Here is a 57671-nt window from a genome sequence, read left to right on the forward strand (position 1 = left end):
CCGTAACCTCTGATTATGATGAGGACGATGATGGAAAAAACAAGAAGAAATTTGTCATCAGAACAGACAATAATGGGAAGACCTCCAAACAAACTTGGATTCAAAAAGATAAAATACAAACCATTGATATTAAAAAAGAAGATGATAAAGAAGTGATCATTATTAATGGCAAAAAGGTAGATCCTATTGAGACTATTGACATTAAGAAAGAAGGTGAGAAAGAAATCATTATCATTGACGGGAAAGTAATATCTCCAGAGACTGAGATTGAAAAAGAAATTGAAATTAAAACTGGCAATGCTAACAAAAAAAAATACATTTATACCGTTACTGGCAGCAACGAAGAAGAGGAAAAAGAAGTAAAAGACAAGAAAATTAAAATCTATCGATCAAGCGAAAGCAAAATCGTTTTTAATTCTTCAGGAAAAAAAGACAAACCACTTTTTATTATAGACGGCAAAGAAGTTTCAAACAAAAAGTTTAAAGATTTGGATGCTGAACATATTGAAACCATGACCGTATTGAAAGGTGATTCTGCCACAGCAAAATATGGTGAAAAAGCAAAAAATGGTGTAATTATTATTAAGACAAAGAAAAAGAAGGAATAGTTTTTTTACACTGAATTTGAATTGGACAAAAAAAGCAGTTGCGACGATGCAACTGCTTTTTGCTTTTCTAGTAAATGTTTGTAGTGTACTACAATGTAGCGTCTAAACTCATAATCATAGTAACATCGCCTTCTTCAAGTAAAGTTCCATTACCAACACGCATGCTATCTACTCGAAATGTAGTAAAGTAAGTAGAAGCTGTTCTGAACCATACATAAATATGATCATCCGAACCTATGTATTGTCCCGCAGTAATTCCTGTAGAACTCAAAACACTTGTGTTTGTATTGCGTAATCTGTTGCTTCCACTGCCATTTGTATAGCAATAGCCAACCCAAGTTACATCAATAATATCTGATGACCCATACGCATATCCTGTGGCTTTTAAATGAAACATTTTATTATCTGTATCAACTCTATAAGGTAATTTTAAATGAAATATTGGCAAATTTGAGTTTGAGGTTGTAAAAAACTTCACAATACCGTTTCTTACGCTTCCAACATTTGTTCCGTCATTCACCGCTAATGTAATTGCTCCTGTTTGTCCATTGACACTCGTTACAGGCGCATGTACTTCTGCGGCACGCTTTGCTCCTTGTGGCGTTACAGCTCTGTTGGTATCTGTTCCTGTGGTAACTTCTGCAAGTGTTGCCAGTTCTACTTTTCCACTGGTGGAAATGGTGGCATCTGGTACCGCAGTATCTACAATATGATTTGCCGTTTTTGGCGTAATATACTTCGTATCATTGGTGGTTAATGCTTCCGTTAGCGTCGCTTTGTCTTGCCCTCTATTGACCTTGCTGTCAATGAGATCGATAAATTCATCTTCTGTTGGACGATCTCCTGTTTCAAAATATGATTTTAATGCTGTTCTATTTTTTTCTGCCATGATCTAATTTTTTTGTGTATGTAACTATTATATCAAGAATGAAATTCCATTAATACTTGTCCAAGAAGTACTGTAATTATAGCATCTTACTTCTCCTGTAGCCAAGACATCAATTCGCGTCATCACATTTCCTGACATGATTGTATTTAAGATAATTCGCCTGTTAGGTCTGTAACCAGAAGGCAATGTAAAAACGTCTGTTTGACTTCCTGTTGGTGTTCCGTTTCGCACCAAACCTTCAATAAAAACGACGCCATCTTTTTTACGATATCTTGCAAACTGATACGTACTGCCATAATTTTGAATTCCGTTTTCCAATGATGCATTCTGCCATCCTGAATCGCTTCCTCCAGTTACAATCGTAACATCACCTGTTTGTCCATTGACACTCGTTACAGGCGCATGTTCTTCTGCAGCGCGTTTTGCTCCTTGTGGCGTTACGGCTCTGTTGGTATCTGTTCCTGTGGTAACTTCTGCAAGTGTTGCTAATTCCACTTTTCCTCTAGTGGAAATGGTGGCATTTGGCACTGCATTTTCTACGATATGATTTGCTGTTTTTGGCGTAATGTACTTTGTATCGTTTGTCGTTAATGCTTCCGTTAAAGTTGCTTTGTCTTGCCCTCTATTGACCTTGCTGTCAATGAGATCGATAAATTCATCTTGCGTTGGGCGATCTCCTGTTTCAAAATATGATTTTAGCGCTGTTCTATTTTTTTCTGCCATGATCTATTTTTTTGTGTATTTAAATTTGTGAACTCGTCTGCACTGTTTACAGCACAAACGAGTTCACGTGCTTATCTAATTGTAAATGTGGTTCCGATAATCATATCTCCAATACCGCCAATGTCAATCCAATTGTCATCGTTAGGCATCGTTAATATATTTTCTTCGGTACTTTGCATTCCAGACGTGTTTTGCGCCACTACTTTGAAATGGTGATATACCGTATTTCCATCTGCATCTTGCGTCGCCAAACTGTGTGCTTGCAATGAGGTATCTTCCAATAAGACAAAAATGTCAGATTGGTTGGTGGTGATTTCATGAATTTTCACCCAGTTTCCTTGTGCGTTCATTTTGAACACGGAATAGGTTCCATTGTAACATGTTTTTTGCCACTGCAATGCAATTTGATTGATATCGCCATTCGCTGCAATTGGCTCCGCAATATACTGTAACGTCGGTGCTGGCGGATTGGCTACTTCGACCATCATAGAAGCTACAATTTTTGACGCTTGTGAAGGCGCATATTTTGTAACTGGCGATGGCGGCGGTGTTACCGTTCCGTAATCAGCTTCTACATATTCTATTTTTCTTGACACTGTCAAACGATAGAATAATCCGTCTCCGTAAGGAACTTCGTCTAAGTCTGAAAAATCATCGTAAACCGTCCATAATTCACTGCCAGCTATTCCTGCGGCGTCAACATCAATCGGTTCTAGCGGCGTCATTGTACGAATAGATTGTGCATCTAATTTGTTGAATGCGCGATAGATATTCACTTTTTTGATGTCCTGAATTTCTGGATACGCGTTGATTTCCAATTGAATTTTCGGCGTTGTTCCTAAAACTACATTCTCTAATACTGGCATGATGCGTTTTACTTCTGGTGCTTCTGGAGCATTGGACGTTACCAATTTGATAGGTCCTAGTGCGCGACTGAATTCTCCCAATTTCATTTGCGAACTTAATTCTCTAGCTGCGTAGAAGTAAATATTGTTTGATGTACCATCTAAGTTAAAGTCTGTAAATTGTGTAGTATGCGGACTTGTACTTGTGGTTTTCATCATTGGTGCCATTTCAAATGCAGGATCGGTTGGTGATAATACACTTCCGTTTTCATCTCGAAGTACTTGTTTTTTGTTTACTGGAACATACTCTGATCCGTTGATGTATGCGTATACAACAGGTACTTTGGTTAACGGCACAAAAGCATTAAATAATACACCTTTTACAAAACCTAGCAATCTTGAATCCCCTACCGAAATGTTCCCAACATCCGTATTAGAAGCATCCAAATCTGTCACAAACGGTGTAATGGTTTGAGCTGGCGGAAATGCGGTATTGCTATTGATTCGCGCAATGATATCATTTGCCCATTCAAACAATGCCACTTTATTAGGATTCGGAAATTTGTAATGATCTGGCGATACATCCACTGGTGGATAGTAACGATAATCACCTTCGGTTTCAAGCGTAGCAAAGTCCAAAAAGTTTTCCCAACGATTTGCAAAATAGTCCTCGTAATTTCCTCCCAAAGCTTTTAATGCTGCTCTAATTTCGAGAACTGTTTCTTTTTCATAGAGTGCGTTTAATAATGCTTCATCATTGGCTCTGTAAAATAACACACCGTGTGGTTTGTGTGCGTATTCCGTAGTAATGGTGTATGTAGAACGTCCAAAGAAATCTGGTCGCGTTGCATATTTTGCACCATCAGGTTGTTCGGGCTGTTTTGCTTCCACAATTTTTTGCGCAAACATAATCTTCGGAATACTGATGTTTGAGTAATACGGATTGTTTGTATCGTGACTTCGCAATCCGACGATAGAATTTTTAACTTCCTCATCATCGCCAGGCAATAAATTGGCTTCTGTTAATCCATAGGTTTGGTTTTCATACAAATACACTTTGTATCCAGGATAAAAATTTACCGAAACATTGGTGCCACTTTGAATTGGATCGTAGTCCGTATCGTTAGAAAATAACGGATCAAACGCGAGTACTTGCACATCGCTTTCTGTGGTATCTCCAACATATTTTATGTTGAGAATTTTTGCCACTTTTAACACTTTGCGCTTTCCATTCGGATTGTCTTCCGTATGCACACGCACAATTCCGCGGTACCATTCTACAGAATCACTCGTTTCACTGTAATCAATGTGCTGATCTAACACGATGCCGTGGAAGGTAATACTGTACATTCCTTTGTGTCCCATCACTGGATCACCGTTTGTATCGAGGTCAATGACTTCATCAACTTTGGTAATGGTGGTATGATTGCTTGCTGGATTAGACCAAATTCCACGTGTTTTTTCTAAGTGACGTTCCAATTCGCCTGCATCACCTTCTACCATCACAACTTCACGGTGAATTTGATTGAATGTGTCCACTTTTACATGTAACGGTTGTGGATTTGGCGTTCCCCAACTTGCAGGTGTTTGCATGTTTTCAATCGCCATAAAAATACCATCATTCGTAATCTCGATCGCTTGCAATGCTTCCGCATCTGCCGTTGGAATGTCACTTACCAACGCATCACTGATTTCTTTTTTGTACACTTTAAATTGTGGAAATCCGGAGGTTTGAATGACTTCATGAATGATATGTTGTTGTTCACCAATGATAAACACACCACCTTCATAATTGCTCTCCAAACCGTTTGGAATACTTGGCGTCAAGGTTTGATCTACGCTAGACAGATAGTATTCGTCTACCGTAAGGATAGAAACCAAATTATTGGTCGTATCTTCTTCAATGTTGATGACTTTTCCTGAGATGTTGTTTGGCATTTCATTCCTGAAAAAGATATCCACGTCTTCCGCAAATATTTCATCATTATCATCAAAAATAGACGTTGTATCCGTAACCAATTCTGTATCCGTAATAGCGGAATCTTCAGGCACTACATAATCCACTAATTCTTGATATGAATGGTAATCAAACGAGATTCTCACCAACGTTTGATCGGCATCTGGTCCGTTGTCAATTTCAATTTGCTTGTAACGCTGTTGCTCCGTTTCCGATGTCAATAGTAACGGCTGCTCCTTTTGAATGAGATGCGGCTGAATGTTTGACGGCGGCAACAACGGATTTTTAGGCTGCAATGCTGTGATAATTGACACTTCCGTGGGACTCGACGTTGCTCTGGAGAACCAATTGATTCCGTACGAACCATAGTAGTGCGTTCCGCTAATAATTTGTTTGTGTACAAAGATTGGCTGTCCTACTTCTGGTAGTGTTATTGGAAAAGCTTCATAACGTTCCGATGCATTGGAAACTGTCGTATCTGTGTGTAAATAACGCTTGTCATGTGAAATCTCTGGTTTCTCCCAAACACCAGGATCTGGTTGACCGTCACGTTGTTTTCTATACTCGAGTCCTGCATAAATCGGAATGGTATATTCTTTCGATTCAAATTGTGTACTTTCCGCATAGAAAGCTGGATTGTAAGCATCTTCCGGAATTTCTTCTGCGTATAAAGTTACGTAGCGTTTTCTTCCATCATGTGTATATCCATCATCATCTGTAATGCTAGAAGGTTCACTTGTTTCTGTTCCGAAGAAAGCACCTGGAACTACTTCATCGAGTTCGATTGGTAATGGCAAACGTTCGTCAGAAGTCGCCGTAGGCAAGCTCATACTTAAATGTTGTACTTCACGTGCGCCTTGTCCATCTTCTAAGTCGCCAAAAGTTACATATTCTGCAATGTATACAAATTCACCTTGCTGCACTTGCGAAGCGATGTCTAAGAATCCTAATCCTAACATACGCGCCATGTGATAGTCGTAAGACGCAATGTTGAGCATGTCTAAATTTGAAATTTCCATGACATCATCTTCGCCTTCTACCACGATGTTTTCATCTACAGGAATTTCCTCCACGGCTTTTGGATTGTTGATATCATCACTGAGTGTAATGTATTTTCCAACCACATCTTTTAAGTTTCTATCATAAACATCAGCTTCTACTACATTCCATTTGTTGATGTAGTTGTCAATATTTACGGTAGCATCATCGTTAAAACGTGGCCAGTTTCCATCAACCAAACCTGCAGATGGTTCTAATTGTTGTAACGCAACGGTGTCATCTAGCGTAAGTGCGTAACTTCCCATTGGTGTCCAAGCTTGATTTTCGTTGGTGTCTTCAATGAAATCACCGTACAATTCAATATGCACTTCTGTTAGGTGCGTGTTGTTTCCGACACATCGGAAAGTACGCCCATTTTCACATACTAAGCGTGTGTTTTGCAAAGCGGAACTTGCAAAGGTTTTTCGGTTGGTTTCTTTTTTTAAGGCAATCAACGTGTTGGTAGAAACCGATAAGGTTTCTGTTTGCAACGAACTGTTGGAAGCGGACGCACTTACTTTTGCTTCTACAGCAAAGAATAAATGTCGTTTGCTTTCAATTTCAATCAGTTCATTCCCATAGTTTTGCATGAATCCTTGTGCATTGGATGCAGGATTGATCACGGCACGAACTTGTGTATATTGCGTTTGGTTTTTGAAATATACATGGAAATCTTTTCCTTCAATTCGGTAAATCCATACACCATTTGCGTCGTCCACGATGTTTGGCGCTTGAGAAAAGTTGATCACTTTTGCTACTTTTCTGTAAGGCGTTCTGTATACACGAACAAAGTCATCGTCTTTGTTGAAGTTATTCGTAGTATTTGCATAGTTTCCTTTTGGCAAGTGCTTCTCCCCTAAAGCACCTGAGAAAACCCAGCGTGTGTGAATACCTTGTGTGCTTCCATCGTTTCCAGTAGATCCTGCCGCTTGCAAGTAGAAATTAGGTGATTGAATTGCAGTATGTTCACTCGGTGGAATGGACGTTGTATTGCAATTCTCACTACAGTAATCTGTACGTGCTGCCGCTAAATCTGTTGCCGTCATGGCAATGTTTTGATATGTGTTTGGCAAATCGCTAATTGTTGGGGCAAAGTCCGCATTTGTAAATGTTTCTTGCACATACGGCGTTGTCGCTACATTTTCCGAGATACAGTTTTGCAGCTCCAAATTGGTTTTAGCTATATACGCTGCACTTGTTCCTACAATTCCACCTACTAAGAGCAATTGTGCGTCTGCATCGTTTAGTAACTGACTGATGCTATTTTTGCTGCCAAAGTCTAGTTTTTTACGCCACAATTCGTTGAGTTGATAGTTGAATTTAATGACTTCCGAAGCACGATCTGTCGTGTAATTTGCGATACAATAAAATGTATCATTCGCTCCTTGTACGAGTCGCACGGAAGGACTCAGTTTGTCTGTTGTGCTTCCTAAATTTGTCGTTTTTACAGTGTAAGAGTCTACCGCATTCGAGAAATTACTTATAAATAATCTGTTCGTATTGTCTTGTATCCCTGCTACAATATAGTTTTCCGTCGTGGTGGACGTTGCAATGGCTCCTGTGGCGTAAATATAGGTTCCGTCGCCAAGGCGTTTTCCCCAATTTAGCCCTAAGTTATCATTAAATGATAATACGATAGCATGACGAATTGGTTGTCCCGCTGGTGTGGTAGCAGAACCTACAATGGTAAATCCGAAAGGTGTTTCTACTACGCCCATGATTTGCTCATCAGAAATCCCTGCTACTTTTTTGGAAGAGAGTAAGTTTCCATTTTCGTCTAATTTGTACAGTTCCATATCATCTGTAGAACCGCTTTGATTGAACCAAGCAGTAATCAGGTATTTTTGTGTACCATTGCTATAATCGAGCGTTCGCAATCCTGTGCTGAATCGCGTGTTTGGCGAATATAATAGTTTAGACCATATTACATTTCCGTTGCTATCTATTCTAAATACTATTAAATGTGATCGGTTGGTTTGTCCTGTTGCATAATGTCCTAATACAATGGCACTTTGTCCATCTGGACATGGTGCTACAGACGATAAACCTATGGTTCGCTCTACAACTGTTAAACGTTTGCGCCATACGACTTCGCTATTGTCATTGAATAGCGTAACGACTCCACCAACTCCATTTCCGCCCACGGCAAGTATACGATTGCTTCCCAGCTTGCATACAGCGCCAAAACCATCAAACGTACCATAACTTCTGAAGGAACTTGTAAAGTAACAATCGCCCAAAATATAGAATTCTACGGGTGCAATTTGTGAACTTTGCGTTCCGTTGAGTGAAAAGCTTGTGATTGCTGTTTCTTCTACACTTGTCGATTGTAAGATGGAAGTGTATGTTCCGTCATTGTTATCGATCGTTGGCGTAATAGTTCCTTTGTTTGTAGTAATTTGCACAGTTTCTCCACCTGCGGTGATGTTGTTTCCATCTGCGTCTTTGAGTTGTACCGTAATTGTTGACGTGCTGCTTCCATTGGCTGGAATTGCTGAAGGATTTGCCGTTATGGTACTGTTATCCAAGTCTGGTATTGGTGTAGCTATACAAAGCTCTACCGTTTCATTGTTGAGATTTGTTTCTTCTAAAGCTTCATACGTTTGTACTGTTACGGATGCGTCTTGGAATGCAATACTTCCTGTTTCTCGTACTAAGTTTTCTTTTGTTAGTGTAAAATTACTGTTCTGATTTACACGAATACAGGTATTTTCTTCCAAAGAAGTATCTGCTTTTATGACCGATTTGTTGTCCCACACATCATTGTCATAGCCAACTCCAAAAGGAATAAACAGGAGCGCATTGTTGAGCGCATAGAACGTATCGGGATGCAAACTTGCTTTGTCAATTGTTTTTGACCATTGCAATACGCGGTCGAAACCATATTTCTCTACAATCGTTGAACTTGGCGATGTTGTTCGATCAATATTCATTCGATAGTATGCATCGTTTGTATTGATCATTTTTGAACTGTAGTGTGTCGTTTCGTCAAACCACATGGCGCTATGCGATTGTGGAAAGGTACTTCCCAAAGGAAAAGACAAGAAAAATACTCGGTTTTGAATGTTTGCAGAACTTACTAAGGTTCCATTGTTTACAAATGCCGCACCTCCTACTCCTGACGGTCCTGAAGGTGTATATATGGAAGAATATTCTACATTTTCCGTTGTTGTCAAATTACCATCTAGTTTTGCCAATGATACGACACCGCGTCTGCCACTAGGGAATGTACTACCATTCCCTATGACAACTGCTTGCCCATTTTCTGCAACTAGATCTAATACAAATCGTGAGGAAGTTTCCTCCATACTTCTGAGCACATTTCCGTTACTATCTATCGTAAAGATTAAATTATTAGACCATGCTATGTAATTATTTCCATACGGCAATAGTTTCATCTTGTACGACGAATAAATTGTTTGTTCATGTTCGTACGTTTTGAACCATATCATATCATCGTTGCTATTGAGCTTGATGATGCAATATTTATCGCTTGCGCCTGCGTTGATATTGTCATAATATCCGAATATCAATCGATCTCCATTGGGTGTTCTCACAATGCTTCTCAAGAAGCCTGATCCTACTTCGCCATTGGTAAAAGTTTTTACTGAAATGAGTTCAAGATTACTATCTGTTTTTATAAGTGCTATTTTGTTTGAACTTACAGATGATCTCGTGCCCCAGTAGAAAAACCCATCGACTTCTCCAAGGAAGCTCACAAAAGCATAGCTATTGTTTACTTTGATTTTCTTTATAAAAAAGTCATTACTTAATGCCATCTTCTTATTTTTTTAACTGTCAATTTTATTTTTTTTGTTACTGAGCTAGCACGATATCTTCCGTTCTTGCTGTGTAATCAATTATATATTTATTTACTTCCCAAATCAGGTATCTGAATTTGAAATTGAGTGTTTCCGCCGTGATTTGTTTGCTTTCATGCATGATGATTGCTTGCGCGTAATCTTTTGAGTACAATACTTTGTATGCATCGTCATCAATGTCGGTTACCTTGTCAAATACTCGGATGGCACCTCGTTTACCGTCCGTACTATCGTTTTCAAATATTTCTTCATCTCCATTGATCAATTCAATTGGAATTTTTGGAATATTGAATGGTTCTGGATTTCGAATTAGAAGCGCTACGATGTTTCCATCAGCATCTAAAATTTTGTTGAATTCTGTGTTGACTGCTGGATCTAAGGGTTCCATTCCTAATACACCTTCTAACAACCTGTCAAATACATTTAAGTATTGTGTTTCTAACGCATCGCTATTCGTATCTGGAGTTCCAGTTACGATGTTGTATGCCGTATTGATGTCCGCTGGCGTTAGGTTTGGCAATGGTACATTGAACACCGCTTGTCGTGTATTTTCAGGATCATCTTCATCTACTAACAGGTAACTGTTTACCTGCGCTTCAAAGTTTTGATAACGTGATGTTTGGAATACGTAGTTGTGTACTTGCACACTCGATACCACATCGTTGCTCTCCGTTTCGAAGGCATTGTAAATCAATGCGGTATACAGCTTCTGCGGTTTCAAATTCGTTAAGGTTACCGAGTATGCGTAGCTTTGTGGCTGAATTGCATTTCCTATCAAAAACGAACATTCAATTGCATCACTATTGTTGTTGATGTAGTTGATAAAGTTGTTCAACATTCGGATGTTTAATGGAATTCTCGGATCATTATCATCAATCCATGGAACGCCACCTTCGCCGTTTCCATCTGGTAATGGCACCGAATCTTCATTGTAATCAATTGGTAACGGATACGGAATGGTTACATTACTTACTGGATCTTTGATGGCAATGTGCATTGCGCCTGTTAATTCAGGTGAACCTAAGTATCCTTCCCATGAACGCAACATGTGATATGCCAATGGTTTGGTAAAGTACAGTGTGATTCTACATTGTTCTTGTCCGAAGAACACTGGTTTTGCCTGCAACAAGTTACCATCTGCATTCGGATATGATTTGTCGTAATCAATATACTGACGCAATGAGGTTAACGGATATTTGTCTGGATTTGCAAGTTTTCCTGAAAGGCTTGGATCTCCATTGTCATCTAAACGGTTGATAATCGTATTGACGTTAGCTGGATCTTCATATTCATTTCCATACGTAACACCATCTGCATCGTGGAAGTGTCCAATTGGTCCTGCTGTTTTGAATCCGTAGTAGTAATCAAATGTATCGCCACCTTCGCCGTTGTCTACTTCATCTTTGAGTTGATAGTGCACATAGAACGTTGAGTTTGGTCTCCAGATTGGTTGTGCAGTGTATTGTACTGCTTCTTCCATATCTTCTTGTTCTTGCTGAATAGCATCTTCTCCTGGAATCGTTTGATTGTACTCAAATTTTTCAATAGATAACCAACATACTTGCTGAAGTGAAGTGTTGCATACTTGCGGTTCTTCGTCAGTTCCGCCCGGACAATCACACTTGCCGAGTTCATAAATTTTATCCAAAATTACATTCGCGTAGCTAATAGCACCTTCTAATACTGGTGGTCTTGCAAATTCTGGATATCTGATTAAGGTATCAATATCTGCGCTTAGTGCTAACAGTAATCCATATTGTGGATTTGCGGCATCAAATTTTTCAATTCTTGCTATCATATCCAAGAAGCAGTTCCAGTTGTCTCCAAAAGGATCTTTTGCTTTAAAATTGATGCATGCAAACAATGCTGTGTTTAAGACTTCATATAAATTACAAAGCGTTTCATCTTTTTCACAGTCTCCAGGTCCTCCACCTGATGCACAAAGGTCTTTTTCTAGTTGTAAGTTTTGCGCAACAGCTCGAATATCTCCAATGACGTAGGATTTTTGCCCCAAGTTTTCCACAATGGCATCCATTTTTAGATATGTGAAGTCGCGTTTTGGCAACTCTGTGATTTTATCTTCTTTCTTGGTTACACAACTTGCTAATTCATCTCGTAATACAGCCAAGTATTCACTCGTTACAAAGGTGTAATTCTTTTGCAATCCATCGTAGTGAATGTCTTTGATTCCTGAAATTGGCGTTGGTGTGTTGAAATCAAATATTGCAGCAATCGCTAAACTTTGATCACCCATAATTGTAATTCTGTACACTGGCGCATCATCATTTGCCACAATGACACTGTTCGGTATGTCGGAACCTGTAAGTTTCCAATTTCTGAATACGGGCAATGCGCGGGAACTTAATTCTTTGAATTCTTTACCGTAATATGGAATGTATGTGATTGTCGATTCTGATTTTGTGATATTGTCCATAATGAAGTATAATTTGTCTTCATGCATGAGCATATCTGTAATTTGAACCTGATCTTTGCTATTGATGAGATAGTTGTTTTTCAGTTTCAAGCTGGCATCAAACTGAACAATTGTGGTACTGTATGCATTTGGTGACTCTGTAGCTCTTCTGCGAATTCCAATCATGATACCTCCATCAGGATCCAAACAGCTATCGCCTACTTCATACCAATATTTTCCACCATTGTTCAATCCTGTTTGATTGATAACTTCACCATTTTCGTTGATTTCAATCACGTGTACATGATCTCTTTTACTTGATAAACAGGTAATAAAGAATGTGCGATTTTGTGTTTTTACTACAGACATTCTATGCGTATCCAATCCTTGCTCACATATAAAGTAACGTTGCCACAGTATGTTTCCGTTGGTGTCTACTTTTAGGTAGAATAACCTGCTAGAGAATCCGTGTGCAATGATGAGCAAGTTGCCATCTGAAAGCTCTTCAATTTCTTGAAACTGCATTGGTTCATTGTTAATGAAGTACGCTTTGCTGAAAATCACTTTTCCTAAAGCATCTAGCTTTGTTAAGACGCCATCATTGTCATTAGAACCGGCAACATTTACAGACGGATATCCAACTGCGTAGAAACTTCCGCCGATCAATTTCATTTTTGAGTATGAATTTGAAAGTTGTGATTTCGCCAAAACGGACGCATATGTATATGAGTTAAAGAATGAACCAAGCGGATTGACGCTTTTTGCTGCTACACTTGTTTTTAAGGTTTCCAATGCTGGATCATCCTTTGTTTGACCGCAACCTTCTTCACCAATAATCATTGTACTTGTACTGAGTGCTAATTGTACTCTTGCCACTTCATTTTCACATTCTTTTTGTGTTTTGAAGTATTCAATGCGTCTTGCAATGACTTCGCCACTTGTATCAACCACATTGAAATAGAATCTGTTGTCTACCGTTTCTTTGATCACAACGCTATTTTGCTCGTTTACCATAGCAAATACTGCTGCTTTCAATTCGCCAATAGTAGCTTCTTTTGAATGGTGATGTGCGCTACTACTAAGAATGATTTCACAGTTTTCATTGAACACTCTAAAGCGGTATTCGTCAATTCCATCTGTATCAATTTCATTGTAAATTTCAGCTACAATTTCTTTTTTCAATGTACTTGTTGCCGCAGAAGATTGTATAGAACAGCCTTGTGCTTCTAATTGAATCAATTCCGCTTGTAATGCTTCCAATTGTGCTTGTTGCGCTGCTGTGAGTGGTATAATTTGTCCTGTTTCACTGTCATACGTAGCTTCTTGCAATTCAGCAATTTGCTCACGAACGGCACGAATTAAATGGGCATTGGCAGATTTTGGTGTCACCGTAATTCTAGTGATTAATTCAGTATCATGCGCATACGAAACTACGCTCGTTAATGCTGCTTTGGTTTTGTACACTTCATGAATTTTCTCGTATTGCGGCACATTTGCAGTATCGCTTGTGACCGTTTTGTAGTAACGAATGGTTACGCCTTCTGCATAGGTTGTCAATTTTAAATCGGTATTGACAGCTGCTTCTGGTAGTATGATAATGAGCGTATCTGCATTGCTAAATTGTAGTGATTGCACATAATCATGATTGTTTTCAACATCGGTAACTTCCATACAACCAACTGGTGCTGGTTCGTTTGATGAAATGAGTACTGTTTCTGTTGTATTACTTCTCGATCCTTGAGACGATCCACCTGTACTTATTCGCATTCTTCGGAAGTACATGTTATAGAAATACTGTTCTTGTGGAGTTGTTGAAGGATATTCATAGTTTGATTTTACTTCAACATTAACTTTTAAGTTTCCATCTTCAATGATTATACTTTTAATTTCTAAACTTTCAAGAGGTTTGCTATTATTGTTCAATAATACAGTGTTTACTGCTGTAAGATATTCCTCTGAAAGTTCTACTAAATTCGTTGCAATGCCATCTTCAATTGTGTAAATTGTTAGCGTAGTTCCAATACTTACCGCAGAGAATGTTCCGTTGATGCGCAAACGAATACGATCAAAGTTTGCCTCTTGAATTTCTTGTCCATTATTTGGATCAATGATCGGTGCTGACCAATTCATATTTTGCACATAAATAGTTTGTTCTAAATCACCAGTTCCTTCTTCTATAGAGTAATACGCACCATCAATGTAATGACCGATATACCCGTTTGGTCTGTAATATTTGGTGCCTAATGGTTTTTCTAAAAAGTCAGAACAATCGCCTGTTTCTTTTGTGGTAACACAGTACAGTTCGGATGGTGTTATTCCATATTCTTCAGGAATAAACCAACCTGGCTCACCTGCTTCCATATACGAGAATGGATTTGTGGCTAGTAGTCGAATGGAATCGTATTGTTCTCCGTTTCGTTGCCAGTATCCAATACGCAAGTGATCTACATTTGGTCTTTCTAGTGCTGGTACTACAGCTTCAAATGGATGGTATGCTTTCCAAGTATTTCCGTCTGCCATGTAAATACCTATTTTTTCAATAGAATATTTGTGTTTTACTTGGCGTACTTCTTTTCCTCCACGTACTACTTTGTTTGGCGGAATTAAGTCGATAAAGTTTTTCGCAGCACCTGTATGACCTCCAATTTTATTGGATATTTCGCCAGGGACTAAGCCTTTCATCGCTTTGAAGTCAATGTAGGTATCTAAAGGAATGACTTTATCTATTTGTCCTGCCGTTGGCTCTGTGGCAAAGTAATTCAACTCAAACGTTTCATTCGTTAACATGTGTACACCTTGCACGGCTTCTTTTGTTCTATCAGGATAGTTTGGATTGTCTCCATTGGCTAATGGTGCAATTGGAGTTCTGTCAACCGATTTGTCTTTTTCCCACTTCAGTTTTACTTTGAAGGTTTTACAGATTTTCACGATGATTCTGATACAAACACGGATGCGCACTTCTGCGTATAGTAAGAATGGTTTTGCCGCTTCCGCAGATAGAATGGCATCGAGACTCACTCGGAATCCCACAATTTTCCACACACTAATTGCAATTGTTCCACCAAAAGCAACATATCCTCCTAATTGGAATCGCTCAAAGCTGATGAAGCCTCCAACTTCTACATACGCACTGATTTTTACTTTGATACCGAAGAAGTTTTTCTTCAATTCTAAATCGACTCGTGCGCCTGCTTCTATTCCTCTTGCCGAAAGCATTAAGAACGATTGTGCTGTAATGATTGTTAAAACTCTAGCTGTAATTGGCGATTGTTTGGTTCCGAAATTGAGATACCAAGCAGATGGATTGTTGAAGAAGAATCCGGCTTGTACTTCGGCATAGAGATCAATAATCCAGCCATTTGATTTTGGCAATTGATAATCGGCTCCAAACCAGAATTCGAACGAATCATCTCCTACGGCAACTCCTGCAAAGAATGGTGGTTCGGTATCGTCTAAGATTCCCAAACGTTCTCCCAAGACATTGGCTCTACCATCTAAGATAAATACCGATGGTAAGGATAGTATTGCCATGAGTCGCGTGGAGAATAGATATCCGTCATCGTGCATGGTTCCTAATACTGTTCCTGCGCCGACTGCAACTGGCAAGTCGTACTGATTGGTTCGCGGCGGTCCGCTGAATTTATCGAGATTTACACCTCGTTTCGGATAGGTATAGTAATCATACCAAGTATCTTCTCCTGAAACGAGTCCGACGGCTTCTTTTTCGGCAACGTATTTGTATCCGAGCAATCCTCCGAATCCGTAAAATGCTAATCCTGTAGCCGCTAATGGAATTGGCGTTGGCATTTCTATTCCGGCTTCGATGATGAATGCAGGTTCTTTGGGTTGCAAACGCATTTGCGCTGCACCGCTGATGCGTGCTTTTGGTAATTTTAACCCAATTTTCCCTTCGTATTCTGGAGATTCTCCAGGTTCAGGAATCGACAACATACCATTGATGATCGCCAATGCTGAATCTGGATCCGCAGTTCCTGGAATGATTAAATCGACTTCAATGGTTTGTATACGCAAGAAGCTGTCGCCATCGCCACCGTGTTCGTCATTGTCCGTTGTGTAGTAGTATTTGATTCCTTCCCCACGTGCGTCAATTCCTAAAGGATCTAAACTGATGGCGCCATCAAATCCCCAATAGTTGTATTTACGCATCACGCCATCTTTTTCCTGTTGATGCGATCCGAAGTGAATTCCGGTCACGGCAATTTCAATAGGCCCTAGATTTAATGAAATATTTGTTGGAATAAACGCATTTCCACCTACAATTTCCATAGATCCATCTTCGTATACACGTAGTTTAGGCAATACGATTTTTTGATCGCCTAATACACGTTTCATGATGTCGTTTTGGAATGTAATTTCGCAGGAGGTTCCTACATAGAAATTGTCATCTTCACGTCCTAATTCTAAGGTTAAGAAATTAATAGTTACAAAGTCAAATAGACTTAATGGAATTCCTTCTGGTTCTGAAGCGGTAAGGTTGAAATCGCCTTCTTCATTAAGGTGTCCGTTGATTTCTATTAGAGCTTCATTACCTTCACTATCTTTTAGTTTTGGAATTTTTAAGCGTCCAGCAATATTTGATTCAATGATTGAATTTTGCTTGAACGTGATGTCAAAGTTTTTGAATCCAAGTTCCCAATTCCCGATATTTACAGGCAAGTAATCATCGTCAGTTGTTGGCGTTCCGTTAACCGTTTCTATAGCCACTGTTCCTGAAACGCCCCCAGTTCCGATGAGCATGTTATATCCTGCAATTCTGAGCGTGGAATCGTTTACATTGTTGAACCATTTTTTAGGTAGTGTTACTGCGGCCGTTTGGGCATAGACTCCGCGGAAATCGTCGGATCTTCCATCAGCGGTAGCTTCTGGAATGTTTCTGTCTTTTCTCAGGTCTAGTTTTAAGTTTGAAAATTCAATTTGCAATCCAGTTTTTCCAATTTCAGAACGTTTGAAATCGAAACTGTCTTCATTGAAGAATTCAAATCCTTTTTTGCTAGATATTTTGAACCTTCCCACATTATAAATTAAGCGAGAGTGATATGGTTCTGGCAATACTTCTCCAATTGCAATTGTGGTTGGATCTACATCAGGATAGTCTGTAGCTCCTGTGTATATTGGTCGCAACCATTTTCTTGGAAATTGCAAAGCAAGATCAATATCTTCTATTTCAAAATTGAATTGAGGAATGAGTATTTGATAAAAATCTTCTTTTTCTAGTTTCCCAAAATAGCGATTGAATAGTTTTTGTACTCGCTCAAAGAGTTCATCAAATGAGTAGTCACTATTGTTTAAGAAGAGTGAGACAACTACGTTGAGAATATCATAGTTGTTTTGCCCTAAAAAGTCAACGACTTCAGAGGTGCTCAGTAATAGATCTTCCGAATCTGTGAGTCCTAATGTTTCTGTAAATTCTGTATTGAAAGTATTGACAAATGAACTTATGGAATCATCTTGCGGTATGAATGTATCAATTGCATCTAGTAAGAATGCTTCTTTGGTTGTTCCTGCTACATCAAATAAAATTTCTATTATTGAATTGATGGCATTATCAAAACTGTTGAAGCTAAATTGATTTTTGTATCGAATGATTGTCCAGTAATAGCTTAGTGAAATTGGAATTTCGAGTGAATTTTCCAGATTTCCAGGATTGAGTAAGAGTTTTAATCCATCGGTTCCTGGAAACGAGATTCCTACATCTTCAAAGATGATTGCTGTGAGTTTGTATTCTCCAAATTCTCTGTAGAATGTTTTGTGAACTACAAAGTCTTTGAAGTAAATATGCTCAAGTATTGTGTCTAATCCTTCTTCAACAAAACTTAAACTAGCAGGAAGATTGTCCAGAGAGACTAAGTCTTTTACACTAGGATAAAATATATTATTATTTTCCGGCATAATATTGTTATTTACGTTCAGTTTTTAACTGATTTTCTTTTTTTCTAAAATTTGAAAAGCGCATGCTTTGGTCATATCAAATTCTTGTGTTAAGAATTGATTGAATTTCTTTTTCTTGTGTATTTTGTTTTGACGTTACAACTGTTTATCAAATAAAATTTGAGCAAGTTTTTCTTTGTCTTCTTCGCGTAAGATTTCACCGCCTGGCAATGTTGTTGGATCAATATCAAAGAGTGATCTCATTATTTTTGCCCAAAAACTGGTGTTGAATACATAGTCATCTTTTATAAAATCACTGTGCATGATAATTGCATATTCAATTCCTATAAAAGCACGCACTTTAGCTCCAAAACCTAATGATCCGCCAGTGGCAAATCCGCCTCCAGCTTCATTGTGCATGGAAAGTGTAATGTCTTTCCATTTGCTTACATAATTGATTGCCATTACCAGAACCATATCTTTAATTCTAGCATCTACTGTAGATAATGATGTTGCATTCGATTTGTAGAAACCTGTTCTGTTTCCAATTTCTACTGCAGTCATATTTAAGAGTGTATAGAATACTTGCGCTGCTGGTGCTCTGTTTGCTAATATTGTTGTCAATGCGGCATCATTGTAAAGCGTAATCGCATAATCTATTCTTTCATCTAGTGATTTTCCATTTTCAAGGAACGTTTCTAATTTTTTAAATAGAATTGCTAATTCAGAAGTATCGGGTGATTCTTCTATGGCGACTCCAATTTGCACCATGATTGCCAATGATTTTACTGCTTTGATATAGTCTTCTCCACGAATCGTATAGTTGAGATCTAGATACGAGTTGACATTTACTGTCCGGATACTTTTTCCTCCAATATATTTCGATTTGACTTCATGCCATCTTTCTCCAACAATGCGTTGTGCTCTTAGCATGGAACGATATTTTCTTTTTACATATCCAAGGTTGAATCGTTTCTTAAATTCTGCGCCATCTAATTGGTTTAAAACATTTTGCAAACTATCTCCAAAGTTGTATGATGGATGCACATAAACTCCTGGTTTAATAGTAGATGGATCCACTCCTCCAATGATGGTATCTATGACACCATTCATATCGAAATTGTATGTTGCTTCATACCCATATTCTAAATAGCGATCTAAATCGCCTGCAAAATTGTAGATAGAAATGATTTTTTTACTTTGATTGATTAGATTGTTAAATGTAAAATCGAAATTACTTGTATCATTATCTGTTACTTGATCTGCGATGTTGTAAATGATTCCTACTTTGATTCCCAATCCTTGATTTAGTAAGAACCCTGGAAGTATTGGAATTCCAATCATACCTTTACTTAGAGACGTAAAAAACTCTCCATGCAATTGTCCTTCACCAAATGCAAATGCTTTTACTTCTAGCGGAATTCGTGTTCCATCGGCGCGCATACATTTCTGGTAATCACTGCCTACATAGTATTTCACATCTATATCAAATCCAAATCCAAATTCGCCATTTATTCCAGCTCCAGCTGATAAAGCAGCTCCCGAAAGTAAGGATGGAAATTTGATTGCATTTAGGTATTTATTATCTACATTGGATGTTTGCCAATCAGGCATGTCATTCGTATTTCCATATTGAAAACCAATAGAAGCTTGTGCGCCCGCACTTCCATAGATACCAGTATATACCTTCAGTTTGGTCATATAATTCCAAATATCTAGATTGAAATTATCTGCTGCTCTATAAAAGGCAAAAGGTGCTGTTATTGGTAATAAAGCGCCAACTCCTGCGTACATCATAGCTCCTAATCCTCTTGATAGTGGATCTCTTCCTGTAATAGGAATTTCAAATTCTACTAATGCGGTTACTTTTTGTTGTAATTGAGCCGAAGCACCAATTGCAGCACCAATTCCAGGTCGTTTTCGTTTTCTGTTATTTCCTCCAGACCAATAGCCAAATCCAGCTTCCGTTCCTACATCTGCTCCAAGACGCAATTCTCCGTAAGCACTAATTTTAATAATATGTGTGTTGGGATTCTCTGTATCTTGTCGCCACATAGAAACATCTCCTACAAAATCGGCTCCAATAAAAGCATAGGTAGCGCCTAACTCAACTTTGAATCGAGCTCCAAGTGATCTGGCTGGAAACATGGCTTCAATAGCATATTCGGATAGTTGTACGACCGGATCATCTACCGGAAGTGCATCCGTGTATACTTGATCGACCATTCGCCATAAACTCTCGGCACATTGTCGTGATGGAACCCACATAAAGTAGTTTCCAGTATCCTGTAATAATACTTCTATTTTTTGACCATCTGGCAAACCATTGTTGATATAATTATATCCGCCACTAGGATCTTTTGCAATTACATAGTCTATAAATTCTTGATAGAGACTAGTTGGTGTGGTTCCTGATGACAACAGTATATCCATATCTAGATATGCGGAATCATGATCTGTTTTGGTAAAGAACTTTTTGCCTGCTTTTGGATAAATACTTCGCTTGTCATTACCGTGACCATCATTTTGTGGATCAGGATTGTTGGCATAAATCAATAGATTTAAACAAAAACGAAAATATGCTGAATCTTCAACTAATGTTCCATGCGTATTGGTAAAAGTAACGACACTGTCTGGATTTCCAGGTAATGGATTTCCATCTGTATCATAGTTTGCAGGATCTGTTGGGTCAAAAGCTTCTCCATCTGAATTGATTGGATAAATTTTCACCTCATCATAGTAGTTTTCTTGTATGATGCTTTTTAACTGTTGATTAGAGAATTCAGTCAACGTTTGTCCTACTGGTTTTGCTGGGATTCTATACAGTTTTGAGTACATATCTGGCATTGGTGCTTTGTACTGTTCTCCAGGTCCTGGAGTTTCCCAATATTCCCATATGTATGCTGCTTCAATATGTCCTTCAATAGATACGTTGCTTGTGTAAGCTTTCGTCAGTTCATCTTTTCCTGCTGCTGTTTGAATATTTTTATTTGCAGATATTACGATGACTTGGTACCATCCTGCTGCAGTAGCTGGATGCTTTCGTAATACATGAACGATATCACCTTTTTTAAGCCTTAGTTTTATTTTATTGCTATCAGGTATCGGTTCACTGTATAATGGCACATAGTCTACACCTGAGTATGTATTTGATATTACGGTGTCTTTGTTAATGTATTCTGCAAGTCCGTAATTGATGATAGTTCCTCCATTAATTTCATCATATCCACCAATTCTATTGAGTGCATTGTCTAATTCTTTGACAGTTTTTCTTCCAACAATTCCATCGGCTTCTGCTGCCAATTCGGCGGTGTTTTCTTGAAAGTAATTTACAAGCCATTCAGTGATTGGGGCAAATTCTCCGACAAATGTTGGTCCGAAATCCGACTGTCCCCATTTTAAACTTAACGCTGCATCTTTTGCTTGCGGGCTTACTCCGTTCATTTCTGGAATTACTGTAAACAGTGCTATATGCAATATACGTACTGCTTCTGTGTTATTGTCTCGTCCCAATTTCAAAGAAGCTCCTTTCCCCATGTTGATGAGGGTTAATGTTCTATTGTTTTTTAACAATACGGAGCTTAATGGCGTTTGATCGTCTGGGTAAAATGCGGCTTCTTGAACCAAAGCATTTTGCGCTGCTGTTTCTGTTATATATATTGCCATTAGAAAGTAGTTTTATAAGTACTTGATGATTTTTTACGATCATCTGTTATTTTCGTGTAAATAAAAATGTCAGTAATGACATGTTTTTCCTCCAATGCTCCTGAATTTTCAATCATTCCTTTTAGCATTAGTCTATATCTTCCTATGATGGTATTTGCAGATTGTTTATCGTGCAAACTACTGTAGCGAACTCCCAAATAAACTCTGAATTTATTGTTGGCTCCGAAGTGTGTATCTTTTAATATTTTTAATGCTTCAAACTGATCTTTTGTAATGGTAATACAATCGAAGTATTCAAAATCTAATTCAAAGTCAACTCCATCATTGATACTGTTGTTTTCCAGATAAAATAATAAGCTTGGTGTCGCTGGATTTGAAGTGTAACTTGTAACATTTCCGTTGATATCAAACATTAAATCTTTGTAGTTAACAGTACCAACATCTTGCTTTTGAAGTGTTACATTTAAGTCTCTTTTGGTCAGTCCGAACAGAAAATCTGCCTGTTGCGGAATGGTAAAGGAAGTTAAGTTTGTAATTTCTCGCTCATTGTTTGTACGCGCCGATTCATAGATATCTTTTTCATTGATGTATGCAAAAAAGGTCAAGTTGTTATCATCTTCAGCAACTCCAACTTTAGGCACATATCGCTGATCGTAGTAATATCCATACGTTCCTGAAGTAATAAAAGCATTTTCAGAAGAATACAAGCGGACAGAAACTCTTCCAGATTCATGCGGAAAGACTTGCTTCATTTCAAAAATTGGAAACATTAAGTCTAAAATATGATTGTCATATCGCAAAAGAGAATTTTCTAAGTTACTATCTATTGGTGGATCTACAGGATTGATTACTTTTCTCGGGATGATTCCTTTGAAAGGATGAGAAGGAATAAAATCAATGAACAATTTTATGTTGTAATATCCACTTATAGGACCGTTATCCGTATTTTCGAAGAGTATTTTTACGGTAGTATTGTCGTATTTGACTTTACCAATATATACAGGATCATCTCCTGCATTGATATAGTCATCATAGTTTAACAACTCCATCGGCTTTAAAAAGTTTTCACCTTCATAATTTGCATCTGACGGAAAGTCATCATACACATCGAGTAAACTTTTCCCATATACCAAAATAGAACGTTCTTTTATATGTCCTTTGGACCTGTTTTTCCATTCCACTCCAGAATCAGTATTGTAAGGAGTTGCCACATTATACGTTGGATAGATTGCCGCCAGACTTCCTACTAAGTTTAGGAATGATAAGTAATACGGAATTCGTCCATTTGGTTGTCCCGGTATGGGACCACTTTGTGAAAATATTGGCCATCTGTGTGGCGTGTAATATAACGGCAAACCAGTATTGGTCGGATTGGAATCAAATCCGCCTAAAATATGGTGACTTAACGCTACTACTGGACTCGTATGTAATGACTCGTAAAAGAAATTGTTATAATAGTTATATGAATATCCAGTTTGATGACGGATATCTATATAAATTTTATTTTTGTTGTTGAATTCTTGAAGCGTCTCTACAATGTCTAATTCGTCTGCAAATGTGCTAGAAGTGGCACTGAAACCAAAAAGAGTTTTGCCAATCATTCTCGAAAAATTGCCATAAAAAGCGGCAGCATCAAAGTAGTTTAATACTTGCTCTCTATAGTATTTTTTTTCCAAGTTGTTATAACTTGAAATGTCTAATACGTGTTCTTCTGAGGTTCTAAGAATACCCATTGTGGCTTCAAAACCTATGCGATCGCCAATTATTTCAAATCCTGAGAGATTTGTGTTACTAAATTCTCCTAGAATAGCACCTGCTTCTACGATTGACAATTGAAATGTTATGTCGTTCGGTTCTTTAAAGAAGATTTCTTCTAAGAATACATCATCAGTAACATAATCATCTGAGGCAGGATCAGCGGAAGCTGAATATGAATATCCCAAATGCCGCGGAATTGCGGGATCATTGTCTGGATTTTGCGTATCTGTATTGAGACGCGCTTTGTTTTCGATAACAGCCGTTTTTATGTCAGGTGCTCCTGCAATAGGAGACGAAGCCAATATTTCGGGGAAGTCTGTGCCTGTATCAGGATTAGGGATAATGATAGAATCTTTCTTTATTCCTCTATAAATAAAGTAAGCTATACCATCATATTCCCAATCTACTGGGTTTACAGGTTTTAATGCAATATTGATCAAATTTGGATTTCCACTCGCCTCTTGTATGAGTACTAAAGACTTGCACGTGGCAATGGCAAAATTTTGACTTCCTGACGAAAATTTATGTGTGCTTTGCAGCCTGTATTTATTATCGTCTATTGCACCAAACTCCCTTTGATTTGATTGATCCTGATTTTCCCATGACTGTTTATCAGTAAAGAAAAAGAAGTTTTCCATGTTCGTTTATTTTTTTCAATTAAAGTATTGCATGAATGGACAGTTCATACCATTCACCGTGATCATTGGTGGTTGTATAGTTTTCTTGGGAGAAATAATTAGCTGTTAAAAAAAGCTAATTACAGATTAGAAAGGAGAGAATTTTAAATAACTAGATTGTTGTTATTCAACTCAAAGTTAGCAAAAAAACTTACTAAAAATTTACTTCAATTTTAAAAAATCTGTTATTTTCATGTTAATTTATTACCACTTTCGTGAGGAAATGAAAGTTTTTGTTAAAAAAATCAGTTTTTTAAACCAATAAAAGAAATTGTACTCCTTTTATCCATTCATATTTTCAACAAATAACCAAATAATTATTTAAAATTCTGATTTTTTAACTAGAAGCATCCTGTAGTTGCAGTATTTCATCAATATTTCACTAATACTTACAGTTTTATATTTAATTTCTTATCTTTAAGATTATTAATTTAAATCTTAAATCATGAAAAAAAAGAATCTCAAATCATTAAAGCTTAACAAAAAGTCTATTTCCAATTTTAATGAGGAAAAATTAAAAGGAGGACAGTCTATATCACAATGTAATTCACAATGTGGATACTCATGTGATGATAATTTATGTGGTAATTCTATTGAGCCATGGTGTATTAAAGGCGACCAATAAGAGTTCTTTACGTACCTACTATTAAAATTGCGAACTTCGGTTCGCTTTTTTTATGAATCTATTTTATATGGCAATCTGATAGGTTTTTAATGAATATCGTTTATGCTTACACTTTTCAATTGTTTTTACTATTTTTATGACAATGAAAAAGTCATTTTTTAAAATATTAGCGAAATTGAATAAACTGCTGCTGCCTTCTTTTTCCAAACGGCAATTGGATTTGAGTAAAGCTTCTAAATTTCAACTTGCCATTATAGGTTGGCGTTATTATGTCACAACCAATACTTTAGATTGAATAAAACCTGTATTACATGTGTATGACTTTATGTAAGTTGTAATTCATTATAAAAAAAGATTATATTTTTTAGAGTTTATTGTTTGTATTTATTGTAAAAACAAATATATTTGCACCCGCAATAAGCAATCGGCCTCGTAGCATAACTGAATAGTGCACTTGATTACGGCTCAAGAGGTTGCAGGTTTGAATCCTGCCGAGGTCACAACAAGCAAGAAACCACGTCAATTTGACGTGGTTCTTTGTTTTTAGTGCAAAGCCAAATAACGTTTGAGGTTTGTGATGAAAATAAAGAACTAGAGCGATAGCTCGTGGTTTCTTATTTGCAGCAGTGAGTTGCAAAGGATCACAAAGTAATCCTGCCGAGGTCACGAATAAATGGAAAGCAAGCTGAAATAAATAGCTTGCTTTTTTATTTTAGCTTGTTTTTTATTTTCAAAGCGGAGCTTTAAGGAAATAAAATCCTGCCGAGGTCACAACAAGCAAGAAACCACGTCAATTTGACGTGGTTCTTTGTTTTTAGTGCAAAGCCAAACAACGTTTGAGGTTTGTGATGAAAATGAAGAATTAGAGCGATAGCTCGTGGTTTCTTATTTGCAACAGTGAGTTGCAAAGGATCACAAAGTAATCCTGCCGAGGTCACAACAAGCAAAAAGCTCAACAAAATTTGTTGAGCCTTCTTTGTTTTTAGCTATTGCTTTATTACAATCTATATTTCATATTTTGATGTGTCTGAAATATCTTTATGTGTTAATTGATTAATTTACAATCAATTTTAGATTGGTAATTTTTCCATCTGACAGAGTTGCTTTAACAAGATAAATCCCTGTGTTTAAATGACCAACATCATACGTGATTTCTGTTTTTAAGTTTTTATTGAAATAAGTGCCAAGTTTTTTTCCTGATAAATCCCATATTTCAAATTGCTCAATTTTAGAACTAGTGATCGATGCAATAGTTACAAATCCATTCGCTGGGTTTGGGAATGCACGTACTAATTTTATATTACCATCGCTTTCAGTAGTATAATCAGCAATACTCAATGTAGAAGCATCAACATTTGTAATGTAAAGTTCAATTCCACTTCTATTATTTCTACCACTAAAATATAAATTATTTGCTGTCGACCCCAATTCAAGAATGGCATTGGTTCCTTCAAAACTTGAACTATTTAAAATATTTACGTTTATGTGTACTGCATCGGTTATATTATCATTAATCGCCCATATCTTTTTTGGATAACTTTCAGCTAAATATAATAAGTTATTGTTGTGGCACGTCATGTTTCGTATGTATGAGAAATCGGGGGTGTCTGATCCTGCTATTTGTATGGTGGTCACTCCGTCTGTTCTCCATAATTCTTCATCAAATCCAAAATTATCTTGTATTCCAAAATAAACAGCACCTCCACAGGTGATAATATTGTCAATATCTACATTAGTTATTGTCGGATGTGTAGCTCCATCATATAATAATGCTGTGCCAGCAACGGTTCCATCCGTTTTGTAAAATGATTTTCTCCCTGTAATAGGGTTTTTGGCAACAAAATACATGTCATTGTTTAATGTGGTTGTAAATTGTATGCTACTGTCTGAACCATCTCCAAATGATTGTAGATGACTTGTGCCTGCTGCAGTTCCATCAGAAACCCATAAATCATGAGGACCATAGGTAGTTCCTGATGTTTCGGCAACAATAATTAATTTATTATTGACAGCCGTGAGCACTCTCATATCATTTAAGTTTATTATTTTGAGCGTTCCAGCTTCGGTTCCATCTGTTGTCCATAAAGCCGTCCCTGTGTTGTCTGAAGCAATGAAGTAAATGGTATTGTTGAGCACTACAAAACTGCGCGGATAGCTGTGATTGCTTGCGCCGCCTGTATGAATATCTTTGATCATAAATGTACCTGCATCAGTTCCGTCACTTCTCCATAATTCGAAGCCGTTTACACCATCATTAGCATAAAAATATAAGATGTCGTTTATGACCGTAAATGGTTGCTTGTCATTAAAGTTGCGCATGCTACTTTGACTTCCAGGATTGATGTCTTTAACCATGACCGTTCCACTTTCAGTTCCGTCACTTTTCCACAATTCGTAACCGTTTACACCATTAATTGCGCTAAAAAATAAAGTGCCATTGATTTCTTTCATTTCAGAAAGATCATCTATACAGTTGCCTCCAGGATTGATATCTTTAACGAGCTGCGTACCACTTACAGTTCCATCACTTTTAAATAATTGATTCCCAGATTCAACGCCGCGCGCTCTAAAAAACAGATTTCCATTTATATCCGTAAATTTGGAAGGAAAACTACTGTCAGAATAGTTCATATCTGCAAAAAATGAGGTGCCTCCAATAGTTCCATCTGTACTCCACAATTCATTTCCGTATACGTCATTTTCCCCTGTAAGGATCGTCATATTATTAATGCTTATAAAATTTTCTTCTATGCCAGAAGAGTTGGTGTCTCTAACCGTAGATAGTTGAAATGTCCCCGCAGAGGAGCCATCACTTCCCCATAGCGTTCTAACAGAAGTGTTTGTACTTGTTGTGAAGAATAGAAGTTTATTATTGACTTCATCTACATGAAATTTTTCTATCCATACAGATAAGTTTCCAGGGTTGATGTCTTTCAATAGTGTCGTACCCACTTCGGTACCATCTGTTTTCCATATTTCAATTCCGTGCGTATTATCATTTGCCAAAAAATAGACTTCATTGTTATACGTTATATACCTACTACTCCCAGAAATGCTACTCGCACTTACACCATTTATATTACTGATCATTGAGGTTCCAGCTTCCGTTCCATCACTTTTCCAAAGTTCTAAACCATTGATTCCGTCATTAGCTTCAAAGATTAGTAGATTATTGAGTACGCTCCCTTTGAGTCTAAAGGCACTGGAACCTACACTAGCTCTGATATTTTTCACCATGACAGTTCCAGTTTCGGTTCCGTCACTTTTCCATAGTTCTAAACCATTGATACCATCGGTTGCGTAAAAATAGAAGTTGTTATTTAGGATTAAAAATTGATTTCCAGCATCTATTGATGAATTATTAGTATTGATATCTTTCACCATGACAGTTCCAGCTTCTGTGCCGTCACTTTTCCACAGTTCAAAACCATCTATACCGTTGGTAGCTCTAAAATAAAGTGCATTGTTAAAAATGAACAACTCACTAGGTATGCTACTTCCATTGGGACTTTGATTGATATCTTTGACCATGACGGTTCCAGCTTCTGTTCCATCACTCTTCCATAATTCTGTTCCATCAATATTATTGGTGGCAGTAAAATACAATGATCCGTTGAATGCTATTAGATCCGTTGGACCGTTATATTCACTATTGTCGTTGGGTCTTATGTCTTTCACCATGACAGTTCCGGCTTCTGTGCCATCACTTTTCCACAGTTCATTGCCGTTTACACCATCATACGCCGTAAAATAGAGAATGTCGTTTATAAGAACTAAAGAACTAGGATCTGATGAATTATCACCTGGTCTGATATCTTTCACCATGGAGATGCCAGATGGAGTTCCATCACAGTACCATAATTCTCGCCCAAAATCTTCAAAGAAACCATCGGTTGCCGTGAAGTAAAATCCTGATTGAAAAGGGGTAAGCTGTTGCGGGTGACTATCTTGATAAAAATTTAATTCTACCAAGGTTGCATCGGTAGTTTGGGCGATAGAAAGGTTGAAAATAAATAGTATAAAATACTTTAATAGGTAACTTTTTTTCATAATGGTTTTAATTTTTGATAAATATAATATTTTCTTACAATAATCGAATGTATACTATACGTATAGCATCAACTTAAAAAGTTACAAAACTGTTATTTTTACTTTTAAGACTACAAGATGGAATCAAAATTAGGCTGCAAAAAATAACCTGAAGAGAAGTAATACCAATTTACATTTAAAATGGTATTTTGGATACGAAGTTGCTTTGGCTGTATAGGGTGCTGTGAATGGTTTGCATAGCCTTAGCTACAAAGTATTCACAAAGAACTAAACTGCTAAATGAACGAGTTTATAAACATCATTTTATGTGTAAATTGGTATAATATAATAGGAATAAAAGCCCTAATTCCTTGAATTGACGTATATATATATATGGAATTCAGCCTAATTTTTAATGGTTGATCGAATTTACTTTTGATGTTGAAAAATATTCAAAAAGCTTGATCGTGATTTTTTCATTCCCGAAAAAGTTAAAAAAGCATGAAATGTTAAGGCAAAAAATAAACTTTAAATGTTTGAGTGAAACCGTACTGTGAAGAAATGTATTAAGCAATAAAGATGTTAGAAGGCGCTTTTGCCCATTCAGGAATTCTATTGAATCTTCGAATTTCTCTTTCATAGCGTAGTATTTTTTCAACCAAATTTGCATTGGTCGTAAGATAAATGTTCATTTTTTTTAAAATTGTAGTCACTTCTGTAATGTTTCCTTTGTACCATTCGGATAGCACCACCATTAACAAGCGTGAATGATTGTCTAAATATTTTTGCCTTCCCATTTCTATTCCTCTGATATTGTCAAACGCTTCAAATTTTTGTTGAAGTTGTAGCGACAGTATTCTGGAAGCTTTCGGAGAAGAATATACCAAATTACTCAGCGCTTCGTCTTGCAATCTTGGGGCGTACAAATGTGCTGAAATGAGCTTCCCGTTTTTCCAATCGTCATGCAATGGTGTGCCTGGATAGATGCGAATGCCTACATTGTAATAAAAGAGAATTCCTTTTTATTAAAGATTTTTAACAATAAATTACACACTAATTGCTTGAATTAAAACTTTCCTAAAAAATAGCTATGATTCCTTGGGAAACTTCGCCTTAATCGAATCCAAACACAAATTGTGAATGCTTCCTTCGTGCGTATGCTTTTTAGAACTTTCCGCAGAATAAGTTCCATCTTCTACTTGCTTTCCAATAGTTTGATACGCTTCTCTAAACGAAACACCATCCACAACGAGATTGTTGATGCTATCCACGGTTGAAAGATATTTGTATTTTTCATCTGTGAAATCAATCTTTTTGAGTTGTACCTGTTGAATGGAATGATTGAAAATTTCCAGCACAGCTTTCATGTCTGAAAACGCTAAAATTATATGTTCTTTTAACAATTGGAAATCTCTATGATAACCACTTGGCAAATTATTAGTGATGAGCACCATTTCCGTATACAACGCTTGAATCTTATTGCATTTCCCACGAATCAACTCAAAAACATCTGGATTTTTTTTATGTGGCATAATGCTGCTTCCCGTCGTTAGTGCATCTGGAAAAGTAATGAAATCAAAGTTTTGACTCATGTACAAACAAATATCCATGGCAAATCGCGCTAAGGTGTTTGCCAAACTTCCCAATGCCATCGCCACGGTTCGTTCGCTTTTTCCTCTGCTCATTTGTGCGGCAACCACATTGTATTTTAACGTTGAAAAACCTAATTCAGCAGTTGTAAAAGTTCGATCAATCGGAAACGAACTTCCATACCCTGCCGCCGATCCCAACGGATTTTGATCTACGGTTTTTAAGGCTGCTTGCAATACATACACATCGTCAATTAACAATTCTGCATACGCCGAAAACCACAATCCGAACGAAGAAGGCATCGCGACTTGTAAGTGTGTGTACCCAGGCAATAAAGCGTCTTTGTGTGTTGCTGCCAATTGCAAAAGTGTGTCAAAAAAAGTCTCCGTTTGCTCTATAATGCTGTGTAAATGATCTTTGTAAAACAGTTGCAACGCCACCAAAACCTGATCGTTTCGCGAACGTGCTGTGTGAATCTTTTTTCCCACTTCGCCATAGGCTTTTGTGAGCTCATATTCAATTTTTGAATGCACGTCTTCAAACTGTGCTTCTATTGCAAAAGTACCATCATCTAATTGTTGTTGTAATGTTTCCAATCCTGTGGTGAGTTGTTGCAATTCTTCCACAGAAATGATCTGAATTTTTTCCAGCATTTTCGCATGCGCCAACGAAGCTTGCACATCATACTTCGCAATGTGTATGTCAATTTCACGATCGTTTCCTACCGTAAATGCTTCTATTTTTTTATCAATCGTACTTCCTTTATCCCAAAGTTTCATATATCTTCTCTTTTGTATTCCTGCGAAGGCAGGAATCTGTTTTTAGTCGTTAGTATGAAGTATGAAGATTTTCATGGAAACTTCTCAATACTCATTTCTCAAAACTATCGTTACACAATTCTACTTAATAATTCTATATAAATTTTCACGCCTTCCTCAATTTCATACAAATAAATAAATTCATCTGCAGTGTGTGAACGCGTACTGTTTCCTGGACCTAATTTTAAGGACGGACACGACAATGCTGCTTGATCGGATAACGTTGGCGAACCATAGGTTTCTCTCCCCAAAGCGATTCCTGCTTGCACCAACGGATGCTCTTTTGGAATGGAAGACGAGTTTAAACGCAGACTTCTTGGAATAATTTCCGAACACGGTGATGCTGCTTGAAGAATATCCGCAATTTCTTCGTTAGAATATGCATCATTTACCCGAACATCTACGACTAATTTTACGTTTGCAGGTACCGCATTGTGCTGTTTTCCTGCGTTGATTTGTGTCACAGTCATTTTTACATCGCCCAACACCGCAGATTTTTTTTCAAAAGTATATTCTTGAAACCACTTTAAAACATCAATGGTGTTGTAAATGGCATTGTCATCATTTGGATGTGCTGCGTGACTCGGCGTTCCTTTGACAGTAGCGTCAAAAACGACCAATCCTTTTTCTGCGATTGCCAATTGCATCAAGGTTGGTTCGCCCACAATTGCTACGTCAATTTTTGGAATGATGGACAACATACTGTTCAAACCATTTTCGCCGCTGCTTTCCTCTTCTGCGGAAGCGACCATCACTAAATTATACGCCAAATTCGGTTGCTTGTAATAGTAGGTAAACGTTGCTATGAGCGAGACCAAACAGCCGCCTGCATCATTGCTGCCCAAACCGTATAATTTTCCATTTTCCACAATGGCTTCAAACGGATTTTTGGTGTAACCGTTATTCGGTTTTACCGTGTCGTGATGCGAATTGAGCAACAATGTCGGTTTGCTTTCATCAAAATGTAAATTGGCCGCCCAAATATTATTATTGGATCTTTTAAAAGGAATTTCATGTTCTTGAAACCAATTTTCGATATGTGCAGCTGTGCCTTCTTCTTCCGAAGAAAACGATGGCGTTTCAATGAGTTTTTTTAATAAGTTGATTGCCTTATTTGTGAGTTCCGTATGATTCATTTTTGAATGATTGTATGTGTTATATTTTTGTTTAAAAGCATTGCTGATGTTCCAATATGGACTTTTTTCACATGATGATCAATCGCATGAAAACAGTTGGTGAGTTTTGGCAACATGCCATCAGCAATGATGTTTTCTTTGAGTAATTGTTGATAGTTTTTAGTATCAATCGTTTCAATAACAGAATCGTCTTGATTAATATCTTTTAAAACGCCGTTTTTTTCGAAGCAATAGTACAATTCTGTCATATACGTTTCCGCAAAAGCAATCGCCAATTCAGAAGCGACCGTGTCTGCATTGGTGTTGAGTAATTGTCCATTCGCGTCATGCGTAATAGCACAAAAAACAGGCGTAATTCCATGATTTAACAACAATTGCAAGTGTGTGGTGTTTACTTTTTTGATATCGCCCACATAACCGTAGTTGATATCCTTTACAGGTCGTTTTTCAGCTACAATACTATTGCCGTCTGCTCCAGAAAATCCCATTGCATTGGTGCTTTTTGCTTGTAGTTTTGCGACGATCGTTGTATTAATTTTTCCTGAATATACCATTGTGATAATGTCTAAAGTTTCTGCATTTGTAATACGTCTTCCATCGTTCATTTGAACTTCAATATTCATCTGTTTTGCCAATGCTGTCGCTAATTTTCCACCGCCGTGTACTAAAATTTTCGGGGAAGCTATCTGCGAAAAATCGTTCAAAAACGCATCTAACGCACCTTCGTCATTCAACACGTGACCGCCAATTTTTACAATTTTTAGAGTTTCCATACTTACAAATTTTCTAAGATTTTTTTCAATACAATTTGTGCCGAATATACTCTGTTTCCCGATTGTTGAATGACGATGGAGTTTTTACTGTCCAACACCGCATCTTCCACAACAACGTTTCTTCGCACAGGCAAACAATGCATAAATTTTGCCTTTCTTAGTTTGTCTTTTGTCAGCATCCAATTGGCATCTTGATGCAACACTTTTCCATACGATTCGTAACTGCTCCAATTTTTTGCATACACAAAATCTGCATGTTGCAACGCTTCTTTTTGATCGTACTGAATAGGAACATTTTTCGTGATTTCTGAATTCAGTTCATAGCCCTTTGGATGTGTAATGCTAAAATCTACGGCAACTTGCTGCATCATTTTTACAAACGAATTTGCCACTGCTTGCGGCAACGCTTTTGGATGTGGCGCCCACGACAACACCACTTTCGGCTTTTGCTTCGTTTTCAATTCGGCAATCGTCATCGCATCTGTGAGTGCTTGCAGCGGATGCATCGTCGCACTTTCCATGTTGACAATGGGGACTGTAGCATATTTGACAAAACTATTCAAAATCCACTCAGAAGCATCTTTTTTCTTGTCTTGCAAACTCGGAAATGCTCTCACCGCAATGATATCTGCATATTGCGAAATGACTTGTGCCGCTTCTTTGATATGTTCTGGAGCTTCTAAATTCATCACTGTTCCTTCTTCAAATTCCAAATTCCATGCGTTGTTTACGTTTAAAATCATGGTGTTCATACCTAAGTTTTTCGCAGCTTTTTCAGTACTTAAACGCGTTCGCAAACTAGCATTAAAAAAGAGTAATACTATGGTTTTGTGCTTCCCTAAAGTTTCGTATGCAAACGGATTTGCCTTCAACTCCAACGCTTCTGTGATCGTTTGGGGAATGCTTTCTAAATCGTATATGTTTGTGAACTGCTTCATGTGTATTTCCCACGAAAGTGGCATCATTTTAATTAAACTTTTTTGCTTCCAACACCTTGTGCAACGCGTTGAATAATTGTGCAATATGTTTTTTGGTAATGGTCAACGGCGGCAATATGCGCAACACATTCGGATTGGCGGCGCTTCCTGTGAAAATATGGTGTTTGTAAATCAACTCTTTGCGCAAATCTGCTATCGGAAAATCAAATTCCAATCCCAACATTAAACCTCTTCCCTTGGTTTTTTTGAGTTGTGGCAATTTTTTCGCTTCCGCGAGAAAGTACTCGGAAATGATTGCCACATGTTGCATTAATTGTTGTGCTTCTATCACTTTTAATACTGCGAGCGATGCGCTACACGCCAAGTGATTTCCACCAAAAGTGGTTCCCAACAAACCGTAGGAAGCTTTGATTTTTGGGTGAATTAAAATTCCGCCCACAGGAAAACCATTGCCCATGCCTTTTGCCATCGAAATAATATCGGGCGTAATAAGATGTTTTTGAAACGAAAAGAAATCGCCCGTTCTACCAAAACCTGCCTGCACTTCGTCCGCAATGAGAATTGTGTTGTATTTTTTACAGAGAATGTCCAATCCTTGATAAAATGCTGTTGTGCTTTCGTCCAAACCGCCAACACCTTGAATGCATTCTACAATGACGGCACAGGTTGTATTTTTTTTCAACACCGTTTCTACTGCTTCTAAATCGCCCAAATCCACAAAATGCACGTTCTGTTGCGCATTGATTGGTGCTACAATTTTAGCATTATCCGTTGCCGCCACTGCTGCTGAGGTTCTTCCATGAAACGCATTTTTAAACGCAAGAATGTCTGTTTTATGCGTATGAAAAGAAGCCAATTTGAGTGCATTTTCGTTTGCTTCTGCTCCAGAATTGCACATAAATAATTGATAGCCTTTGCAGTTTGACATGCGTGTTAAGGTGTCTGCTAATTTTTTTTGCAACGGATTTTCAATCGAATTGCTGTAAAAGCCTATTTTTTGTACTTGATTCGTAAGTGCTTCCACATATTTCGGATGCGAATGTCCGATCGAAATCACGGCATGACCGCCATATAAATCGAGATATTTGGTGTTTTTTTCATCATACACAAATACATCTTCTGCCGAAACAGGCGTGATGTCAAAAACTGGATATACATTGAATACACTCATGATTGTCAGCGTTTTAAAAATACGTAGCTTTGAGTTGCAATCCTTCGGTTTCTGGAAAGTCGAACATCAAATTCATGTTCTGCACGGCTTGCCCTGAAGCACCTTTTAAAAGATTGTCAATACTACTTGTGATTAGTAATTTATTTTCGTGTTTGTGAAGATGCAATAGACATTTATTGGTGTTCACCACTTGCTTTAAATGCACTTGATTGGAGCTCACAAACGTAAACGCGGCATCTTTGTAAAAGTCTGTATACAATTTTTCGGCGGCTTCCAAACTGTCTTCAAATTTGGTGTATGCGGTGGCGAAAATACCTCTGCTAAAGTTTCCTCTATTTGGCATAAAGTTGATCTCGGAAGTAAAATCGTTTTGCAATTGTTGCATTGTTTGATGAATTTCGCCCAAATGCTGATGCGTGAACGGTTTGTAATAGGAAAAATTATTATCTCTCCACGTAAAATGCGTTGTTTTGGATAAGGAAGTTCCTGCACCTGTCGCGCCTGTTACGGCATTGATATGCACATCATGTTGCAACAATTTGTGATGTACCAATGGCAACAACGCTAACTGAATTGCCGTTGCAAAACATCCTGGATTCGCGATGTATTGTGCTTTTTTGATCGCTTCTTTTTGCAATTCTGGCAATCCGTATACAAACGATAATTTTTCAAATTGTTGATCGTTTTTCAGTCTAAAATCATTGCTTAAATCTATAATTTTCGTGTTTTTTGAAAAGGTATGTTGTGTTAGAAATGCTTTCGAATTTCCATGTCCCAAGCATAAAAAAACCACATCCACGTCAAGATTGATCGTATTTGTAAACGACTTATTTGTAGCACCTATCAAATCTTGATGAACATCGCTAATTTTATTGCCTGCATTGGAAGTACTGTACACAAAATTGATGTTTACCTTCGCGTGATGCAGCAACAATCTAATGAGTTCTCCTGCGGTATAACCCGCGCCACCTATAATTCCGACTTCGATCATTTTGTTGCGTTTACTTGTTGATATATTTTGTTTTGATTCCCCAAGATTTTGATGAATCCTTTCGCTTCGTCAGCGGTCCAACCTGAGTTCATTTCGCCATAGCTTCCAAATTTTGCTTGCATCAAATCGTGTTCCGACTGAATTCCGTCTAGTGTAAAATGATAGGGTTTTAGCGTGATGAAAACGTCTCCTGAAACGTTTGCCTGACTGCTTTGTAAAAAACTTTCCATATCACGCATGACAGGATCTAAGTATTGTCCTTCATGCAAATGCATTCCGTAGAAATTGGACAAGTATTCTTTGTGTTGCAATTGCCATTTCGTCAGCGTATGCTTCTCTAATAAATGATGCGCTTTGATGCAAATGATCGCGGCAGCAGCTTCAAATCCGACTCTTCCTTTGATGCCGACAATTGTATCTCCGACATGAATATCTCTTCCTATAGCAAACGCAGAAGCTAAGTTATTTAGCTCTTCAATATTTTTTGCTGGCAAATTTTCTTGTCCGTTCACGGCGACCAATTCCCCTTTTGAAAAGGTAAGTTTCACTTTTTCTGCTTCTTGTTTTTTTATTTGTGATGGATAGGCTTCTTCAGGCAAAGCTTTGTGAGAAGTTAAGGTTTCTTCGCCACCAACACTTGTTCCCCAAAGTCCTTTGTTGATGGAGTATTTTGCTTTTTCCCAAGATGCATCTACGCCATTGGCTTTTAGATAGTTGATTTCTTCATCACGTGATAATTGCTGATCCCTGATGGGTGTGATGATTTCAATTTCTGGCGCCAATGTTTGAAAAATCATGTCAAATCGCACTTGATCGTTTCCTGCGCCTGTACTTCCGTGAGCAATGTATTTGGCATCAATACTTTTGGAGTATTCAATGATTTCAATGGCTTGCACAATACGTTCTGCACTTACAGAAAGTGGATAGGTATTGTTTTTTAGTACATTTCCAAAGATGAGATATTTTACTACTTTTTCATAAAAAGTGGTCACAGCATCAATGTTTTTATAAGTGGAAACGCCCATTTGGTATGCGTTTTCTTCTATGGTTTGTATTTCTTTTGGTGTAAATCCGCCCGTATTGACACTGACTGCGTGGACTTCAAACTGCAAATCTTGACTTAAATGTACCGCGCAATACGACGTATCTAATCCGCCACTATAGGCAAGTACTAATTTTTTAGGATTCTTCATTTTTTATCTTTTTTTAAGAACAGGGTTTGTTTGATGCTTTTTAATCTTTGAAACACCTTTGCTTTTACTTTTGTTTTTTGTTTAGATTCGCTTGAGTTTGGATCGTACAACATGCCTGTACACAAGCACATTTTTTGTTGTGTCCGTTTTAATACATCAAAGTTTTTACAGGTTTGACAGCCATTCCAAAAGGATTGATCTTCCGTCAATTCTGAAAAGGTTACAGGTTTATAGCCTAACTCACTGTTGAGTTTCATCACGGCGAGTCCTGTGGTAATACTAAACACTTTTGCCTTGGGAAATTTGGTTCTGGAATGTTCAAATATTTTCTTTTTGATGCGTTTGGCAATGCCTTTTCCTCTGTAATCGGGATGAACAATGAGTCCTGAATTTGCCACGAATTTTCCGTGACTCCACGCTTCTATGTAACAGAAGCCTACAAATTTTTCGCCATCCAACGCAATGACGGCATTTCCCTGCTCCATTTTAGAGATGACATACGCTGGATTTCGCTTCGCGATTCCTGTTCCTCTAACTTGAGCTGCTAGTAAAATAGTTTCACAAATAGTTTCAGCATATATACTATGCGAACTGTTAGCTATGACAATTTCCATTGTGCTTATGTATAAATGATTAAAAAAGTTATGTTTTGATGTATTTTGAAAAGAAGAACCGGACGCACCTAAGTTCCCAACAAGTAGCTACCCTTACGGGCGGCGTGTTAAAAAGCGGCGTACGGGAATAGTGTTATTGATGTCAATAACGGTACTTTGATAAAATGATATGGATAAATAATGATTCAAGAAATACAAATAAAATAGTGATACAGATAGTGAGTTGCTAACTAAAGGAATTAACAGCGGCAGCGGCGCAAGCGCAGCATGGGTGATTTTGTCTGTATTTTATTTTGTGTAATCATTAGTATAAAACTACAAATTATTGTGATACGCGCTACATTAAAAATAATTTCACTTGAAGTTTTATAGATATGCTTATAAATTAAGGTTTAAAATGTGATATTCTTAAAAAACAACTGCTTTTTTAGTAATTATTCTACTTTCGGATGATGTATTGATGGTTGCTACTTTTTCCAAGTACCGCCGTAGCGATAGTTTTTAGTGTCTTTTTTTACTTGTAACAAGCAATCTTCACAGACAAAAACCCATGCTTTGGGCAGTTTGTATTGGATTCTATACATGGTTGAAAAGTCTTTTTTGCAGACATCGCAGTATTTGATTCGCACTTTTTCGGTTTTTGGATATTGCAAAAATAACCAATAAATATTAGGTTTGATAGCAATTTTTGTTGTTACTCAACTTTAAATTTTAAAGGTTTTATTTCACCAAAACACGCTGGATTCGGCTTACTGCTTGGATCATTGAAGAAAGCATTCGCGACTTCCATTCCGCACGGATTGCTCCAATTGGTTGTTACGGTGTGTTTCCAACCTTTGAAAGTAACATGATAGCTGTTCGGAAATTTTTTCTGCAGTTGTGAAGCCCATTTTACAGGCGTTTCACTGTCGTATTCGCCACTTAATACTAATACAGGCACATCACTTTGTACGGCTTTATTTTCAATAGCCTTTGCTGATTGTACACTCCAAATGTCACAGATATTCGATTCAAATACCATCGGCGATAATCCTTTGACTTCTGGATAGTTGGTTTTCTCGGAAGCAATGACTGTTTTTGTAGCAAACGGATATTCTTCCGCGCACCAAACCGATAAACGCATGCCAATCCCTGAACCTGTGAATTGTGTTGGCTTTTGAAATAAACTCGCTAATTGTGCTTTTACTGAACTTAGATCATTGTTTAGTATTTTTTGAATTTCATGAGGTACGTTTGCAACCGAATTTGAGTTAGAAATTGTAAAAACCGTGATTAAATCTTTGCCTTGCAGATAAAAAGTTGCAGGTTTTCCCGTATTCGGATTTACGACCTCAACTGCTAACGGATTTTCGGTTTTGTCTTGTAAATACTGAAAGAATCTGTTTTTTAAGTTTGGATAATTCGCTGCACATTTTTCATCAGTTTCACAATCAGATAGTAGTTTTTCGACAACTTCCATCAAATTGGCAACACTTTCTTCATCATAGTTCACGGCAAGTGGCAATGGCGAATCCATCACAACGCTCCTGATGTGTGTTGAATAATCGCGAAGCAAGACTTGTGCAATTTTCGTGCTGTACGAAATGGTTAAAAGATTGTATGATTCTATATTCAAAACCTTTCGCAAGTCTTCTATGTCAGCCGCAGTAGCATTGGTATTGTAATGATTGAGCTGAATTCCTTTTGCAGTCAATCGTTCTCTACAACGCGTTGCCGCATTTTCAAATAGACTATCGCGTTCTGTTTCCTTGAAATCGGGAAGATTTGACACATACACTGCTTCTGACCATTCGGGACAGTCTAAATGTGGCTGCGCATGTTGTGTGCCGCGCTGTTCAAATAAAATGAAATCTCTATCGTCTAAATACTGATAATAGTTCATGTATTGCGCCGAACGCATGGTAGAACTTCCAGGACCGCCAACCGTGTAAATGATGGGATCTTTTTTTGGATTTTTACTTCTGCTTTTAAAGATATAGACAGGCAGTTTAATTGTATTTCCAGCAGGATTTTCACGATTTTCCAATACTTCTACATAGCCAAACGTATAGTTTTGTCCTTCAGGAATTGTATGCGTTGTCGTTGCCGATTCTGTAAATGTTGGCGTGAAAACAACGTTCGTTTCCTTCTTCCCGCAAGAAAATAATGACAATAGTAATAAAAAGAGTAAATAATTTTTCAACATCTTAATTGGTTTGTTTTGTGGCTGTCCAAACAGCTAAAAATGCTCTTCCAATGGCATGTGTGCTTCCGTACAGTTTTCCATTTTTATAGTAAAAAGACGTGTTGTATTCGCCAGAATTGTCTCCTGAAACTAGCGCGCCATAAATGATTCCTGTTTGCGTATTGATGCGTCCTTCGCGAATGCGTACACCATCACGATAAAAAGATCCTTTTAATTCGTTGTTGTTGACTTTTGTGATGATCATCTTGGCAAAATTTGCATCTGTTGTGTTTTCTGGACTCATGTCTAGTTGCCACTCGCCTATTAAAACATTCGTGTCTATTTTTTCAGATTGTGCTTGCAATTGTACGGAAATCGTTAGTATGATACAACATACGAATACTTGTATTGTTTTCATGTGTGTGATTTTTTAAAGTTGGTACAAACCTAGTTGTTTATAGGCTTCAAATCGTTTCAACTTGCGAATTGAAACCCTTTTTGTGAAAATTTGAAGCGTCAATTGTGGAATTGAAACCTTATTTCTGAAATTTTAATTCGCTTGGAGAAATGCCTAGTTGTTTTTTGATGGCGCGATTGAACGAGGATTTGGAATTGAAACCAGCTTCCATTGCCAAACTTAGTAAGGTATATTTTGAATTGTCTTCGTTTGCGAGTAACGATTGTACTTCTTTGACTCTGTATTCGTTGACATAATCATTGAAACGTTTGTTACATACTTCGCTCAGACTTTTTGAAATTAAGTACGGTTTTATGTTTAATTGTTTCCCCAGACTTTGCACGGAAAGTTCTTGATCTTTATAGAGTTTGTCTTCTTGCATTGCCGCTTCAAGCCGTTTGGAAATTTCTTTGAGTTTTTCAGAAGTTTCTATCGGAATTACTTTTTTGAGCGTTAATTCTGGATCGTTTCTTCTGGAGAAACCTTCCATTCCAATCCAATAGGTTAAAATGGCAATTCCTACAAAAAACGGATAGTAATAAAAACGCGTAAAGTAGAAATATGAACCTTCGTTGGAAGATGAAAACACGATTAAATCTACCAGTAATACACTTAAAACCAACGTAAAGTATATTAGAAACGAACGGATGATTCGTTTGATCCACGTGAGTTTGGTTTCTTGGATTTCGAAATTTTCTCCAACAATGTTTAAGAGTTTTTGTGATTTGTATGCATAGAAAATGATTAGCAAACTTGCTACAATGTAAATCGTCGGATTGTTCATCCAAACTACGTAACCGTAATACCCTAACCACGTTAAACTTTCGCGTGTACCGTCCCAATATAGGTTTTGCATGCGCACAAAAATGCTAATCCCAATCTGTAAGATAACTGGCAAAAAGTGTATCCAATCGGACTTTTTGATGCGAAAATTGGGTTGTGTTTGCGCTTTTACATAGAAATATAACAACGCACCGTGAATCCAGCTGAGGTCAATCATAACGTAATACCAACTGTCGTAATATCCCAATCCGAAAAGTCTGAGAATTTGCACCAATAAACGATACGAAAGCAAGCATAAAATCGTCGCTAGAATGCGATTGGCAATTTTGTTGTGTGTGTTCGATTTGAATAAAATACTTCCAAAAATCACACCTTGTACTGCGCCTACAGCTAATAAGAGAACGATAAAGACAGTACTGATTTCCATGTTTGTTGTTCGAGGGTTTTAGTTGGCTTCAAGATAGATAATTCTCTCTAGAAACAAAATGAGAAGCATTGAAAACTCTTGAAAAGCGAAAAGCCAGCTGTTTCCAGCTGACCTTCCTATTGGATTGAGTTAGTAAAAATATGCGTATTCTTATTTTTGAAAAATAAAAACAGCCATCTTTATTTTGTAAGTGTGTGTGTTTTTAGTGCAAAATCTTTATGTCCTGTTTGCCAAAATGCAAAGGACAACATGTCTTGCAATTCCGTACTGCGTTTTTCTGAACTCGCATCAAAACCATGACCACTTTTAAAATCGACATTGAATATGATTGGCGAATTTGCGCCATTATATTGTATCATTTTTGCTGCAAATTTTCCAGGTTGCCATGCAGGAACACGTGTATCATTCATTCCTGCCGTTAGTAATACAGCAGGATATTTTTCTCCTTTTTTGATGTGTTGATACGCGTCCATTTCCAGTAAATATTCAAATTCGTTCGCGTCTTTTACAGTTCCGTATTCTTTGATGCCGTTGAGTCCGTTGGGCGTGTTTTCAGAACGCAACGTGTTTAGTTTCCCAACGCGTACAATGGCTGCGGCATATAAATCGGGACGTTCGGTAATGGCGCGTCCAATGAGAATTCCGCCTGCACTGGAACTCCACGCGGCAATTTTTTCAGGTTTTGTATAGTTTTGATCTATGAGATATTCTGTACAGGCAATAAAATCTTTCCATGTATTGGGTTTCGTTTTTTTGAATCCTGCTTTGTGCCATGTATCGCCTTTTTCGCCACCGCCGCGTACATGCGTTACTGCGTAAATTCCGCCTTTGTCAATCCATTGCATCATCAGCGGATCAACTTCTGGTGTGAGCGAAAATGCATAGGTTCCATAACCGCGCATAAGCACAGGATTGTTTCCGTTTTTTTGTCGGTCTTTGTGATAGATAATTGAAAGTGGAATTAATTCACCATCATGTGATGGTACTTCTACTTCTTCTACAATAATATCGTCGTAATTTTTATTGTTTTTGGATGGATAGAGACTTTCTTCAACAAAAGTATTGTCTGCTGCATTGTATTTGTAGCGTACTTCATGGGTCGTCCAACCACTGATTTCAATCCATAAATCTTCATAATCGTGTCCTTTGGAAAGCAAATAGATTGCGCCTGCTGGTTTTGGAATTGGAATTTCTTGAATGTTTCCTTCTTGCAATTTGTACAGTTTGGAAGCTACGCCATTTTTCGTTTTCACAAAGAATAGTCCTTGTTTCGTCATCACAAAATCAGAAATGGTTGCTTGCGGATCTTCCGCTACTAATACTTCAGGATTTTGCACATTTGGGTTTTGAAGCGAAGTTTTGCATATTTTGAAATTGGAAGCCTTGTTGGCAGTTATAAAAAACACCTCATCTTCAATCACATAAAAAAACGGCACTTTGTCTTCTTGTGTAAATAATGGTTTCCACGTAATTTTTTTGTTGTATAAATTGCGGTATTCTGTAACGTAATATTCGTAATATGCACTTGCACCAGAAACATTACTAAATAAATATTTGTCCGTTGGATTTTGCAAAAATACCTCTGGAAAATCACCAGAATTCATCTGAATTTCGGGATTGTTTTTTTTGGAAAAATACACGTTTCGCTGTTGCGGATTGCTTCCGATCGTATACAAAACCGTTTCAATATTTTTTAGATATTCATCTTCATCTTGATTTGTTTCTGGAATGTATTCATAGAAAAAACCGCTATCATCTGCCAGCCATCGTACACCGCCTAATGCTGCTGGCCAAGCATTTTGGATAACCTGCGGATGCATTTTTTTGGTTTTTGTGTTGAGAATGATCATTTCTGAGATTTCTTCGTCGTTTTTGGATAGACTAATGACTATGTTACTATTGTCCCAACTTGGGTTGAAATAGTTGATATAATATGTATTGTTGGATGTTGTTTGATAGTTTTCTGGATTGAAAACCAAGATTTCTTTTCCATCTATTTTGTGTCTGGAATACAGTTTTGCAGTAGTTTCGTGGGTAGTTTTCTTTAAATAGTAATAATGATCGTCGTTGGTAAATGTAAGCTCGGAAATGGAAATGTTTGAAGCATTGTTTTCTGTTTGAAACTTTTCGCGTCCACTGATATTTTGCAAAATGTTTTGTGCGTATTGTGCTTCTTTTTTGTACCAATCGAGAATGGTGGAATCTTTCATGTTTTCCAACGGTCGGAATGGATCTGCAATTTCTTCCCCATGATATGTTTCAGTAGTGTTATTTTGAATATTCGTTGGTACTGTTCGTTGGAACGAAGATTCTTTTGTACAGCTTATCAGAATGATACAAATGATACCTAGCAATTTTTTTATCATAGCATTGCGAATTGATAAGTGCACAAATCTTGGTAAAGGATTTGCACACTTTTAGCACTCTAAAATGATTTTACATAAATACAAATTCATCTTGAACATGTCCTATAAGTTGTCCTCCTTGAATTTGATGTCTTGTATCTCCTGTTTTGGAGTTGGTTCCACGTTTTTTACGATCACCACCTACAATCATTTGTTGCTCGTTTACAGTTGCTATTTTAACCTTTGATAATAGCAATTTGTTTAGGGATTTGGTTTGGTTCCTCATGGTCTCGTGTTTTAATGTTATACTCAAATGTAAAAACTTAATCACCTATAAAGCAAATGGAATTACACCATATTTATAAATTTTAAATGAACAATTACACATTAAAACACTGACTATCAAGTATTTGAGTTTTTAATTTTATTTTTCAATTGTCGTATAAAAAACGACGGTTTTATGCCTGTTTTTTTATAAAAAGCCGCTGAAAACGATTGTTGTGTCTTAAATCCGCACTCTTCTGCAATGGCTTTTATGGTGTATTCTCTAAAACGTGCATCACTAGTAATTCGTGCTACAGCATAGTCAATTCTGAGTTGATTCAAGTAGTTGGCAAAGTTTACTTGTTTGACTTCATTGATGACTTTTGATAAATACGTTCCGTTCGTATTGAGTTCTTTTGCAAGCTGCGGAAGCGTATATTTTTTCTTTACAAATTTATCCGTCGTTTCAAACTTGGTGAGCTTCTCCAAAATATCATTTACCAAATCTTCTGGCAATTCTTTTATCGTATTTTCTACAGCAGTTGTTACTTTTTTTACAACTTTCTTTTCGCTTTCTTTTTTCTGCTCTTGTTCTGCTAATAGTTTGTGGAAACGTTTTTTATTGATGACTTGTTTTCGGAAAAAATAATAAATCGCACCGCCAAAAGCTAACAATAAAGATAACAGCACAATGATGATAATATTGTCTTTTGATTTGATCTCTGCTATAATTTTTTCCATTTCTTTTTCTAGAAGCTTATTGTCGTAATTGGTGACAATATTTTTCACCAAGTCTTCATAGTTTGTTTGAGAAATGTTACGAAACTTCTTTTCTTTCTTTATGTAATGCAGTTGATTTTTTAAATCTTTTTTTTCGATGTAATAATCGTTTATATCTGCATACACGTCCAAAAATTCGGGAAGTACATCTTCCGTTACTTCTAATATAGAATCCACTTTTAGAAAGTTTTCTATACTACTTCGGTTTAAAACTTTATTGGTTTTTCCGAGATATAAGTGTGCAAACGCTAAGGAAATTATTTCATTTCTGTCATTGCCGAAGAGTTTTTGTGCTCGTGACAAACTGTCAAGTGCTTTTTTATATTCTTTTTTTAAGTAATAGTTAATTCCAGAATTTAACACAAAATAGTTATATCCAGCTGTATCATTTATTGCCAAACTGCTTTTTATTCCTTTATTGATATAATAGGAAGCCGAATCCAATTCGCCTGTGTAGGTAAACGCGTGTGAAAGTGCAAACAATCCTCTGTTGTATTTTTTTGTTGCTTGATACCCGTTAGATTCTAAAAAATTTACGTATTCCCTGAATATTTTTTTAGACTCGGTATTTCTTTTGATTGTATTTTTTATCAGTCCGATATTCAAATTAATCGTTTGATATAATAAGGTATTTTCTTTGGCACGATCTAACGCAGTGGTAAAGTTATTAAGTGCCAATTTGTATTTTCCCAATCGATAATAATACCTTCCTTTTTGATTATATCCTTTGGCGGGAAACCGTTCGTTATTTTCTAAATCTTTCGTTCGAAATATAATACTGTCACTGTATTTTAGTGATAATTCATTCAAATCTCCCAGGTAATAATCTGAATATTCAAGATAGGCTTCTGCGATTTCGGAAGTGTTTTCCGTTTGTTTTGCACGCTGTAATTCTATGCTTAGAGTTTTTAGGTTTGTCTTTTCAATTTTATCGGCTATGCTATTATTTTTTACAGTATCAACTACCCTTTCTGGGATATTATTCTGTGCGATCAATACAGCACTTAAAAACTGCAAGACCACTAAAAACAGTGATATTCCGATAAATTTTCCTTTACGAATCATGAATGGTTGGTGTATGATATGTATGCAAAACTTGAGGTGAGTTTTTTAACACACGTAAGTTACATTTTTTTTATAATAATTTATGAAAGATTTATAAATCGTGAATAGCTTCTCTTGTTTTTAGGCATACTTTCGACTTACATTTACAATAACAAAAACGATAAGCGATTCAAAAGCAAAGAAGTTTTTATCATAACAAAACTTCTAATTACGATCTAAATTAGTTGCTTCTGAAATACATGAATTAAAGTTTAGCCGATTTCTTTAGGACATGTTCAGTTTGTGACTATTTAGATTAACGAATACTTTCTTAAAAGTATGGTTGTTGATTAACGAGCTACTAGTTGTTTTACCGACAGCTAGTAGCGAATCAACAAACTTGTCAAAATCAGCATAATTTACGGTAACACAAATTATTATATAACTTTTAATTACCAAAAGATGCAACTCAACAAAGAAAATATTATCTATTTTTTGATTCTTGCGATTCTGATTTTAGCATTTGGCATCTTGTACCAAGTTATCCAATCGTTGACCATTGATGAAGATTCTGAAACGTTTCAAAAACGCCACGAAGTACGCAAAAAATGGTTTTTAAATATTATACAACCCGATTACAAAACTATAAGTTACAGTATTCTTTTGGGAATCTGTATTGCTGTTTTAGGAATGAGCATTGCGGTATTTTCACAACAATTAATTGACGTGATCCTGCCATCAAAAGATACCGAAATGCTCGTTTTCAGCATTGGTATTGTCACTTTTTTATTGTTGATAAAGGTATATTTTACTACGATTCGAAATCAATTTTTGATTTCGCAAAGTAAAAACGTGAACAATCGTATTATTGACCGATTTTACAGTTCGTTGTTGAGTTTGCCAAAACCGTTTTTTGATACTCGAAAGATTGGTGAGTTGGTCGCTCGATTCAACGATACACAGCGCATTCAAAATGTCATTAAAGTGGTGATTGGAAACGTAGTGATTCATACACTGATTACCATTGTATCACTTGGCTTTTTATTTTACTATTCTTGGCAAATTGGGTTGATTGCAGCAATTATTTTACCGTTTTATTTCCTGTTGATGTATGGTTTTAATACCAAAATCATCAAAGCTCAAAAAGAAATCATGCGCAGTTGTACCGATAATGAGAGCAATTATATCAGTTCACTACAAAATATATCCATCATCAAAAATACAAATAGACAAAGTGTTTTTCAAAAATTGAATCAGCGCATGTATGGCGATTTTCAAGATAAAGTATTTCAACTTGGAAAAATTAATGTGCGACTGTCGTTGTTTTCAAGTGTATTTGGCGTGTTGTTTTTAATGGGCGTTTTGGTATACACTTCGTTTCAAGTGTACAGTGGCGTGATGCGTATTGGCGAATTGACTGCCGTTTTGTGCATTGCAGGTTCGTTATTGCCTTCTGTAGCAAGTTTGGCGTTGGTTGCGATTCCGATCAACGAAGCCAAAGTAGCTTTTGACAGAATGTATGAGTTTACCGCTTTGGCGGAAGAAGACTCTGGAAAAACGCCGATCCAAACATTTACATCACTCGAAATTAAGAATGTTTCTTTTGGTTTTTCCGCGAAGAAACACGTACTAAATAATATCAATATTAAAGTTTCCAAAAAACAATGCATTGCCATTGTTGGCGAAAGTGGTTGTGGAAAAAGCACATTGGGACAAATTATCCAAAAGTTTTATTCCCACGAAAGTGGCGACATTATCGTGAATAATGAAATTCCACTGCAACAAGTGTTAACCAAAGATTGGCGCAATATTATTGGCGTGATTCCGCAAGAAGTGCCCATTTTTCCAAACACGGTTTTTGACAATATTGTATTGGGCGAAGAAGATACGCTTCAACATGTAGATGCGTTTATTACAGAATATGGTTTTGACGATTTTATTCAGCGATTGCCCAAAGGATACGCTACACTTCTTGGAAAAGGTGGTATAAAATTATCTAACGGACAAAAGCAAGTATTGGCATTGATTAGAGTACTGTATAAAAAACCACAACTCTTAATTTTAGATGAATTCACTGCAACGATGGACCGAAAAACGGAGTTGTTTGTGTTTGAATTGTTAGCGCAATTGAAATCAAAAATTACCATCATATTCATTTCGCATCACTTACATCATTTAAAGCAAATTGCGGATGAAATTTATGTGATGCAGGAAGGAGAAACCAACATACACGGCAATCATAAGACATTGCTAAAAACACCCAATTTTTACAGTGATTTTTGGGAAAAAATAGTAAAAACGCCTGAAGCGATAAACTACATATCATGAAAAAGAAAAAGTTTAATTTACATAGTTAGTTTAGTACGTTAAATGGGATGAGAGACGAACACAGATTGCGGAATTTTTTTCATTAAGTTTTTAATTTTCAAGTCTAGTTCACTGGGAATGCTAGACGGTAGCAAAATGTGTAGTCTCTCAATTTTTAGGTTAGGGGAACCTATCATTATTTTTAGGCTGGCAAAGTGGTTCGAGTGACATCGCCACTTTGCCTTTTTTTTGCAACATACTGATAATACTAATTTTCTTAACATATTTAAAGTTATGTATGACGTATTTTTCATACAAAAATACGGTATTACCGTAACTCATTGTTTGTTATTTCTAGTATTTTAAAGGATTACTAATTATAAAACAAATTATTATGTTAAAAAAAATTTCAAGTTTGGGAAAAACACTAAACAAAAAAGAACAAGGTGCTATTTACGGAGGTGAATTTTGCCTTTACCACTGTGTTGACGAATGTTACAATTCATTCAAACGAGAAGCTAATCGTGATGCATGTATTCAGAATTGTGTAGAGCTCGGAAGACTAGCTGCACAACAATGTGTAGGATGCTAATAAATTTAGGTACGCAGGAATCATTTCTCTGCGTACTATTTTTCTTCTAGCACCATCAAAATTGAATCAAATATTGGTTTTAACACCTTCTAAATGTTGTAATCATACGTTGTAAAGTTTCAACCAATTCTTCTTCTTTCCTAAAAAACGTTCTTGTATCTTTAATAAGAACAATAATCCGTTCAATCAATGGTGTGATCTTTTATTTTTAGGTTAGAAAATTTATAACTCAAATTTAATGCGTATGTATATTTTTATGCTGAAATTTGCATTCTAATAGAAACTACACGTATGAAAAAGAATTTGATACTACTTCTCGCCTTTTTATGTGCTTTTGTGACCTTTGCACAGGAAAATTTACTACAATCTGGTCCCATGGTTGGCTATTCAGACTTTAGAGAAGCCTTGATTTGGGTACAAACTACGGAAGCTGCTGCGGTGAAAATTGGCTATTTTGCAGAAAATGAAGCAGAAAAGTTTACAGAAACTGTTCAAACGACGAAAGCTAGTGATTTTATTGCGAAGTTGACTCCGAACCAAGTAGACTATGGAAAAACGTACAAGTACAAGGTATATATCAACGATATTTTTGTTCCTAGAGATTATAAGCTAGAGTTTCAAACACAAACGTTGTGGCAATTCCGAACCGATCCGCCGAATTTTAAAATCGCGTTGGGTTCGTGTAGTTTTATCAATGAAAAGAAAGACGATCGCCCAAAACCGTATGGCGATCAGTATCAAATTTTTAATTCCATTCTACAAAAAAATCCTGATTTAATGTTGTGGGTTGGTGACAATATGTATTTGCGCGTACCTGATTTTATGACTGAAACTGGCATTCGTCATCGGTATAGACATACACGCGCTACTCCAGAAATGCAGGCTTTATTAGGAAGCGTGCATAATTACGCTACTTGGGATGATCATGATTTTGGTCCAAACAATGCCGATCGCAGTTATGTGAATAAGAAAATTACCGAACATGTTTTTAATGACTATTGGGGAAATTTAAACACCAATGCTGCTGGAAATGGTGGTGTTACACAACATTTTGCATGGAATGATGTTGAGTTTTTTATGTTGGACAATCGCTATCACAGAGCGCCCAACAGAGATCCGAATGCGGATAAAGATTATTTGGGAACACAACAATTAGATTGGTTGGTTGATGCGTTGACGAAAAGCAGAGCTACATTTAAAATTGTAATTAATGGTGGACAAGTGATCAGTGATGTTGCCAAATTTGAAAATTATGCAACCTATCCCACAGAGCATGCCAAACTATTAAAACGCTTACACGATGCAAAAATTGAAGGTGTTCTTTTTATTAGTGGCGACCGACATCACACAGAAGTTTCTCGTATGGAACGTAAAGATGCCTATCCGTTGATTGATGTTACCTGTTCTCCACTAACCGCAGGAACGCACCAAGCAAGAGACGAAGGCAACACACATCAAGTGGAAGGAAAAACATTTTACAACCGCAATTTTGGCATTATGGAAGTAACAGGAAAACGAAGAGAGCGTGTGCTTTTGTTAACGATTTATGATTCTGATGGAAACAAAGCATTTGACTACGAAATTAAAGCCAACGACCTGCGATATCCAAGAAAAAGAAGATAGCTTTTAACTAGAAACTATACATTTCCTAATGAATATGCCTGATAAAACCAATAGGCAACAGAAACACCTATAATTATTACTAAAAATAATGTTCTTTTTTGTAAGCGTTTATAATTTTTTTTCTTGAAATCAATAATAAGCAACCAAAAATATATACTGAAGGATATCAGAGAAAGAACAAGCATACTCCAACCTAACAAATTTGGGGTATACACCGCCATTTTATATTCACTAGGTAATAGAAATATTAAAAAAGATACTAATAATCCTATATAGAAAAGATTGTTTATTCTTTCAAGTGTCATGTTTTTAAATTTTAATTGTTGCATCCTAATTTGGTAATTGGTAATTCTCCTTTTAAAACTTTTTTTACTTCTTCCCAATCAGGGCGATTTTTGGCTTTTGTGAACTGTAAAAATCATTAAATACGTTGCACAAGTATACACTATAAATTCTTCAATCAGTTTATAATTTATTCCTGTACTAGACGGAAAATAATATTGTCTTGTTGGAAATTGAAAATTATGTAAAAACAATAATATTACGATGCTAAAGATAGTAGCTAACAAATATCCTGTCCAAGAATTAATTTTTTTTACATTGTTAATGATCATGTAGTAGCAACCTGTAACCAAGACATAGATCCAAAAATAAAAGGTAAAATCTAACAAAATATAGGAAACGGATGATCGAAAGTTTCCCCAAGTATGTGCATATACCTGCAATGGAAAAATTTGACTCCATTCAATACATACTTCTAGTATTGTTTTTAGCAGAAAACAATATAGCGCTATAAGTACTATTTTTGAAACTACGTGTTTTAATTTCATTTAGTATAAATTATCCGACCAATAAACTTGATGTTGCATGTAATTTTCTGCACTTAATTGTTCAATAATATAGATTGTGCCAAATGTATCTTTTTTAGAAAACATATCTCGCTTTTCATGTTCTTGATAAAGATATGAATGCGCTACAAAATTCATTTTTTTCATATCTTTCACTGTGATCCGTGTACTTTGTTTGTTAACTTTAATAAAGCGCTCTTGACAAAAGAAAAAAGTTTTATTGTCTAACTTGTGCATCTTCCCGTGGTAGTTGATTGTAGATGTATCTGCTTTTTTATTTGTTTTGGGTTTAACACAATCAATAGATTGACCATCTTGAAATAAGATATATATATCGTTCTTTTCTTGTCTGGAACAACTGAAAACGATTGAAATAGAAAATAAAATAAAAACTATTTTTATTCGGTACATATTTGATTGAGATTATTTGCTTTATAATTATTAATAGTATTCTCAATAGTTTGTTTTTCAGAAGCTGTTAATTCATTCCAAGCATCTGTTTCCATTAATCCGCGCCAAGCCAAATTTTTGTATAATGTTTGTGGGCTTTGATTATCGGGAACAGCTTGTCAATCCCAATAAAGTAAGTAATCATTGTTTTACTAAAGTCATTATTTTTGGAACTTGATAAGGTGGTGGCGCAGGAGAACCTTGCCAAACGTCACGTTTCCAAAGTACTGTTGGTGATTGTCCTATACCTGTAGCAGGAATATATTCTAAATTGAGCCGTTTACGACGTGATTTATATACAACATTAGGTTCATGATATGACAAATTAATTTTATTTGTATTATTTGGCTGAACAAAAAAACCACCAAAGAAATTTAGTGGATCTATTTCTTGATAGGTATTGTAAATTTCCACACCATTTTGAATGTATTTGAATTTACTTAACAATTGATCTTCATATGAACTTCCATTATCTTTTTTTATTTTTAGATAAAATGTAATTTCAAAAATTTCCGTTGCTGTTTCATATTTCCAAGTTCCTGTAAACTTAGCCAATTCACCATTCACATCTTTGTAATAATAAGTTATACCGTCTTGCTCTTGAAATCCTTTTTCGTTTTCAATTGGGATAATTGCTTGCGCCGTTGAACAGCTTGTCAATCCCAATAAAGTGAGTATTAATATATATTTTTTCATCTTTTATTTTTTTTATAATCTTTTCCATCGTGTAATTTCACCATTATTGATAACAGCTTCATAGAGTCGAATACCTAGTGTTTGATTGCCTAGTTCTTTGTGTTTATCTTTTAAAAATTCTACAAATGCCTTAATAATACAATCGTCATCACCATTACAGTTGTCTAATACTTTATCATTAAAGCGATCTCTGAAGGAATTCCAATTTTGAGTCGGGTGATATTCAGGATCGTTTCCCAAAGCTGTCAATGCTTCACTCATCTTTTCTTCATCGCCTATTGCTAGTGCATAAATACCTGTTTTACTGGCAAGTATTGCTACGATATCATCATCATTATTACCAGGGATATTTTCTTCAGTATCTTCTCTAAATTTACGAAACTTTAAAAATTTATGAACATCAATCTTTGAAAATATAGGCGATACTTCTTTCAGCACAGGAACATCACCACTGTAATCCCATGCTTTTAGTGCATGTATGTGTAAAGATACCACTTCACCGATTTTGAATTCTGGAATAAACTCTGTTCCTAATTCCGTTATAACATCAGGTGGACGATTTGTATATTGTCCATTGGCTAATCTTTTATACATGGCTCCATCTTCAAGATGATAATTAGGATTGAATATTTTTTGCCCTAAATCAGCTAGTTTATTTTTTATAAGAGTTGTATTACTGTATTCTAAGAGTTTGTTTTTAATATTAGCATCACGCACATCAAAAATTGGTACCGTAACAACTGGATCATCTTGGTTTGTGTCGTTTGGATCATTACTGCCACCACCAGCAGTGCCATCGTTACCATTGCCACTAACGACACCTCCGCCAGAACATCCCCATACATTGACCGTTTCCCATCCACAAGTTCTTGTGGCTCTTATGCAACCCAGTGTAAATTCACAAGGACATTCTTCTCCCCATGTATGATTCAAATTTCCCGAACATTTTGTATATACACAAATATATTGTTGTACACTCTCAATAATTTCTGGCACACCATCCAAACATGGTCGTGGTTGTCCTATACCACTTTTGTTAAATACGATCTCGCCATCAATGACTTCCATGACAGCGTTCGCATGATCAATCGTTTCATCTTCACCTAAAACAATGCGTGGATATTTAATCAAAAATTGATATGTTGCACCATCATCAAATTCGATGAATACATAATTAATGAGCGAAGTGACTTGTTCATTATGACCAAGAACAGCAGTAGTATATTGAGTATACGTATTGCGTTCTATAATTTGAATCGTTTGTAAATCTAGTGAATAGGACGCATTGTTCTCGCTATTTTTAGCAGTGCTTGACCTTTGAACTAATTTCTGATACATCTTAGGATTCATTGTTTGTAAATGATCACCCGATTCCATTTGAATCACAAAGTTTACATCTTGTGATGGTGTTTGCTCATTATTTTGATCTGTATCATCATTTTGACATGCATACACACTCAATAGAAGTGTGAATACTACTAGAGGTTTTCTTTTAAAAAGATATTTCATCTATTCTTTTTATTAATTGGGTTACAAAAAGTAATAGCGTTTGAAGGAGCTACTATTGTAACACTCTATAAATATATAATTTTTCTTACATTGTTAAATTTTTGTAAGATTTTTTTAGACATATTCCTACAAATAGAATTTTACTTCCTTTTTTTCATGAGAAAAGAATTTTATGCGAATATTGATTCTAACATTTATAAACCACTACACACTTAGCAGTTTTCGTTTAGAATTTAATAATTTTACGATATGATTGCTGCCATTGATATTCACTATAAAGAAACCTATGCGAAAGCTGTTTGCGTCGTTTTTAATTGGGCAGATGCAACGCCAAAACACATATATACTGCACTTGTAGAAGACGTTGCACCGTATGTTTCTGGTGAATTTTACAAAAGAGAATTGCCATGTATTTTGAAAGTATTGCAACAGGTCAATCTCAATGCCTTAGAAGCGATCATTGTGGATGGACATGTGTTTGTAGGGAACGATAAAAAGTATGGTTTGGGCGGTTATCTTTGGGAAGCGCTCGATGAAAAAATACCGATTATTGGAGTTGCGAAGAAATCATTTATTCACACAGAAAAAGTTGCTACACCGATAAAACGTGGCGAAAGTGAAAATCCGCTGTATGTATCTTGTATCGGAATTGACACAGACATTGTATTAGAGAAGGTTCAACTGCTTCATGGACCGCATCGCATGCCAACAGTTTTAAAGTTGGCAGATTCTATTTCTCGCACTACAATGGATTCCTAAAATCATTTTCAAACTAAAAGTCAAATAGTTATATTACCTGTTTATTTTCTTCTTAAAAGGATTTTTCTTAACTTCTGCTCATAATAATGTCTGTTTCGACTATAAAACAAGTATTTATACGCTATAACCATACTACTTTTTTTAAGAAATTTGACTTATTATAATACACCTTACACCTAACCATATTAATAACTAAGTAAAATGAAGACCTTATTAAAAACTACTGCGCTAGTATGCGTTGCCTTATTATTCTTGAATTCTTGCGAAGAAAAAAAGAAAGATGGCACGACAAAAGATTCAGAAACAACTTCCACAAAAGCAAAAGCACAAGTAAATTACGATTTAGCCGAATCCACTACCACAGATACTCCTTGTGCTTGTGACGTCAATTGGTTTCCACATACACAAACACCAGCACCAGCAGAAGGAGCTAATAGTCCTTTTGCGGCTAAGGAAACCACCAATTGTATTTTTCACCAATGGTCATGGCAAAAATTCTTATGGCTTACGGTACCTGATGATACCGCTGAAAAAACACCTTTTTTCTTGAGAGATGCAAGTATTAAACAAGTAGATCCGTATATGAAACCTGTAACAGTTTCGAGCGGAACAACGGTCGCTTTATTTACATCAGAAGCTGAACAAGCAGGATCTTCTGCTATTTTGGAGACGAATCCTAATTTTAATGCAAACGGAACCGCAGGAACTGTTTTGTATGCAATTTATATGAATGACACCATGTTTAACGCGGCGACTACTTTTGCTAAAGGTTTAAGCGATGGAAGTATTCCTGCTTCAAACACAGAAGCATTTCCTGTAGGATCGTTTGAATTGAAAACATCATGGGTTTCTACGGCAGTAATCCCAGAAACTGAATTGGCAAATTATTACACCACCAAAGCGACTTTAGATGGAAATTCTATTGAGGTTGCCTTGTTAGGAATGCATGTGGTTGGTGTTGTTGAAAATCATCCAGAATTTATTTGGGCAACGTTTGAACATGTTAGCATGGCACCAGCTTTTGACTGGACTAAAGGAACTGCAAGTGCAGATACTCAAAAACTACTATTTAAAGAAGGAAGCGTTTCTGACATTAGCGGTATTACATGGACAGGAGTTTCAACGGCTGAAGAATATACACTTTTTGAATATGGTGTACCAAGAATTGAAGGAAGTGATCCAACGAAAAACTTTATGACCACAAGTCAACCTGAACCTGAAAATTATAATCATATAAGTGAAATCAATGCGTGTGTTTCTGATTTGCTGACAGATGTTTGGATAAATTATGCGTATGATGGTTCTATATGGATCAATACTGACGGACTGACTCCAGCACAACAAATTGACACTATTAAAACAAAAGGTTATGGATTAGGAAGTGCAACGCCAGGTTCTGTAGCGAGAGGCTCCTTAAATTCAGCAAATGTTTCTATGGAAACATATACACAAACTTTTGAGCCAAGTTTATCAGCCATTGATGCTAGTAATTTGACAAACTGTTTATCATGCCACAATGCACCTAGTTTCAGTGATCCGTCTAATACATCTGCACTGTATATAAGTCACGTATTTGATGGGTATTTACAGAAGCAACAAGGAAGTTCTACGGAAGAAGTTAAGAAAATGAAAGTGGATGAATTTAAACAAACGTTTTTTTCTAAGAAAGATGACAAATAATATCAGTATCTAGTTTTTTAAAATACTACAAGTAAAAAGAGAATCCTTAGGGCAAAGGATTCTCTTTTTATTTTTAATACAATTTATCAGATTGTCAACAATATCGTAATACTAATATTATGATATAAATATAGTCGTATAAAAAACATTCCCATTACAAAGTCGATCAATAAAGGTATTACTTTAGACGAATGATCTATTTTATTGGATAAATTACATGTTTTAGGAAGAATGATGAAGTATGAAGTATTTTGAGGCAAGTTAGTAGATTTGAATCTTGGTCAAAGAAAACTATCGCAAATAAAAAAAGAATCCTCAGGGCAAAGGATTCTTTTTTTATTTTTAAAACAATTTATCAGATTGTTAACATTTCAATACTAAATATTAATAGTACAAATATAACTCCGTCATGAATTTTAAAGTTATAAAGTCGATGAATACAATATTTTATATAGATAATTGGTCATAATACGTCGATAAACTAACAAACTGGAAAGAAAAAGTAATCTATTGAAAATTTAGAACAAAAAAAAAGAACTTTAAGGGGCACAAAAAGTTCTTTAAATTTTACAATTTACCAGATTGTAATTATCGTAATACTAAATATTTACGGCAAATATACTTGGATATGCATCATTTTCCTTTTAAAAGTCGACAAGTCATCATGATAGTATAGATGAATGGACTTATTGAAACGGTAAACCTTATTTCAACATCACTTTCATCAGAGAATCAGACAGTTAAACAATTCTATTGTGTACGAATGCATTTTAACTCGGAT

At 36.4% G+C, this 57671-nt stretch carries 35 protein-coding genes and 1 tRNA gene (1 of these 36 only partly in view); 9 read left to right on the forward strand and 27 right to left on the reverse strand.

The genetic code is table 11. The annotated features are described in order from the left end of the window. On the forward strand, positions 1–608 hold the 3' portion of the coding sequence (locus KORDIASMS9_RS21825) for a M56 family metallopeptidase (RefSeq protein ID WP_114904886.1). It extends 1228 nt beyond the left edge of the window; the window shows 608 of its 1836 coding nt (coding positions 1229–1836); the start codon falls outside the window, past its left edge; the stop codon is at positions 606–608. Between the two features lie 88 nt (positions 609–696). Here KORDIASMS9_RS21825 and KORDIASMS9_RS21830 read toward each other — a convergent pair whose 3' ends face one another. The 6 genes from KORDIASMS9_RS21830 to KORDIASMS9_RS21855 all read right to left on the reverse strand — a co-directional run bounded on the left by KORDIASMS9_RS21830 (position 697) and on the right by KORDIASMS9_RS21855 (position 24245). Further along, positions 697–1497: a hypothetical protein gene (locus KORDIASMS9_RS21830; protein WP_114904887.1), complete on the reverse strand. Its 801-nt coding sequence runs from the start codon at positions 1495–1497 to the stop codon at positions 697–699. A 27-nt stretch (positions 1498–1524) separates the two neighbouring features. Further along, entirely contained in the window at positions 1525–2220 is a 696-nt protein-coding gene (locus tag KORDIASMS9_RS21835) for a hypothetical protein (protein ID WP_114904888.1), read from the reverse strand. 71 nt (positions 2221–2291) lie between these two features. Next, positions 2292–9839: an Ig-like domain-containing protein gene (locus KORDIASMS9_RS21840; RefSeq protein WP_114904889.1), complete on the reverse strand. Its 7548-nt coding sequence runs from the start codon at positions 9837–9839 to the stop codon at positions 2292–2294. 37 nt (positions 9840–9876) lie between these two features. Further along, positions 9877–18204, reverse strand: coding sequence for a hypothetical protein (locus tag KORDIASMS9_RS21845; RefSeq protein WP_114904890.1), 8328 nt, complete (start codon positions 18202–18204; stop codon positions 9877–9879). A 135-nt stretch (positions 18205–18339) separates the two neighbouring features. Then, positions 18340–21849: a hypothetical protein gene (locus KORDIASMS9_RS21850; protein WP_114904891.1), complete on the reverse strand. Its 3510-nt coding sequence runs from the start codon at positions 21847–21849 to the stop codon at positions 18340–18342. After that, a complete protein-coding gene (locus KORDIASMS9_RS21855) occupies positions 21849–24245 on the reverse strand; it encodes a hypothetical protein (RefSeq protein ID WP_114904892.1) in 2397 nt (798 codons plus the stop codon). Before KORDIASMS9_RS21855 ends, KORDIASMS9_RS21850 begins: the two co-directional genes overlap by 1 nt. Before the next feature lie 484 nt (positions 24246–24729). On the opposite strand from KORDIASMS9_RS21855, the gene KORDIASMS9_RS21860 reads away from it, so the two are divergent. The 3 genes from KORDIASMS9_RS21860 (at position 24730) to KORDIASMS9_RS21870 (ending at position 25409) form a co-directional block, all read left to right on the forward strand. Further along, positions 24730–24909, forward strand: a complete 180-nt coding sequence (locus tag KORDIASMS9_RS21860; RefSeq protein WP_114904893.1) for a hypothetical protein — start codon at positions 24730–24732, stop codon at positions 24907–24909. Positions 24910–25051: 142 nt separating this feature from the next. Next, on the forward strand, positions 25052–25204 hold the full coding sequence (locus tag KORDIASMS9_RS23900) for an SsrA-binding protein (RefSeq protein WP_114904894.1): 153 nt from the start codon (positions 25052–25054) through the stop codon (positions 25202–25204). Positions 25205–25335: 131 nt separating this feature from the next. Further along, positions 25336–25409, forward strand: a tRNA-Arg gene (locus KORDIASMS9_RS21870). Between the two features lie 553 nt (positions 25410–25962). Here KORDIASMS9_RS21870 and KORDIASMS9_RS21875 read toward each other — a convergent pair. The 16 genes from KORDIASMS9_RS21875 to KORDIASMS9_RS21955 all read right to left on the reverse strand — a co-directional run bounded on the left by KORDIASMS9_RS21875 (position 25963) and on the right by KORDIASMS9_RS21955 (position 46447). Then, complete coding sequence (locus KORDIASMS9_RS21875) at positions 25963–28959, reverse strand: ELWxxDGT repeat protein (protein ID WP_114904895.1); 2997 nt, start codon at positions 28957–28959, stop codon at positions 25963–25965. A 545-nt stretch (positions 28960–29504) separates the two neighbouring features. Next, positions 29505–29906 carry a hypothetical protein gene (locus KORDIASMS9_RS21880; protein WP_114904896.1) on the reverse strand — a complete coding sequence of 134 codons (402 nt, stop codon included), beginning with the start codon at positions 29904–29906 and terminating at the stop codon, positions 29505–29507. A gap of 120 nt (positions 29907–30026) precedes the next feature. Continuing rightward, positions 30027–31307, reverse strand: coding sequence for an argininosuccinate lyase (gene argH / locus KORDIASMS9_RS21885; protein WP_114904897.1), 1281 nt, complete (start codon positions 31305–31307; stop codon positions 30027–30029). Between the two features lie 110 nt (positions 31308–31417). Further along, positions 31418–32482, reverse strand: coding sequence for a M20 family metallo-hydrolase (locus KORDIASMS9_RS21890; protein WP_114904898.1), 1065 nt, complete (start codon positions 32480–32482; stop codon positions 31418–31420). Then, positions 32479–33255 carry an acetylglutamate kinase gene (gene argB, locus KORDIASMS9_RS21895; protein ID WP_114904899.1) on the reverse strand — a complete coding sequence of 259 codons (777 nt, stop codon included), beginning with the start codon at positions 33253–33255 and terminating at the stop codon, positions 32479–32481. Before argB ends, KORDIASMS9_RS21890 begins: the two co-directional genes overlap by 4 nt. 2 nt (positions 33256–33257) lie before the next feature. Then, on the reverse strand, positions 33258–34193 hold the full coding sequence (locus KORDIASMS9_RS21900; protein WP_114905328.1) for an N-acetylornithine carbamoyltransferase: 936 nt from the start codon (positions 34191–34193) through the stop codon (positions 33258–33260). A gap of 28 nt (positions 34194–34221) precedes the next feature. After that, on the reverse strand, positions 34222–35364 hold the full coding sequence (locus KORDIASMS9_RS21905; protein ID WP_114904900.1) for an aspartate aminotransferase family protein: 1143 nt from the start codon (positions 35362–35364) through the stop codon (positions 34222–34224). A 13-nt stretch (positions 35365–35377) separates the two neighbouring features. Next, positions 35378–36355: an N-acetyl-gamma-glutamyl-phosphate reductase gene (argC, locus tag KORDIASMS9_RS21910; RefSeq protein ID WP_114904901.1), complete on the reverse strand. Its 978-nt coding sequence runs from the start codon at positions 36353–36355 to the stop codon at positions 35378–35380. Further along, a complete protein-coding gene (locus tag KORDIASMS9_RS21915; protein ID WP_114904902.1) occupies positions 36352–37548 on the reverse strand; it encodes an argininosuccinate synthase in 1197 nt (398 codons plus the stop codon). The genes argC and KORDIASMS9_RS21915 overlap by 4 nt, the downstream gene beginning before the upstream one ends. After that, entirely contained in the window at positions 37545–38162 is a 618-nt protein-coding gene (locus KORDIASMS9_RS21920; RefSeq protein ID WP_114904903.1) for a GNAT family N-acetyltransferase, read from the reverse strand. Before KORDIASMS9_RS21920 ends, KORDIASMS9_RS21915 begins: the two co-directional genes overlap by 4 nt. A 694-nt stretch (positions 38163–38856) precedes the next feature. Beyond that, positions 38857–40347 (reverse strand): alpha/beta fold hydrolase, encoded by a 1491-nt coding sequence (locus KORDIASMS9_RS21930; RefSeq protein WP_114904905.1) that lies wholly within the window; start codon positions 40345–40347, stop codon positions 38857–38859. A 1-nt stretch (position 40348) separates the two neighbouring features. After that, positions 40349–40744: a hypothetical protein gene (locus tag KORDIASMS9_RS21935; RefSeq protein WP_114904906.1), complete on the reverse strand. Its 396-nt coding sequence runs from the start codon at positions 40742–40744 to the stop codon at positions 40349–40351. A gap of 118 nt (positions 40745–40862) precedes the next feature. Further along, a complete protein-coding gene (locus KORDIASMS9_RS21940) occupies positions 40863–41993 on the reverse strand; it encodes an AraC family transcriptional regulator (RefSeq protein ID WP_114904907.1) in 1131 nt (376 codons plus the stop codon). A 179-nt stretch (positions 41994–42172) separates the two neighbouring features. Beyond that, positions 42173–44359, reverse strand: coding sequence for a prolyl oligopeptidase family serine peptidase (locus tag KORDIASMS9_RS21945; RefSeq protein WP_114904908.1), 2187 nt, complete (start codon positions 44357–44359; stop codon positions 42173–42175). 70 nt (positions 44360–44429) lie between these two features. Then, complete coding sequence (locus KORDIASMS9_RS21950) at positions 44430–44624, reverse strand: hypothetical protein (RefSeq protein WP_114904909.1); 195 nt, start codon at positions 44622–44624, stop codon at positions 44430–44432. Positions 44625–44740: 116 nt separating this feature from the next. Next, the gene (locus KORDIASMS9_RS21955; protein ID WP_114904910.1) at positions 44741–46447 is read right to left on the reverse strand and encodes an AraC family transcriptional regulator; all 1707 of its coding nucleotides are present in this window, start codon (positions 46445–46447) and stop codon (positions 44741–44743) included. 441 nt (positions 46448–46888) lie between these two features. Here KORDIASMS9_RS21955 and KORDIASMS9_RS21960 point away from each other — a divergent pair, with 441 nt between their 5' ends. The 3 genes from KORDIASMS9_RS21960 (at position 46889) to KORDIASMS9_RS21970 (ending at position 50948) form a co-directional block, all read left to right on the forward strand. Continuing rightward, positions 46889–48754 carry a peptidase domain-containing ABC transporter gene (locus KORDIASMS9_RS21960; protein WP_114904911.1) on the forward strand — a complete coding sequence of 622 codons (1866 nt, stop codon included), beginning with the start codon at positions 46889–46891 and terminating at the stop codon, positions 48752–48754. 394 nt (positions 48755–49148) lie between these two features. Continuing rightward, complete coding sequence (locus KORDIASMS9_RS21965) at positions 49149–49325, forward strand: hypothetical protein (RefSeq protein WP_205318018.1); 177 nt, start codon at positions 49149–49151, stop codon at positions 49323–49325. Positions 49326–49616: 291 nt separating this feature from the next. Further along, complete coding sequence (locus KORDIASMS9_RS21970) at positions 49617–50948, forward strand: alkaline phosphatase (RefSeq protein WP_114904913.1); 1332 nt, start codon at positions 49617–49619, stop codon at positions 50946–50948. Between the two features lie 14 nt (positions 50949–50962). Here KORDIASMS9_RS21970 and KORDIASMS9_RS21975 read toward each other — a convergent pair whose 3' ends face one another. The 5 genes from KORDIASMS9_RS21975 to KORDIASMS9_RS21995 all read right to left on the reverse strand — a co-directional run bounded on the left by KORDIASMS9_RS21975 (position 50963) and on the right by KORDIASMS9_RS21995 (position 54451). Further along, positions 50963–51331, reverse strand: coding sequence for a hypothetical protein (locus tag KORDIASMS9_RS21975; RefSeq protein ID WP_240321099.1), 369 nt, complete (start codon positions 51329–51331; stop codon positions 50963–50965). 447 nt (positions 51332–51778) lie between these two features. After that, positions 51779–52207, reverse strand: a complete 429-nt coding sequence (locus KORDIASMS9_RS21985; protein ID WP_114904915.1) for a hypothetical protein — start codon at positions 52205–52207, stop codon at positions 51779–51781. Then, positions 52195–52320, reverse strand: a complete 126-nt coding sequence (locus KORDIASMS9_RS23960) for a hypothetical protein (protein ID WP_256387003.1) — start codon at positions 52318–52320, stop codon at positions 52195–52197. Before KORDIASMS9_RS23960 ends, KORDIASMS9_RS21985 begins: the two co-directional genes overlap by 13 nt. Before the next feature lie 67 nt (positions 52321–52387). Continuing rightward, positions 52388–52942 carry a DUF6705 family protein gene (locus KORDIASMS9_RS21990; RefSeq protein ID WP_114904916.1) on the reverse strand — a complete coding sequence of 185 codons (555 nt, stop codon included), beginning with the start codon at positions 52940–52942 and terminating at the stop codon, positions 52388–52390. 12 nt (positions 52943–52954) lie between these two features. Beyond that, positions 52955–54451 carry a hypothetical protein gene (locus KORDIASMS9_RS21995; RefSeq protein ID WP_114904917.1) on the reverse strand — a complete coding sequence of 499 codons (1497 nt, stop codon included), beginning with the start codon at positions 54449–54451 and terminating at the stop codon, positions 52955–52957. Positions 54452–54700: 249 nt separating this feature from the next. On the opposite strand from KORDIASMS9_RS21995, the gene KORDIASMS9_RS22000 reads away from it, so the two are divergent. Together KORDIASMS9_RS22000 and KORDIASMS9_RS22005 are read left to right on the forward strand one after the other, a co-directional pair. Then, a complete protein-coding gene (locus tag KORDIASMS9_RS22000; RefSeq protein ID WP_114904918.1) occupies positions 54701–55210 on the forward strand; it encodes an endonuclease V in 510 nt (169 codons plus the stop codon). A gap of 201 nt (positions 55211–55411) precedes the next feature. Beyond that, complete coding sequence (locus KORDIASMS9_RS22005) at positions 55412–56890, forward strand: hypothetical protein (protein ID WP_114904919.1); 1479 nt, start codon at positions 55412–55414, stop codon at positions 56888–56890. The last annotated feature ends 781 nt before the right edge of the window (positions 56891–57671 follow it).

The sequence above is a fragment of the Kordia sp. SMS9 genome, assembly GCF_003352465.1.
GTDB lineage: Bacteria > Bacteroidota > Bacteroidia > Flavobacteriales > Flavobacteriaceae > Kordia.

Excerpts from the sequence above, each read along its gene's own strand:
- argB (WP_114904899.1), bottom strand. The coding sequence starts at position 33,255 with ATGGAAACTCTAAAAATTGTAAAAATTGGCGGTCACGTGTTGAATGAC.
- KORDIASMS9_RS22005 (WP_114904919.1), top strand. The coding sequence starts at position 55,412 with ATGAAGACCTTATTAAAAACTACTGCGCTAGTATGCGTTGCCTTATTA.
- KORDIASMS9_RS21985 (WP_114904915.1), bottom strand. The coding sequence starts at position 52,207 with ATGTACCGAATAAAAATAGTTTTTATTTTATTTTCTATTTCAATCGTT.
- KORDIASMS9_RS23900 (WP_114904894.1), top strand. The coding sequence starts at position 25,052 with ATGAAAAAGTCATTTTTTAAAATATTAGCGAAATTGAATAAACTGCTG.
- argH (WP_114904897.1), bottom strand. The coding sequence starts at position 31,307 with ATGAAACTTTGGGATAAAGGAAGTACGATTGATAAAAAAATAGAAGCA.
- KORDIASMS9_RS21995 (WP_114904917.1), bottom strand. The coding sequence starts at position 54,451 with ATGAAATATCTTTTTAAAAGAAAACCTCTAGTAGTATTCACACTTCTA.
- KORDIASMS9_RS21860 (WP_114904893.1), top strand. The coding sequence starts at position 24,730 with ATGAAAAAAAAGAATCTCAAATCATTAAAGCTTAACAAAAAGTCTATT.
- KORDIASMS9_RS21950 (WP_114904909.1), bottom strand. The coding sequence starts at position 44,624 with ATGAGGAACCAAACCAAATCCCTAAACAAATTGCTATTATCAAAGGTT.
- argC (WP_114904901.1), bottom strand. The coding sequence starts at position 36,355 with ATGATCGAAGTCGGAATTATAGGTGGCGCGGGTTATACCGCAGGAGAA.
- KORDIASMS9_RS21855 (WP_114904892.1), bottom strand. The coding sequence starts at position 24,245 with ATGGAAAACTTCTTTTTCTTTACTGATAAACAGTCATGGGAAAATCAG.
- KORDIASMS9_RS21955 (WP_114904910.1), bottom strand. The coding sequence starts at position 46,447 with ATGATTCGTAAAGGAAAATTTATCGGAATATCACTGTTTTTAGTGGTC.
- KORDIASMS9_RS21845 (WP_114904890.1), bottom strand. The coding sequence starts at position 18,204 with ATGCCGGAAAATAATAATATATTTTATCCTAGTGTAAAAGACTTAGTC.
- KORDIASMS9_RS21990 (WP_114904916.1), bottom strand. The coding sequence starts at position 52,942 with ATGAAAAAATATATATTAATACTCACTTTATTGGGATTGACAAGCTGT.
- KORDIASMS9_RS21835 (WP_114904888.1), bottom strand. The coding sequence starts at position 2,220 with ATGGCAGAAAAAAATAGAACAGCGCTAAAATCATATTTTGAAACAGGA.
- KORDIASMS9_RS21945 (WP_114904908.1), bottom strand. The coding sequence starts at position 44,359 with ATGATAAAAAAATTGCTAGGTATCATTTGTATCATTCTGATAAGCTGT.
- KORDIASMS9_RS21840 (WP_114904889.1), bottom strand. The coding sequence starts at position 9,839 with ATGGCATTAAGTAATGACTTTTTTATAAAGAAAATCAAAGTAAACAAT.
- KORDIASMS9_RS21890 (WP_114904898.1), bottom strand. The coding sequence starts at position 32,482 with ATGAATCATACGGAACTCACAAATAAGGCAATCAACTTATTAAAAAAA.
- KORDIASMS9_RS21850 (WP_114904891.1), bottom strand. The coding sequence starts at position 21,849 with ATGGCAATATATATAACAGAAACAGCAGCGCAAAATGCTTTGGTTCAA.
- KORDIASMS9_RS21900 (WP_114905328.1), bottom strand. The coding sequence starts at position 34,193 with ATGAAGCAGTTCACAAACATATACGATTTAGAAAGCATTCCCCAAACG.
- KORDIASMS9_RS21830 (WP_114904887.1), bottom strand. The coding sequence starts at position 1,497 with ATGGCAGAAAAAAATAGAACAGCATTAAAATCATATTTTGAAACAGGA.
- KORDIASMS9_RS21960 (WP_114904911.1), top strand. The coding sequence starts at position 46,889 with ATGCAACTCAACAAAGAAAATATTATCTATTTTTTGATTCTTGCGATT.
- KORDIASMS9_RS22000 (WP_114904918.1), top strand. The coding sequence starts at position 54,701 with ATGATTGCTGCCATTGATATTCACTATAAAGAAACCTATGCGAAAGCT.
- KORDIASMS9_RS21930 (WP_114904905.1), bottom strand. The coding sequence starts at position 40,347 with ATGTTGAAAAATTATTTACTCTTTTTATTACTATTGTCATTATTTTCT.
- KORDIASMS9_RS21935 (WP_114904906.1), bottom strand. The coding sequence starts at position 40,744 with ATGAAAACAATACAAGTATTCGTATGTTGTATCATACTAACGATTTCC.
- KORDIASMS9_RS21920 (WP_114904903.1), bottom strand. The coding sequence starts at position 38,162 with ATGGAAATTGTCATAGCTAACAGTTCGCATAGTATATATGCTGAAACT.
- KORDIASMS9_RS21915 (WP_114904902.1), bottom strand. The coding sequence starts at position 37,548 with ATGAAGAATCCTAAAAAATTAGTACTTGCCTATAGTGGCGGATTAGAT.
- KORDIASMS9_RS21875 (WP_114904895.1), bottom strand. The coding sequence starts at position 28,959 with ATGAAAAAAAGTTACCTATTAAAGTATTTTATACTATTTATTTTCAAC.
- KORDIASMS9_RS21940 (WP_114904907.1), bottom strand. The coding sequence starts at position 41,993 with ATGGAAATCAGTACTGTCTTTATCGTTCTCTTATTAGCTGTAGGCGCA.
- KORDIASMS9_RS21970 (WP_114904913.1), top strand. The coding sequence starts at position 49,617 with ATGAAAAAGAATTTGATACTACTTCTCGCCTTTTTATGTGCTTTTGTG.
- KORDIASMS9_RS21905 (WP_114904900.1), bottom strand. The coding sequence starts at position 35,364 with ATGAGTGTATTCAATGTATATCCAGTTTTTGACATCACGCCTGTTTCG.